The following is a 56,641-nucleotide window of genomic DNA, read 5'->3' on the forward strand; positions in this document are numbered from 1 at the left end:
AAGAGGGCCCACTTCAAGCGGGTGTTGCCCACGTCCACGGCCATCAGTCGCATGAAGATGTCACCGATTCCACAGTTTGCGTTGGGCAAAGAGCCTACCAGCGGCCGACGGCATGGCCAGCGAACCTAATATGCAGGCCACCGTTGACAAGCTTCTGGAGCGCGCATGCCCAAGAAAAGTTGGTCTCTCGCCACTCAGATGTGGATGCCCGTGATCGCCCTGATCGTGATCCTGGCCATCACGGCCTTCTTGTTGGTGGGGCGCACCTTGCGCCTGATCGACGAATCGAAAGAGCAACAGGCCGTCCAGCAAGACAAGCTGGAATTGAGCTTGAAGCTGGTGGCGTGGAGCGAGTCGCACGCGGCGCTGTCCACCGCGGTGGCACTGGCCACCGACGACAGCATCAAGGCACCCCTGGTGGAGCAGCACCGCGCAGCCAGCCAAAGGCTGAGCGACGGCGCGGGTCAGTTGGCGCGTCTGGTGAGCCTGCCGCAAGAGCGGCAAACCATGGAGCGCTTGCAGACAGCCCTGACGGCCTATGCAGCCCCGGCCAACCGAGCCGCCGGCGCCGACGTGACGGCTTGGCGGGCGGAAACCGCCCCGTTGCAACGGGCCTTGATGGAGGCTGCCGACGCCATGCGTCAGTTGCAAGCCCGGCAGGAGGCCGAGTTGCGGAGCGAGATCAGTGCAGCCCGAATGAAGAGCACCTACGCGGTGCTGGCCGTTGTGATCGTCGTGGCCATTGCCTTCTCCAGCAGCACCTTTTACCTGGTGCGAACCATCATCAACCCCGTGAAGTCGGCCATCGGGCTGGCTGAACACATTGCCGAAGGCGACTTGACCCGGGACGTGCGGGTGGACCGCGGCGACGAGTTGGGCGACTTGCAAAAGGCCCTGGCGCTGATGCGCGACGGCTTGGCCGACATGGTGACCAAGGCCCACGAAGGCGCCGACAGCGTTCAAACGGCGGCCGCAGAGATCGCCAGCGGCAACATGGACCTGAGCCAGCGCACGGAAACCACCGCAGCGCATGTGCAGCAAACCAATTCGGCCATCAACGATTTGGGCGTCGCCGTGCGCCACAGTGCCGAAAGCGCCGCCACCGCCAACCAATTGGCGCAAAGCGCTGCCGCCGTGGCGCAACGTGGGGGCGAAGTGGTGGGCCAGGTGGTCAGCACCATGGAACAGATCAACACCAGTTCCAAGAAGATCGCCGACATCATCGGCGTCATCGACGGCATCGCCTTCCAAACCAACATCCTGGCCTTGAACGCCGCGGTGGAAGCGGCGCGCGCCGGTGAACAAGGGCGTGGCTTCGCCGTGGTCGCGGGCGAGGTGCGCAGCCTGGCCAGCCGCTCGGCGGAAGCGGCGCGTGAGATCAAGAGCCTGATCAGCGCCAGCGTGGAGCGCGTGGAAGCCGGCACCCGGCTGGTGGCCGATGCCGGCAGCACCATGGATGAGCTGGTGGGCAACGTCAACAAGGTGTCCGACGTGATCGGCGAGATCAGTGCCAGCACGGCCGAGCAGAACGAACACTTGAGCGGCGTGGCTGGCAGCATGGTCCAACTGGACCAAATGTCGCAAAGCAACGCGGCCCTCGTCGAAGAAGGCGCGGCCGCGGCCGAGAGCCTGAAAGACCAGGCCGTCAAATTGCACCAACTGGTGAGCCGCTACCGGGTGGCTGGGGCCAGCAGCCGCGCGCCAGCCGTACCCGCCAAGGCCGTCGCCCCACGACCCACCGCGCCGCCAACGACGACCAGCCTGGCCCCTGCGCCCCGCGTTGCCGCGGCCAAGAAGCCCCGCCCCGTCACAAGCTCAGCGGCCAGCCCCCCCGCAGCATCTGCACCTGCGCCAGCACCGGCCGCAGCCGTGACACCCTCAGCGCCTGACGGCGACTGGGAAACCTTCTAAGCACGCAACACGGCGCTGAGCGCTGGGTGGATAGGGGAGCGGCGCGACCCAGGACCGCCGCCCGCCCTCGCGTCTGCGCGGCAGAAGCCCAGGCCGGCCCGTTTCTGCCCAATGGGCAGCCCCGATCAAAAGAGAGGGAAACGGGGGGCCGCGGAGGTCGGTGGGCTGGTGACGACTTCCACGTCCGGCAGGCTCCGAGCCATGCAAAAAAGAGGGCGTCACAACCAGGACGGTGGTTTGCTGGGAGACATTCAGCGCACCATCGCCCTGGTTGGACGCCCTTGTCCAACACAGCTCACTCACCCTCTGCCTTGCGGCATCGGGCTTTGTCACCCACCCCGTTGCGGGTGACGCCCTATCCAATGCAGGAGCTGTGCCAGCTTTTTCCGCGGGTCATGTCGCCCCATTTGCGCCGATTTGGTGCGCCAACCCAGTGGAGTCGCACCAGACCAGGATCCCACTCGCTGCATCTGGTGCACCACCGCAGCAGGTCGCACGGGCGGGGCGCCCTGGGAGCAAACGCGGCCCTCATCCCCGCCATGATCGACAAGATTCGCGCCGGATCAGGTGCCGCAAAAGGTCCGATAGCAGGCCGTCACCGCCGGCGGCGCCGGCTCGGCCAGGTCAGCGTCGTCCAACCGCTCCTCGAATGGCCGCTGCAAGGCCGCCAGCAAGCGCTGGAAGGGCGCGAGGTCACCGTCGTCTGAGGCCGCCTGCAGAGCCGCCTCCACCCCGTGGTTGCGGGGGATCAACCAGGGATTGGCCGCGCGCAGGCGCCGGGCCACTTCGGCGGCTTCGCCTTCTTGGGCCCAACGCGCACGCCAGCGCGCCAGCCAGGGGGCCAGGGCCTGGGGCTCGGCGGCCAGCGCGCGCAAGGGGACCTCGTGGCCTTCAGCGGCCGCGGCCAAATGGCGCCAGGCCAGGGTGAAGTCCATGCGCTGGGCCTGCATCAGCACGAGGAAGTCGTCGGCGAGCCCCGAATCCCCGGGCTGCTCACTGCGCAGGCCCAGCTTGGCGCGCTGGCCGGCGCGCCACTGCGCGTCGAACAGGCCGGGGAAGGCATCGATCACCGCCGTGGCCTGGCCCACGGCGGGCTCTGGGTCCTCATCCACCCCTGGGAACAGGGGCAGCAGGGCCTCGGCCAGCCGGGCCAAGTTCCAGCGTGCGATGGCAGCCTGGTTGCCGAAGGCGTAGCGGCCCTGGCGGTCGATGCTGCTGAACACGGTGGCGGGGTCGTAGGCCTCCAAAAAGGCGCAGGGGCCGAAGTCGATGCTTTCGCCCGAGATCGTCATGTTGTCGGTGTTCATCACGCCGTGGATGAAGCCCAGGTTCATCCACGGCGCGATGAGCGCCGCCTGCCGCTCGGCCACGCCTCGCAGCAGGCGCAGCGCACGGTCGGGCTCGCCCACGGCGTCGGGTTGGTGGCGGGCCACGGCGTGATCGAGCAAGCGCTGCAGGGCTTCTGTGTCGCCTCGCGCCGCGAAGAATTGAAACGTGCCCACGCGCAGGTGGCTGCTGGCCACGCGGGTGAGCACGGCGCCGGGCAGGGTCTCGTCGCGGTGCACGTCTTCGCCAGTGGCCACCACGGCCAACGCGCGGGTCGTGGGCACGCCCAGCGCATGCAGGGCCTCGCCGATCAGCGCCTCGCGCAACATGGGGCCCACCGCGGCCTTGCCATCGCCGCCACGCGAGTACGGCGTGCGGCCCGAGCCCTTGAGTGCCACATCGCGCCGCCGACCCTGGGTGTCGATCAGCTCGCCCAACAGCAGGGCACGACCGTCGCCCAACTGCGGCGAAAACCCACCGAACTGGTGGCCAGCATAGGCCTGCGCCAGAGGCTCGGCGCCCTCAGGAACGACGTTGCCCCCCCACACCGGAGCGCCCGCCTCGCCGCCCCAAACCGCCGGGTCCAGACCCAACGCCCGTGCCAGGCCCTCGTTGAAGTAGAGCGAGCGCGGCGCAGCCACGCGCTGCGGACGCCAGTGGACGTACATCCCGTTGAGCTCGCGGGCATAGCGGTTGTCGAAGGGCAAGGCAGGAAAGCGCATGGGGCGCAGTCTGCGTCATTCCCCTCGGGCGCGTCGGTGCTCAGGCGAACGGGCCCGTGATGGCGACGGAAAACCCCGGCGTGTAGATGTTGGCGAACAAGGTACGGCCGTCGGGACTGAAGCAGGTGCCGGCCCATTCAGCGCCGCGGAAATCGCCAGTCAGGCCCGGCAACTCGCCGTGAAACACGGCGTTGTTGCGCGCCAATTCAAAGAGGCCACCCTCGCGCGTCATGCCGAACAAGCGCTGCACCGGCTGTTTGGAGTCCTCGCACAGCACGATGGCGCCGGTCGGACTCAGGCAAATGTTGTCGGGGTAGTCCAAGACCGAGCCTCCCGGTGACTCGTAAAACAGCTCCAGCGTCTGCTGGCTGGGTCGCAGCCGCCACACCTGCCCACACTGGGCGTTGCCGCCATCGGTGGAGGTAAAAAACACCTCGTCGCCCTGCACGAACACGCCTTCCAAGCGGCTGAACAGGCTGCCGCCCTGCGCCAAGCCCTGACGCAACACGCCATCGCGACCTCCGCTTTCGGGGTCGATGCCGCGCTCGGGCCGGTCAATGTCCACCCAGTCCACGTCCCACCGCTGACCCGCCCGCAGACCTCGCCGCAAGTCGGGTTGGCTGCGCACGCGCAACATCTGCAAGACCCCACCGGCCGACAAGCGTCCGGGCACCTTGGGGCGCAGCCGGTAGAAGCCGGCAGGGCGCTGGTCTTCGGTCAGGTAGACCGTGCCATCGGCGGGATCCACCACCGCGGCTTCGTGGACGAATTGCCCCAGGGCCGTCAGCGGCTGGGCCGATGACACCCCGTCAGCCGGCACCTCGAACACAAAGCCATGCGGACGCTCCAGCCTCAAACCCTGCCCTGGGTTCGACACCCGCTGGCCGGCCGGATTGACGGTTTCCTCGCAGCTGAGCCAGCTGCCCCAAGGCGTGGTGCCGCCTGCGCAATTGACCAAGGTGCCCGACAGCGAACCCCGGGCCTCGATCAACTCGCCCTTGGCGCGGTCGTAGCGCAGCGTGACGGTGCCACCCCCGCACAGCGGGTCGTAGTGCGATGCCTTGGGGCCGAACCCGCCGCCGAAAGCGCGCAGTTCGTGGTTGCGCACCAGGGTGAACACCTCGCCGTGCACGGCAACGATGCCCATCCCGTCGGCAGCCCCGGGGATGCTTCCCCCGTTGCTCAAGGGCTGGGTGATCCAGCCGAAACTGCGATAACTGAAGCCCTCCGGCAGCATGAGCAGCGGCAGGCCTGTCGTGCCATCCAGCACCGCCCGCAGCGGACCATGGCCCGGCGCGCGAGTCCCTGGACCAGCACCCCCCTGCGCCCGAGCGGCAAAGGCGGCCGCCAGGGGGCTCAATGCCAGCCCCATCGCGCCATGAAGCCAACGGCGACGCGAGGTCGATGAAGGAGCGGGGAGGAGGGTCATGGGCCGAGGACCGGATACAGAGTGCTGATTTTTGCCCTCATCGAATCCCCTCACGGGTCGCCGGTGCACCCGCTGGGGTGCCCCTGAGGCCGCCGCAACCGCCGGCTGAAGGTGGGCTGCGTCCCCCTGCGACATTTGCCACGTCGCCTGCTGGGGAACACCCTCTAAGAGCGGGTTTCGCCCGAGAAGAAGCCCCGCAGGTGTTAGGCAACATTTGTCACCCCGTTCAGCGACAGCCCCCTTCCGCCCATGCGACTCCTTGCCCCAAGCCTGTTGGCCATCGCCCTCCTTGCCTTGGCCGCACCTTCCGCTGTGCGGGCGCAGGCCTCGCCCACGGTCGATGTCGGCGGCGTGCCCGTCCCCGTGGACAACTTCGTGGTGGGTCACCGCGTGCCGCTCAACGGCGCCGGCGTGCGTGCTGACGGCGACACCAAGATGTACGTGGCCGCGCTTTACATTTCGCGCAAAACCCGCAGCCTCGTGGAAGTGGCCGGCGCACCCGGACCCAAGCGCTTGCATGTGCACATGCTGCGCGAGATCGACGGAAAGGCCCTGGGCGCCTCGCTGTCGCAAGGCATGAACAGCAACCTGTCGTCGCGTGAGGTCTCGGCCTGCTTGCCCGGCGTGCTCAAGATGACCGAGTTGTTCGCCACCAAGAAGAAGCTGAACACCGGCGAAAGCTTCACCCTGGATTCCGTGCCGGGGCAAGGCACCGTGGTGCGGGTCAACAACGAGAAGGCCGCCACGATCGAGTCTCGCGAGTTCTTCGGCTGCATGCTGCAGGTCTACCTGGGCGAACGACCGGTGGATGCCCCGTTGAAGGCCGCCTTGCTGGGCGGCAAGCGCTGAGCGCCAAGTCGCCCCGGTACGATGCGTGCCATTCGTCACACCCTTTGAGGGAAAGGAACCCGCGCATGGACAACAACGCAGTCGACACGGCCAGTGTGTCCCAAGACTCGAAAAACATGGCCCTGCTGGTCTGGATCGGCACGATCTTCTTCGGCTTCATCCCCAGCTTGATCATGTACCTGGTCAAGAAGGACGACGCCTACGTGCAAGACCAGTCCAAGGAAGCTTTGAACTGGTCCATCACGGCCATCATTGGCTACTTCGCCGGCGTCATCCTGACCTTCATCCTGATCGGGATCCTGGTGCTCATGGCGGTAGGCATCTGCCACCTCGTGTTTTGCATCCTGGGTGCGGTGGCCGCCTCCAACGGCAAGCCCTTCCGCGTGCCGTTCGCGATTCGCTTGATCAAGTGAGGCCCGCGGTGGCGTTTGGCGCCACCGTGCTGCGCCCACCCCACCCCGACGGTGGTTCCAAGGCCTGAGAGCGTCTCGCCCTCAGGCCTTTTGCGTCAATCGGCGCTCCAGTTCGTCCATCAACCCCTCCCTGCGCGGGATCGGCACCGTCAAGAGCACCACCCGATCCATGGAAGCGCTATCGGCGCGATGAAGCCGCACCGCCACTCAAGCACTGGGTGCTGTCGCGCCCTCGAGGTCGCGCAGCAGGCTCTTGACCTTGGTGGTGATGATGTCCACCGCCGGCCCGTTGGCCCCGTGCGGCAGGATCACATCGGCATTGCGCTTGGTCGGCTCGATGAACTGCTTGTGCATCGGCCGCACCGTTTCCAGGTACTGGTTCACCACGCTTTCGGTGCTGCGCCCGCGCTCCGTGATGTCGCGCTGCAGTCGGCGGATGAAGCGCACGTCCGAGGCCGTGTCCACGTAGATCTTGAGCGACATCATGTTGCGCAGCTTGGTGTCGTACAGCGCGAACAGGCCCTCCACCAGGATGATCGGCGCGGGCTTGACGGTGATGGTCTCGTGCGAGCGGTTGTCGGCCGCAAAGTCGTACACCGGCATCTCGATGGCCTCGCCCTTGCGCAGCGCGGCCAGGTGCTGCGCCATCAGCGGCCAGTCGAAGGCGTCCGGGTGGTCGTAGTTCTGCTGGCGCCGATCTTCGGGCGGCATGTGCGACTGGTCGCGGTAGTAGTCGTCCTGCATGACCACCGCCACGCGGTCTTCCCCCACAGCGGCCAACACCTGGCGGGTGACGGTGGACTTGCCGCTGCCGCTGCCCCCGGCGACGCCGATGACGAAAGGTTTGGGGGCGTGGGGCTTGGGCATGGCAGGGGCAGGACGACAAAACGGCAAGCGATTGTCTCAAGCGGCCCCGGTTGGTTGATCTTCGGCAGAACTGCCGGGCCGATTGGCAGCCCGTCACGATGCGGTTCTCCCTTCATAGCACCACCCTGCTGTCGGAACTCTGCCCCAGGCTTGAGGTCAATGCCCCGTGGGCGAATCGCTTGCCTCCCCGTGGGTCCCGCTTTTCCCAGCGCCTACGAAAGCCAGGACCACTCGAGACCCAAGGGCCAAAGCCAGCAGGAGCAGCAGAAACGCCACGAGCAGGAGGTCCAGTGCCCCGGCAACGCCTTCTCCCGACCCCCCTACCGAGAGGCAGGTCTGCCCGTAGACACCCGGCTTGCATATCTGCAGGGACAGCCAAACGGTGCCAGCCAAGGCGCCCGCCAAGCTGCCCAACAGCCAGCGCCACTTCGAACGCCAGAACAGCCCCCACAGGCCCCAGAGACCACCGACCACCACCACCAGCAAGAGGCCCAGGCCGGACAACACGCCCCCAACGAGCCCTTCTCCGCCAAGTGCATGGGCCGCAAAGGGCATCAAGCCAAGCGCTCCCACCCACCCACCAACCTTGTTCATGACGCCCCCTTTTCCATGTCGCAGCGCATTCTGAGGGCCTGGGGCTCCACAAGGATCCCCCAGCCTGAGGGGCGAAGGAGCTAGCACGGTCGACTTCGAGGACAGCGCCCGAAACCCCAAGAAACCTAAACTGCCACCCCCGCCCTCCCGGCCGGTGCTCACGAGGCGCCGCGCGCGACCTGGGCCGAACCTTGGAAGACCCGATCCATGACCGACCTCTCCTCCGAAGCCAAAGCCTTGGCCAGCTACAAGCCCGCCCACAAGGTGCGCTTCGTCACCGCCGCCAGCCTGTTTGACGGGCACGACGCCGCCATCAACATCATGCGGCGCATCCTTCAAAGCATGGGCGCGGAGGTGATCCACCTCGGGCACAACCGCTCGGTGGACGAAGTCGTCACCGCCGCGTTGCAAGAAGACGCGCAGGGCATCGCGGTCAGCAGCTACCAGGGCGGCCACGTCGAGTACTTCAAGTACATGGTGCAGCTGCTGAAGGAACGCGGCGGAGCGCACATCCAGGTGTTCGGTGGTGGCGGCGGCGTGATCGTGCCGGCCGAGATCGCCGACCTGGCCCAGCACGGCGTGCGCATCTTCAGCCCCGAGGACGGGCAGCGCATGGGCCTGGCCGGGATGATCGGATCGATGGTGATGGCCTGCGACCGCGACCTGTCGCCCCTGGCCCCCAAGGCCCTGAGCGCCCTGCAAGGTCACACCGAAGCCGCGTGGCGCGCGCTGGCGCAAGCCTTGACGGCGCTGGAAAACCGCCAAGCCGACCCAGCCTTCACCGCCGCGCTGCACGCCGCGCCCAAGACGGCCCCGGTGCTGGGCATCACCGGCACCGGCGGCGCGGGCAAGTCCAGCCTAACGGACGAGCTGATCCGCCGCCTGCGCCTGGACCAGGACGACCGCCTGCGCATCGCCGTGATCTCCATCGACCCCAGCCGCCGCAAGAGCGGCGGCGCGCTGCTGGGCGACCGCATTCGCATGAACGCGATTTCGCCATGGAGCCAAGGCCCGCGCGTCTTCATGCGTTCCTTGGCCACGCGCGACTTCGGCAGCGAGATCAGCCAGGCCCTGCCCGACTGCATCGCCGCCTGCCAAGCCGCGGGCTTTGACCTGATCGTGGTGGAGACCAGCGGCATCGGCCAGGGCGACGCCGCCATCGTGCCGATGGTGGACATCCCCATGTACGTGATGACGCCCGAGTTCGGCGCGGCCAGCCAGCTCGAGAAGATCGACATGCTGGACTTCGCCCAGTTCGTGGCCATCAACAAGTTCGACCGCAAGGGCGCGCAGGACGCGCTGCGCGACGTGGCCAAGCAGGTGCAGCGCAACCGCGAGGCCTGGACGGTGAGCCCCGACACCATGCCGGTGTTCGGCACCATGGCCAGCCGCTTCAACGACGACGGCGTGACCGCGCTGTACCAAGCCCTCAAGGGCGCGCTGGCCGAGCGCGGCCTGGCCCTGGGCGAAGGCCGCCTGCCGCTGGTGAGCACGCGCCACAGCACGCACCAGGTGCCCATCGTGCCGCCCGCGCGCACCCGCTACCTGGCCGAGATCGCCGACACCGTGCGCGGCTACAAGGCCCGCGCCCGCGCCCAAGCGCGCCTGGCGCGCGAGGTGCAACAGCTCAAGGCCAGCCAGGCCATGCTGACCGCAGCCAACCCCGAGAAGAACGGCGCCGTGAACGCCCTGGGCGACCTGGCGGCCGAGCGCGAAGCGCGCTTGCTGCCTGAAGCCCGCAAGCTGCTGGACCAGTGGCCCGCGCTGCAAGCGGCCTACGCCGGCGACGAGTACGTGGTGAAGATCCGCGACAAGGAGATCCGCACCCAGCTGGTGCAGCAGAGTTTGAGCGGCACCAAGATCCGCAAGGTGGTGCTGCCGCAGTACGAGGACCACGGCGAGCTGCTGAAGTGGCTGATGCTGGAGAACGTGCCCGGCAGCTTCCCCTACACGGCCGGCGTGTTCGCCTTCAAGCGCGAGGGCGAGGACCCGACCCGCATGTTCGCCGGCGAGGGCGATGCCTTCCGCACCAACCGTCGCTTCAAGCTGGTGAGCGAGGGCATGCCGGCCAAGCGGCTGAGCACGGCCTTCGACTCGGTCACGCTCTACGGTGCCGACCCGGCCCCGCGCCCCGACATCTACGGCAAGGTGGGCAACAGCGGCGTGAGCATCGCCACGCTGGACGACATGAAGGTGCTGTACAGCGGCTTCAACCTGTGCGACCCGGCGACCAGCGTCAGCATGACGATCAACGGCCCCGCGCCCACGATCCTGGCGATGTTCATGAACACCGCCATCGACCAGCAGCTGGAGAAGTTCGAGCAAGACAACGACCGCGCACCGAGCGACACCGAGGCGGCCAAGATCCGCGAATGGGTGCTGGCCAACGTGCGCGGCACCGTGCAGGCCGACATCCTCAAGGAAGACCAGGGCCAGAACACCTGCATCTTCAGCACCGAGTTCTCACTCAAGGTGATGGGCGACATCGCCTCGTACTTCGTGCACCACAACGTGCGCAACTTTTACTCGGTGAGCATCAGCGGTTATCACATTGCCGAGGCGGGCGCCAACCCCATCTCGCAGCTGGCCTTCACGCTGAGCAACGGCTTCACCTTCGTGGAGGCGTATCTGGCGCGCGGCATGCACATCGACGACTTCGCGCCCAACCTGAGCTTCTTCTTCTCGAACGGCATGGACCCGGAATACACCGTGCTGGGCCGCGTGGCGCGCCGCATTTGGGCCACGGCGATGCGCGACAAGTACGGCGCCAACGAGCGCAGCCAAAAGCTGAAGTACCACGTGCAAACCAGCGGCCGCAGCCTGCACGCGCAAGAGATCGCCTTCAACGACATCCGCACCACGCTGCAGGCGCTGATCGCCATCTACGACAACTGCAACAGCCTGCACACCAACGCCTACGACGAGGCCATCACCACGCCCACCGACGAGAGCGTGCGCCGGGCCATGGCCATCCAGCTCATCATCAACCGCGAGTGGGGCCTGGCGAAGAACGAGAACCCCAACCAGGGCGCCTTCGTCATCGACGAGTTGACCGAGCTGGTGGAAGAGGCGGTGCTGGCCGAGTTCGAGCGCATCGCCGAGCGCGGCGGCGTGCTGGGCGCCATGGAAACCGGCTACCAGCGCGGCAAGATCCAAGACGAGTCGATGCACTACGAGATGCTGAAGCACACCGGCGAGTACCCCATCATCGGCGTGAACACCTTCCGCAACCCCAAGGGCGACCCGGTGCCCGAGCACATCGAGCTGGCGCGCTCTACCTCCGAAGAAAAGCAGTCGCAGCTCACCCGCCTGACCGACTTCCAGCAACGCCACACGGCGGCCAGCGGCCCCATGCTGCAGCGCCTGCAGCAGGCGGTGATGGACAACGCCAACGTGTTCGAGGTGCTGATGGACGCGGTGCGCGTTTGTTCGCTCGGTCAGATCACGAACGCGCTGTTCGAGGTGGGCGGGCAGTACCGCCGCAACCTGTGACGACGCGGCCTCCTGGCTCACCGAGCGGCGCCCTGGCCGGCGTGCGCGTGCTCGACCTCAGCCGCGTGCTGGCCGGCCCCTGGAGCACGCAGATCCTGGCTGACCTGGGGGCCGACGTGGTGAAGGTGGAGCGCCCGGGCACGGGCGACGACACGCGCGCCTGGGGGCCGCCCTTTGCAGGGGAATGCTCGGGGGGCAGCTCGCAAGAGTCGGCCTATTACCTGAGCGCCAACCGCAACAAGCGCAGCATCGCGCTGGACCTGCACGACCCCAGCGACCAGGCCACGCTGCGCGCGCTGGCGCAGAAGGCGCACGTGGTGGTGGAGAACTTCAAGCACGGCGATCTGGACCGCTTCGGCCTGGGGCCGGCGCAGTTGCTGGCCCTGAAGCCCTCGCTGGTGGTGTGCTCCATCACCGGCTACGGCCACACCGGGCCGATGCGCGACGAGGCCGGCTACGACTTCGCCATCCAGGCCGAAGGCGGCCTGATGAGCGTGACCGGCGCGCCCGAGGGCGAACCGCAGAAGGTGGGCGTGGCGGTGGCCGACCTGTCCACCGGCCTGTACGCCGCCATCGGCATCCTGGCCGCACTTCGCCACGCCGAGGCCACGGGCCAGGGCCAGCACCTGGACCTGAGCCTGCTGGACGTGCAGGTGGCCATGCTGGCCAATCTGGGTGCCAGCCACTTGGTGAGCGGTGCCGTGCCGCAGCGCCTGGGCAACGCGCACCCGACCATCGTGCCCTACCAAGCCTTTGCCACGGCCGACCATCCGCTGGTGGTGGCCGTGGGCAACGACCGGCAGTTCGCTGCGTTTTGCCAGGTGCTGGGCCGCGACTGGCACACGCAAGTCGAGTTCGCCACCAACCCCGATCGCGTGCGCCACCGCGCCACGCTCACGCCGCAGATCGCCGAGCGCCTGCGCGAGGCGCCACGGGCCCACTGGCTGGCGGCGTTGCACGCGGCCAAGGTGCCCTGTGGCCCGGTGCAGCGCATCGACGAGGCCCTGCGCGACCCGCAAGTGCTGGCGCGCGAGATGGTGTGGCCCAGCCCGCACCCGGCCCAGCCCGACTTGAGGCTGGTGGGCAGCCCGCTGCGGCTGAGCGCCACGCCCACGGCGCTGCGCCGAGCCCCGCCGCTCTTGGACGCGGATCACGAAGCCATCCTGCGCGACTGGCTGGGGCCCTGAGCGGGAGGGAGCCAAAAGCGAAGTTTTGAACCGGCGGTCAAAGTCTTGAACGCTTGGCCGCATGCCACGACTGCCCGGTGTCAGGGCCTTGATCGTCGGGGCACGCTCTGACGCCATCCTCGTTGGCTTGAAGCGATGGGGGCGTCCACGAACGACCACTTCTGGGCAGACGGCCCCGGACTAGGGATGTGGGGACGGCGCATCTTTCCTTTCCTGCTTGGCCGCTTCGCCGGCCAGGCGGGGCAGATCGGGATTACCGGTTTGCCAGGTACAGGTCATCGTGACGGCATCCACCTTCCAGGCCGCGCCCGTCTTGCGCAGCGTGTGGCGGTAGTGACCGCCCAGCGTCCACAGCTCGCCGCCCGTGGCGCCCGCCAGTCGGTGCGTGGCGATGAACTGGGACAGCACGCTTGCACGCTTGCCCTCTGCGTTCACGCGGTGGCTGCCCACCAGATGCTGGGTGACGGTGAACCCAGGCAGGAACGCTCGCCAGCTTGCGACCAGATCGTCGGCGCTCATGCGTGCAGGCTGTCCACCGGCCAGCGACGTGTAGTCCACGAGCACCTCATCGGCGAACTGGGCGCGCACCCGTGGCCAGTCGCGCATGTCGGCGGCCAGACCGATCTCGTTGACCGCAGCGACGATGGCGAGGTGGTCGGCTGGAGAGGCGGCCATCGCCTCCCTCGCATGCGCAGGCTGATGCATGACGATGCCTCCCCAAAGCAAGAACCCGTACACCACGACGGCATGCATCGGTCTGTGACCCATGTGTATCCTCATGCAGGCCTCAGCTGCGTTGCGGCGTGAGCATGTGCTCAATGCCGAAGTTCTTGTACAGCCCGGCGGTCACCTCGGCCAGCGCGCCGTTGTAGCCCTCGACCGCAGCGCCCATCCCAAGCGCATCGACGGTCGTGCGGAACGGCCGCCCGCCCGCGGGCATGCCGACGAGCGCCGCGATGGCGTCGGCTACACGCTGTGGGTTCTGCTCCGGCGTCGCCGCCAACACCTGCTCGAAGTGCTGCAGCATCTGCTGTGGCGCCTCGGCCATCGCGCCATAGGTCGCGCTGCACGCAGCGTCGGAGGGACGCATCAGGTGATCGATGAAACTCGTCGCGTAACCACCCGGCTCGACGATGCACACCTCGATGCCGAAGGCCGACAGCTCGCTGCGGTAGTTCTCGCTCAGGGCCTCCAGCGCCCACTTGCTGGCGTTGTAAGGGCCGTAGAAGGGCATCGTGATTCGGCCGAGCAGGCTCGAGACGTTGACCATCAGTCCTGAACGACGGCTGCGCCACGCCGGCAGCAGCGTGCGGTTGACGCGATGGACGCCGAAGAGGTTGATCTCGAACAGACGCTTCAGGTCGTCAGCGCTGAAGGCCTCTTGCAGACCGAGCACGCCCACGCCCGCGTTGTGGATCACCACGTCGGGGAAGCCGAGCGCTTGGCTGGCCTGCGCGACGCCCGCGGCGACGCTGGCGTCGTCCGTCACGTCCATTGCGATCACGCGGGCGCCTCGTGCGGACAGGGCCTGCGCGGCCTCGCGGTTCCGGCCGTCGGGCTCGCGCATCGTGGCGACGAGCCGGTGGCCTTGGTCGAGCAGGGTTTTGGCGATCAGGCGACCGAAGCCGCCGGCAGCGCCGGTGAGAAGGATGGAGTGAGTCATGACGTGCCTTTGGGAGGAAGTGAAGGGGATGTCAGTGCGTCCGGTAACCGCTGGTGACGACGGTCACCTCGCGCTTGAGAGGCCACGGGCTGGACGCGGAAGCGGCGATTGACTGGGCCGTGGCGACCCCAGCAGCGACCAAGCCAGCCAGCCAATCAGCGGCGGACAGGAAGCGACGGCGATCCGACGGGAAAGCGAGCTCGGGGACGGTCATGAATGGATCCTTCAAAAACCGGCCTCACCAGCAGCCGGCGGATGCCACTCTATTGTTTGTATCTTGATAGTTAAACTGCCTTACGACAAAAACACTATTCTCAAAAGCAGATCAATAGAGGAGGCTTCCGATGGACCGCATGCGAGCCCTGCAAGCGTTTGCCCGGGTGGCTGAACTCGGCAGCTTCACTCGCGCCGCCGAGCAGTTGCGCTGGCCCAAGGCCACCATCACGGTACTGGTGCAGCAACTTGAGGAGCACCTCGCGGTCAAGTTGCTGCACCGCACGACGCGCCGCCTCACGCTGACCGACGACGGCGTGGCCTACCTCGAAGGCGTGCAGCGCGTGCTGGCTGACATCGATGAACTTGACGGCGCAGTGGCGCAGCGGCACATCCACCCACGCGGACGCCTGCGCGTGGACGTGCCGGCAGCCGCCGGGCGGCACGTGATTGCGCCGGCGCTGCCCGAGTTCTTCCGGCGCCACCCGGAGATCCGGCTCGAACTGGGCAGCTCCGATCGGCCGGTGGACCTGATCGTCGAAGGGGTCGACTGCGTGATCCGTGGTGGCCTGGTGCACGATGACCAGCTCGTCGCCCGCCCCTTGGGCGCGTTCGAGGTGATCACCTGCGCCTCGCCCGAGTACCTGGCCCGGCACGGCACCCCTCGCAGCCCCGACGATCTGGAGCAGCATCGCGCGGTCAACTTCTTCTCGTCCAAGACCGGCCGCGTGTTCGCGTTCGACTTCGAGCGCGATGGTCTGGCTTTCGAGCGCCAGCTTGCGCACCAGGTGAGCGCCAATGACGCCGACACGCATGTGGCGCTGACCTTGGCGGGGCTTGGAATTGCCCAGTGTCCGCGCACACGCGTGCTGACCGAGCACATCGCCGCCGGACGACTGGTGCCGATCCTCACCGAATGGGGCGCGGGTCGGCTGCCGCTGTACGTGATGTACCCGCGTAACCGGCACCTGAGTGGTCGCGTGCGTGCCTTCGTGGATTGGGTCGTCGAGTTGTATCGTGGGAAGCTCGAAGCGCTCGGTGCGAGTCCGAGGATCTGATCGATCGGACGCGGCTGCGCACGCGCGAGCGCCATCCCTCGCAACACGCGCGGTTGACGAGCGCCGCGTTTGGAGAGGCAGGGTGCTCTGCTCGGGCCCGACTCCATTGTTGGATTCGTTCGGACTTGAGCCGCTTGGGCCAGCGCCCCTAAAAACGGCAGTTGACCACTCGCCTTGCGCATGCAAGTCATGGGCGCCGCATCGAAATTGACTCACGGCCACGGTCACCGCTTAGGTGTGAGCGCTACACGGCCGAGTGCCGTTTCCAGGTTCAGTGGACGGACGTGGCACTCTGCCGCGCTCGGCCCTCGGCCGCAGGCTCAAGACTTGGGTCTGAGCCGACTGCGGAGTGGCAGCAGGTCAATCCCGAGCGAGCCGAAAACCCACGAGCACGTAGCGCGTGTCTTCGCTGTTCCAGTTGCGATAACTGCAGCGGCTGTACAGGCCCCAGGTGTGCCACGAGCCGCCTCGGCGCACCCGCACACTGCCTTCCACGGGGCCCTGCGGGTTGTCGCGCAGTCCATCGGGGGGCACCTCGTAGGGGTCGTGCCAGTCCTGAACCCACTCCCACACGTTGCCGGCCATGTCGTGCAGACCCCAGGGATTGGGCGCGAACGAGGCCACGGGGGCCGTGAAGGCGAAACCGTCGTCGTGCGGCATGGCAAAGGCCTGCCACTTCGGCCAGTCGCGGGCCGATCGGGCGTCGAACACGTTGGCGCGGCCCTTCAGGCCCTCGGGCGCGTCGCCATGGGGCCAGCGGGTGGCTTGCCCCGCGCGGCAAGCCACCTCCCACTCGGCCTCGGTCGGCAGGCGGTAGCGCCGGCCTTCCACCTTGGTCAGCCATGCCGCCATGGCCTGGGCATCGTGAAAAGTCACGTTGACCACCGGGTGCGAGTCGTCTTGCGGGAATCCGGGGTTCAACCAGGAGTAGCGCGGGTCGCGCCCCGCAAACGCGTCACCCCCACGGTGCGACGGGTCGTACCCATAGCCGCCCCCATCGCCGAACGACTGCGGGACGTGCCCGCTCTCCAGCAAGAAGCGTCGGAACTGGCCGCGGGTGACCTCGGTTTGCGCCAACTCGAAGGCGCGAAGGCGCACACGGTGCGCCGGGCCTTCATCGGCCAAGTCTGTCAGGCGCTCCAGCGGGTAGCTCGGGAAGTCTCGCGCCAGTTGCTGCGGGGTGTCGCTGCTGCCCATGGGGTACGTGCCCGCAGGGATGGCCACGAAGCGCATGCCCAGGCGGTTGGCGGGGCTCAGCTCCTGGGCGCTGGCACGGCCGAGCAGAGCCAGCGCAGTCAGGCTCAAGCCAAGCAGAAAAAGGGGCCGGAGGCAACGGGGGAGGCGTTGGATCATCACAAAGACCGGTCGGGCGTGGACGATGCTGCACTTTGGCACTAGGGCCACGCCTCTAAGCCCGGGCAAGCCCTGCTCTGGTGGCCCACACTCTGGCAGTAGCCTCGTTTTGTTTCTTGCCGTAACCCCAGCGGTTCGCCGCCCCCTCGCCCATGGACACCTCCCTCCACGAGCAACTGCGCTTGCAGTTCGAATGCCAGCGCGCTGCCTTTCAGCGTGAGCCCTACCCCAGCTTGGCGCAGCGGCGCGACCGCATCCACCGCCTGAAGGCCCTGCTGGACAAGCACGGCGACGCCTTTGCCGAGGCGATCAGCACCGACTTCAGCCACCGCAGCCAGCACGAAACGCAACTGGCCGAGCTGTTCATGCTGCAGGCTGGCATCAAGCACACGCTCAAGCACCTCAAAGGCTGGATGCAGCCGAGGCGCATGCCCACGGCCCTGCACTTTTTGCCCGGCCTGAACAAGCTCATGCCCCAGCCGCTGGGCGTGGTGGGGGTGATTTCGCCCTGGAACTACCCCGTGCAACTGGCCTTTGCCCCCGCGCTGGCGGCCCTGGCGGCGGGCAATCGGGTCATGCTCAAGCCCAGCGAGCTCACCCCACGGACCTCGGCCCTGCTGGCCCGCACGGTGGCCGAGTACTTCGCACCCGACGAGTTCACCGTCATGACGGGCGACGCCCACGTGGCCAAGCTGTTCGCCGAGCTGCCGTTCGCCCACCTGTTTTTCACTGGCTCCACGGCCATCGGCCGCGTGGTGGCCAAAGCGGCCGCGGCCAACCTCACGCCGGTCACGCTGGAGCTGGGTGGCAAGACGCCGGTGGTGGTGCACGAAAGCGCCGACCTGGCCCTGACGGCCGAACGCATCGCCTACGGCAAGCTGCTCAACGCCGGTCAAACCTGCGTGGCGCCCGACTACGTGCTGGCGCCACGCCACCTTGTCGATCCACTGGCCCGCGCCATCGTGGCGGCCATGCGCCGGCTCTACCCCACCCTGGCCCGCAACCGCGACTACACCGCCATCGTCACCGCCCGCCACCTCGCGCGCCTGCAGGCTCTGGTGGTGGACGCCAAGGCGCAAGGCGGCAAGCTGTTCACGTCCCACAAAGAAAAGCTGGACGGCACCCGCAAGATGATGCCCACCGTCGTCACCAAGGTGCGGCCCTCCATGCAGCTGATGCAAGAAGAAATCTTCGGCCCGGTGCTGCCCATCGTCGGGTACGACCAGTTGGACGACGCCATCGACACCATCCGCCGCGGCGAGCACCCGCTGGCCCTGTACTGGTTCGGCGAGGTTGGCCCCGAATGCGAGCGCCTGCTGCAGGCCACGCACGCCGGCGGCGTGACGCTGAACGACTGCCTCTGGCACCTGGGGCAAGAAGACCAGCCGTTTGGCGGCGTCGGTGCCAGCGGCCAGGGCGCGTACCACGGCGTGTGGGGGTTCAACACCTTCAGCCACCGCAAACCGGTGTTCAGCAACCCCACGCTGGCGGCCACGCAACTGTTGGCACCGCCCTATGGCACCGCCTTCGCGGCGCTGCTCAAGGTGCTGAAAAAGATCGCCTGATGCAACGCCGGCGCTTGTTGCAACTGGGCCTGGGGGGCGCCGTGGTGCTGGCCGTGGCCGGTGGCACGGCGGCTTGGTGGACGCCAGGCCTGCGCGACGGGCACTTCACCCCCGAGGGCCGTGCTGCGATGGGTGCCTTGGCCCGAGCCTACTTGGGCGACGCCCTGCCCCCCGACGATGCCGCGCTGAACCGGCATCTGGACCTTGTCGATGCGCTCATCGGCGCGCTGCCTCCGGCGGTGCGCGATGAACTCGGTCTGCTGCTGGGCCTGCTGACCAACGCGCCGGGGCGCCTCGGCCTGTTCGGCGATGGCACATCGCTGGCCGCACGCCCCGTGGAGGCGGTGCGCGCCAGCCTCCAAGCCATGCGCCACTCTCGCCTGTCCCTGCGCCAGCAGGCGTACTTTGGCCTGCGCGAACTGCATGCCGGCACGCATTACGCCCAACCCGAAGCCTGGGTCCGCCTCGGCTACCCCGGTCCCCTGACGATCTAAGCACCGCATGAGCGCCCTCCCCGATCCCATCCGCGACGGCCTGGCCCGCGGCTGGACCGTCCACGGCGCCGAGCATGCGCCCCTGCCCGAGGCCATCACCGTGGACGTGGCCATCGTGGGCACAGGCGCCGGGGGCGGCATCAGTGCCGAAATCCTGGCCCGAGCCGGCCTGCGCGTCCTCCTCGTCGAAGAAGGCCCCCTGCGCAGCAGTCGCGACTTCAAGCAGCGCGAAAGCGAGGCCTATCCGCAGCTCTACCAAGAAGCCGCGGGCCGCAAGACGGCCGACAAGGCCATCAACATCATGCAAGGCCGCAGCGTGGGTGGCAGCACCACGGTCAACTGGACCAGCAGCTTCCGCACCCCCGCGCCCACCCTGGCGTTCTGGCGCGAACGCTTTGGCCTCAGCGACGCCACCCCCGAGGCCCTGGCGCCGTGGTTCGAGCAGGCCGAACGCCGCGTGTCCATCGACGACTGGCTGACCGACCCCAACCCGAACAACGCCGTCCTGGCGACCGGCGGGGACAAGCTCGGCATCCCCACCGCCCGCATCCGCCGCAACGTCAAGGGCTGCTGGAACCTGGGCAGCTGCGGCATGGGTTGCCCCACCAACGCCAAGCAGTCCATGCTGGTGACGACCGTGCCCACCGCGCTGGATGCAGGGGCCGTGCTCTTCGTGCAAACGCGCGCCCACGCCCTGCGCCGGCAAGGCGCGCGCGTGGAGGGGTTGGACTGCGTGGCCGTGGGCTTCAACGGCAGCCCCAGTGGAGCGCGCTGCCGCGTCACCGCCAAGCACGTGGTGCTCGCTGGCGGCGCCATCAACACGCCCGCCGTGCTGCTGCGCTCGCAGGCGCCCGACCCGCACCACCTGCTCGGTCGACGCACCTTCCTGCACCCCACGGTCATCTCGGCCGCCACCTTCGCGCAACGCATCGAAGGGTGGGCCGGCGCGCCGCAAACCGTCTACAGCGACCACTTCCTCACCACCCAAGCCATCGACGGCCCCTTGGGCTACAAGCTCGAATCGGCGCCCATGCACCCGGTCATCATGGCCACCACCATGGCGGGCTTCGGCCCCGAGCAGGTGGCGCAACTGGCGCAGTTCCCACACAGCCAGGTTCTGCTGGCCTTGTTGCGCGACGGCTTCCACCCCGACAGCCCGGGCGGTCGCGTGCGCCTCAAGGGCGACGGCAGCCCCGAGCTGGACTACCCACTGACCCCCGCCGTGATGGAAGGCGTGCGCCGCGCGTTCCTCAGCATGGCCGAGATCCAATTCGCCGCCGGTGCCACCAGCGCGCAGCCGGTGCACGAGCAAGCACCGGCCTACAAGACCTGGGCCGAGGCCCGCTCCGGCATCGCCGCGCTGGATCTGCGGCCCTTGCTCACGCGCGTCGTCAGCGCGCACGTGATGGGCGGCTGCGCCATGGCCAGCACCCCCGAGCGCGGCGTGACCCGCCCTGACGGCACGCATTGGCAACTCGAGAACCTCTCCGTGCACGACGGCAGCCTGTTCCCCACCAGCATCGGCGCCAACCCGCAGCTCAGCATCTACGGCTTGGTGAACCGGCTGAGCCATGCGCTGGCCCAGCGGCTGGGGGCCAAGCCGGTGGCCCTGGCCTGAGCGAGACGCAACCCTCGGCGCCTGGCCGCTGCAACAGGCTTCAAACGCGCATCAAGCGCCAAGCCAACGGCGTGCTGGCCAGCGCCAGCCACAGCGCGTAACCGCGCAGGGTGCCATCCGCGCCCCACACCAGCAGCGCCAGCCCCACCCCCACCGAGCCCGCCAGGGCCGACTCGCCCCACAGCCGCCGCCACGCCACGCCAGCCAGCGGCTGACGCCAAACCCACTTGGCCAACAAAACCAAGATCAGCGCCGTCCACACCGGGGCGGCAAACAGGTTGACGGTGTGCCAAAAGGCGTCGATCCAGCTCATGGGATGAAAATTTTAGAATCGAGGGCTATGAGCGTTTTTGCCCTGGGCCTCAACCACGCCAGCGCCCCCTTGGCGTTGCGCGAACGCTTGGCTTTCGGGGCCGAGGCCTTGAAGGGCCCGCTGCACCAGCTGAAAACCCGGCTCGGGGGCGGCGAGGCCGCGCTGCTCAGCACCTGCAACCGCACCGAGCTTTACGTCGCCGGCCCGGCCGAATGGGCCCAACCCAGCCTGAACTTCTTGGCCGACACGGCCGGCATGGACGCCGCCGCGCTCAGCACCCACACCTACCTGCACCGGCACGGCGATGCCGCTCGCCATGCGTTTCGGGTGGCCGCTGGACTGGATTCGATGGTGCTGGGCGAGCCTCAAATCCTGGGCCAGTTCAAGCACGCGGTGCGCGCCGCCGACGACGCCGGCACGCTGGGTCAAACGCTGCACCAGCTGTTCCAGCGCGGCTTCGCGGTGGCCAAGCAGGTGCGCAGCAGCACGGAGATCGGGGCCCACAGCATCAGCATGGCCGCCGCCGCGGTGCGCTTGGCGGCGGAACTGTTCGAGGACCTGGCCGACACCCGTGTGCTGTTCGTGGGCGCTGGCGAAATGATCGAGTTGGCCGCCACCCACTTCGCAGCCCGCCACCCCAAGGCCCTGGTGGTGGCCAACCGCACGCGCGAGCGCGGCGCGGCGTTGGCGCACCGCTTCGGCGGTCAGGCCATTCCCTTGTCCGACCTCGGCCAGCGCTTGGGCGAGTTCGACATCGTCGTCAGCTGCACCGCCTCCAGCCTGCCCTTGATCGGACTCGGGGCCGTGGAGCGCGCCCTCAAGGCGCGTAAGCGCCGGCCCATGTTCATGGTGGACCTGGCCGTGCCGCGCGACATCGAGGCGGAAGTCGCCCAACTGCCCGACGTCTACCTCTACACCGTCGACGACCTGAGCCAGCGCGTGCAAACCGCGGGCGAAAAGCGCCAGGCCGCGGTGGCCCAGGCCGAGGCCATCGTTGAAACCGGCGTCCAAGGCTTCGTCCACTGGCTGGACCAGCGCCAAACGGTGCCCCTCATTCAATCGTTGCAAGCCCAGGTGGGCGAGCTGCGCGAGCAAAGCCTCCAGCGCGCCCGTCGCAGCCTGGCCAAGGGCGAAGCGCCCGAGGCCGTGCTCGACCAGTTCGCCCAGCAGTTCGAGCACAAGCTGATGCACGGCTTGTTCGCCGAGCTGCACGCGGCCCAGGGCCCCGAACGCGCCCAGATCGAAGCCCTGCTGCAGCGCCTGTTCCTGCGCCAGCGCTAGCACCCCGCCCTCTTTTGGCGGCCCGCGAGGGCCGCGCTTGGCCATGCCCACGATCCGACTCGAATCCCCCGACCAGCCCGACGTCCGCGCCCTCATCGACGCGCTGGACGCCTACCAAAAGCCGCTGTACCCCTTGTCCAGCTTCCACGGCATCGACATCGCCGCCCTGTGCCAGCCGGAGATGAGCTTCTTCGTCGCCCGGGGCGACGACGGCCGCGCGCTGGGTTGCGCCGGCATCTGGGTGGCCGAGGTGGACGGTGTGTTGAGCGCCGAGATCAAGCGCATGGTGGTGGCCCCCGAGGCCCGCGGTACCGGCCTGGGCCGGCGCCTGCTGGCCCGGTTGACCGCCATGGCGCGCGAGCGTGGCGCGCAGCGCATGCTCCTGGAAACCGGCAACCGCCAGCCCGAGGCCCAACGCCTGTACGAGCGCGACGGCTTTGCGCTGTGCGGCCCCTTCGGCGACTACGCGCCCGACCCCCACAGCCTCTTCATGGTCAAACCCCTGTGAAAGACAGCCTGCGCCAGCAATTCGACCGCCTGGGCCTGCGCCTGGCCGAGTTGGACGCCGCCCTGCAAGACCCGGCCACGCACCGCGACATCGAGCGCCTGCGCAAGCTCGGTGCCGAGCAAAGCGAGGTGGCCGGTGTGGTGGCGCAGTGGCGCCGCCACCAGCAGCGTGAGCGCGAACTGGCCGACAGCCGCGCGCTGCTGGACGACCCCGACATGGCCGACCTCGCGCGCGACGACATCGCCGCGGCCGAAGCCGAGCTGGCGGCCCTGGAATTGGCCCTGCAGCGCGCGCTGCTGCCCAAGGACCCGGACGACGCGCGCAACGCCTTCCTGGAGATCCGCGCCGGCACGGGCGGCGACGAGTCGGCCCTCTTCGCTGGCGACCTGGCGCGCATGTACCTGCGTTTTTGCGCCCAGCAGGGCTGGCGCACCGAAATCGTCAGCGAGAACGCGTCCGACCTGGGCGGCTACAAAGAGCTGGTTGTGCGCGTGGAAGGCGATGGCGCCTACGGACGGCTCAAATTCGAGAGTGGCGGCCACCGCGTGCAGCGTGTGCCGGCCACCGAATCGCAAGGCCGCATCCACACCCGCGCCTGCACGGTCGCGGTGCTGCCCGAGGCCGACGAGAACCCCGAGGTGGCCCTGAACCCGGCCGAGCTGCGGATCGACACCTTCCGCGCCAGTGGCGCTGGCGGCCAGCACGTGAACAAGACCGACTCGGCCATCCGCATCACCCACCTGCCCACCGGTCTCGTGGCCGAATGCCAAGACGACCGCAGTCAGCACCGCAACAAGGCCAAGGCCATGGCCGTGCTGCTGGCCCGCCTGCGCGACCGCGAGCGCATCGCGCGCGAGGCCCAAGAGGCTGCCGCGCGCAAGAGCCTGGTGGGCACCGGCGATCGCAGCGACCGCATCCGCACCTACAACTTCCCTCAAGGGCGGCTGACCGACCACCGCATCAACCTCACGCTCTACAAGCTCGGGCAGGTGATGGAGGGTGAGTTGAGCGACGTCATCGACGCGCTGACCCAGGCCCAGGCGGCCGATCAGCTGGCGGCGCTGGAGCAAGGTCGGTGAGCATGCCGCGCACCGTCTCCGAGGCCCTGGTCTGGGCCCGGCAACACGGCCTGGACCGCCTGGAGGCTCAAGCTTTGCTGGCCCACGCCCTGGGCCAAAGCCGCACCTGGCTGCTGACCCACGACGACGCCGAACTTCCTCCGGGCAGCTTGGCCCTGCTGCAACGCCGCCTGGACGGCGAGCCCGTGGCTTACCTGACCGGCACCCAAGAATTCCACGGCCTGAGCCTGCAGGTCACCCCCGACACCTTGGTGCCGCGCCCCGACACCGAGACCCTGGTGGACTGGGCACTGGACCTGCTGCCCGCGACCGGGACTGATCCCGTGCTCGACCTGGGCACCGGTAGCGGCGCCATCGCGCTCGCCCTGGCGCACCGGCGCCCGGGCGCCGACGTGCACGCCGTCGACCGCAGCGCCGCAGCGCTGGCCGTGGCCCAGGCCAACGGCCAGCGCCTGGGCCTGCAGGTCGGCTGGCACCGGGGCGACTGGTTCGCCCCCGTGGCCGGCCGGCGCTTCGCCCTGATCGTCAGCAACCCGCCCTACATCCCGGACGACGACCCTCACCTGCCCGGCCTGCGGCACGAGCCACGCAGCGCGCTGGCTGCCGGCCCCGATGGCCTGGCCGATTTGCGCACCCTGGTGGCGCAGGCCCCGGCGCACCTGATGCCGAATGGTTGGTTGCTGCTGGAGCATGGCTGGAACCAGGCCGATGCGGTGGCGGACCTGCTGCAGGAGGCTGGTTTTGCGGCGGTGCAACATCGGCTCGACCTGGCCGGTCACCGCCGCTGCACCGGCGGCCGTTGGCCGGGGTGAACGCCGCGCATTTTTCCGCTGCAAAGGTCGGGCGATCGGCTTAGTATCGAGTGCCGAGCTTGTAGGAGACCGTCATGACTCAACGTGTTCTGACCCTCATGCCGCTGCTGGCCGCCCTGGCAGGAACGGCCCACGCCGAAGCGGGTTTGCGCCTGGACGACCAGCACACCAGCGACTTCAAAGCCCGGATCGCCCTCATGGCCGCCGACCAAGTGGGCGGCACCCGCTTCCTGGGGGCGCAGTTCCTGGGCGACTACTACATCGCTGGCGGCGGTTCGGGCCTGCGGCTCAGCGGCGGCCTGATGGTGGGCGCGCCTTCCCTGCTGGGCACCGGCGTGTCGCCCGGCGGGCCGCAGGTGCTCAGCCTGACGCGCCGCACCCTGGCCGGCTGGAGCGACGAGGCCCCCAGCCAGCAACCCTACCTCGGTGTGGGCTACAGCCAGTACAGCCTCAAGGGCGGCTGGGGCTTCAGCGCCGACCTGGGTCTGGCCGTCTCGGGCGGCAGCGGCCTGCGCCTGGGCAGCAGCAGCGCCTTCGCACAAAGCCTGGACGACAGCCTGCGCCGGCTGCAATGGACGCCCGTGGTGCAGGTGGGGGTGAGCTACCGCTTCTGAGCGCCCCGCCGCCCAGCCCCGGATAATCGACGCCTTCCGTTTCCACGAGGCTCCCGATGAGCGACGTTCAGCAGCGCATCGACGCCATGGTCAAAGGCCATCGCGTTCTCCTGTTCATGAAGGGCAGCGCCCAGTTCCCCATGTGCGGCTTCTCCGGCCGCGCCGTGCAAATCCTGAAGGCCTGCGGTGTCAACGACCTGCACACCGTGAACGTGCTGGAGGACCCCGAGGTGCGCCAGGGCATCAAGGACTACGCGCAGTGGCCCACCATCCCGCAGCTCTACGTGGGTGGTGAATTCGTGGGCGGCTCGGACATCATGATGGAGATGTACGAGTCGGGCGAATTGCAGCAACTGCTGGCCAAGGCTTGACGCCCCAACGGCTCGTCGTCGGCATCACCGGCGCCACGGGCGCGGCCTACGGGCTGGGCCTGCTGCGCCGCAGCCGTGCCTTGGGCGTCGAAACCCACCTCGTCGTCACCCCAGCCGGTGTGCTCAACGCCCACCACGAGCTGGGCCTGAGCCGCGAGCAACTGACGGCCGAGGCCGACCACGCCCACGCCCCAGGCGACGTGGGCGCCTGCATCGCCAGCGGCAGTTTTGCCACCGCGGCCATGGTGGTGGCGCCCTGCTCGATGAAGACCCTGGCTGCCGTGGCCCACGGCCTGGGCGACAACCTGCTGACCCGCGCGGCCGATGTCACGCTCAAAGAGCGCCGCCGCCTGGTGTTGATGGTGCGCGAAACGCCCTTCAACCTCGCGCACCTGCGCAACATGACGGCAGTCACCGAGATGGGCGGCATCGTGTTCCCGCCCTTGCCGGCCTTCTACCTGAAACCCGACAGCATCCAGGCGCTGATCGACGAGTCGGTCGAGCGCGTGCTGCAACTTTGCGGCATCACCGGCGCCACGCCCCAAGCCTGGGGCGGTCTTCGGCCCGGGGCCTGACGACGGCGCCCTCGTCAGCGGCTGCCCAAGGCGCGCGCCGCCTCCTGCGCCACGAGCGACAAGCCCAGGGCGTTCAGGTGCGAGTCGTACGGCCCCACCTCCAGCGCCAGCGGCGAGCGGCGTCGGTGCTCGGCGAACACCGGCGCCATGTCCACCACGGTCAAGCCGCGTGCCCGCGCCAGAGCGATGAAGTGGTCCCGGGCCGGGCCGCTGCCGGTGTCGCCACGGTTGAGGTCGATGCGGCTGGCGTCTACCACCAAGACCACGCGCACCGGCAATCCGTCCAGTTGCTCGAAAAACAGCCCCGCGATGCGGTCGGTGGCGGTTCGCTCGAGATCGCTCAAGGGCAAGGTGCTCAGGAGGGGCGGCGGCACCGCCTTGCGTTGGCCGACCTCATGACCCTGCGCCGGCCGCGCCTGGTGCAGCACGTTGGCCCACAAGGTCGCGCCATCCAGGCGCAACTGCCCCAGCACGTACTGGGCCAGGGCCGAATGGCGCAGCACGCGCTTGAGCGCGCCTGGCTCAGCCGCGGCCACGGGGACCATGCGATCGTCCCAGGCGCTCCAGCACACGCTCGTGACGTTGCCCGAGTCGCATCGGCTCTGGGCCACGTCCAAATGCTCCATGAAGATCACGGCCTCGCGCACGCCGAACCGAGAAACCGCCCAGCGCAAGCGATGGCCGTAATCCAGCAAGGACGAACCCGGGCTGCCCATGGCATAGACGGGACGCCCCGCCAGGCGCGACTCCAACTGCGCGTCCAGCCGGTCGGGGGCCGGCAGCATCGAGGCCTCGACAAAGCTGTCCCCGATCAGGGCCACCGCCTGCGGATGGGTCACGAAATCGTGCCGAGCCGCAAAGCCCTGGGCGTTGGCCTGCAGGGTCTGGGCGTTGCGCAGGTCCCAGCCGGTGGCTTTCGTCCAGCGGTGGTGGGGCGGCACGGTGGGGATGCCCGCGCCCAGGTGGTCGGCCACCATGGTGGCGGTGGAGACCGGCAGCAGGCGCAGCAACAACTCCAGACCCAAGGCCAGGGCCGAGAGTGCCAGCACGATGGAAGCCATGGCGCGCGTCATGCTGCTCAGAAGTTGAAGTAAATGAAGGCGCTGACGCTGTCGCGCACGGTGTTCAGCAAGACCATCAAGAGGGCCACCGCCAAACCCCAGGTGCCCACCCACCACGCGAAGGCCGCGCCGGCCCCGCGGGCTTCCAGCCACTGGCCGATGCGGTTGCTGTTCGGGGCCCACAACGCCAGGGCGCCCAACACCGCGCACCACAGCCAGCCCACCGAGGCCTGCAAGCCGGCGTTCCACAGCGCCTGAGGGCTGCCGCCGTGCCCGGCCATGGCGGTCAGCATGCGTCCCGCCCCTTCGAAGCTGGTGGCGCGGAAAAAGACCCAGGCAACCACCACCGCCACCAGCGTCAACGCCCAACTGCCGGCACTGAACCAGCGCTGGGTGGCCAGCCACGCGCAGCGCGCCTCCCCGAGGGCCGCCCGGAAACCGTGGTTCACCATCAGGTACAGCCCGTGCAAGGCGCCCCACACCACGAAGGTCCAACTCGCGCCGTGCCACAGCCCCCCGAGCACCATGGTGATGGCCAGGTTCGCGTAGCGGCGCACCGCGCCGTGGCGGTTGCCGCCCAAGGCGATGTAGAGGTAGTCGCGCAAAAAGGTGGACAGCGAGATGTGCCAGCGTCGCCAAAAGTCGCTGATGCTGCGCGCCTGGTAGGGGGAATCGAAGTTGAACGGCAGGCGCACGTTGAACAGGAGCGACAGGCCGATGGCCATGTCGGAGTAGCCCGAGAAGTCGAAGTACAACTGCAGCGTGTAAGCCACGGCCGCCAGCCAGGCCTCTGGGGTGCTGGGCAGCAAGCCCGCGTCGGCGGGGGTGAACACCGCGTCGGCATAGGGGGCAATGCCATCGGCCAACACCACCTTCTTGATCAGGCCCAGGGCGAAGATGGCCAAACCCACGGCCAGGCGTCGCGGCTGCGGCCGGTAGGTCGCGTCCTGAGCGAACTGCGGCATCATTTGCCCGTGGTGCAGCACCGGCCCTGCGATCAAGTGCGGGAAGTAGGTGACGAACAAGCCGTAGTGAACGGGGTTCACCTCCTGCACCTTGCCGCGCGACACGTCGACCAAGAACGCGATCTGCGTGAAGGTGTAGAACGAAATGCCAATCGGCAACACCACCTCGGCGCCCGGCAATTGCCACCCGGTGGCGCTGTTGAGGCTGCTGACGAAGAAGTTGGCGTACTTGAAATAGCCCAACAAGCCCAGGTTGAACACCACCCCCGCGGTGAGCCAGCGCCCACGCTGGCCCAGCGGCTGGCGCACCAGCCGCAAGCCCAGCGCAAAGTTGCACGCGATGGAGCCCACCAGCAGCAGGGTGAACTCGGGCATCCAAAAGCCGTAGAAGAACAGCGAGGCCACCAGCAGCCACGCCGCTGCCGCCGCATGCGACACCCGCGCCCAGGCAAAGAAGCCGAGCAGGGTCAGTGGCAGGAACAGGAGGGCGAAGGGAACGGTGGTGAACAGCATGGCAAGACCCCGCCCCGCCCTTCAGGACGCTGAGCCGACGCGAGGCCGCGCATGATAGGGAGGGCGCCCTGGCGCTTCAGCCACCGGATCGCGGGGGCCGGCTCACCAACTGCCCGTGTTGGGCATCGACACCCAAGGCTCCGTCGGCGGCAGGGCCGGTCCGTCTTGCAGCAACTCGATGGAGATGATGTCTGGGGAGCGCACGAAGGCCATGCGCCCGTCGCGCGGCGGGCGCAGGATGGTGACGCCAGCGGCCAGCAGCTTGGCGCAGGTGGCGTGGATGTCCTTCACCGCATAGGCCACATGGCCGAAGTTGCGCGCGCTGCCGTAGTCCTCCACGTTGCCGTTCTCGTCGGGCCAGTTGTAGGTCAGCTCGATCTGCGCGGCTTCATCACCCGGCGCGGCCAGGTAGACGAGGGTGAAGCGGCCGGCGGGGTGTTCGCTGCGGCGCACCTCGACGAGGCCGAGTGCGTCGCGGTAGAAGGCCATCGAGGCGTCGAGGTCGCGCACGCGAACCATGGTGTGGAGGTATTTCATGGGCAAAGCTCAGAGCGTGAGGAGGGAGCGGGCGTGACCGAAGCCCCTCAGAGTTGCGGGACGCCAGCCACGTGCGTTTGCACGAGCAGGCGCTCATCGCCCAGCATCAGCCAGGCGAACAAGCGGTCGTGGAGCGATTCGGCCCGCGCCAGCCGCTGGGCCAGCACGCTGTCGTCGTCGCTCCAGCGCCACACGGCGAGGTCGGCCACGAGACCCGGCTCCAGGCGCCCAATCTCCTGCGCCAGCCCCAGGGCCTCGGCGTTGCCCGCCGTGGCGGCGTACAGCAGGCTGTAAGCGTCCAAGCGCTGGCCCTGCAAGGCCGCCACTTGGTAGGCCTGCGCCAGGGTGCGCTGCAGACTCAGCGAGGTGCCCCCGCCCACGTCGGTCGCCACGCTCAGACGCACTCCGCGCTCGGCGTGGCCCCGCCAGTCGAACAGGCCGCTGCCGAGGAAGGTGTTGGACGTGGGGCAATGCGCGATGACGGCACCGGTCTCCCGCAAGCGGACGCGGTCCTCGGGGTCGAGCCAAATGCCGTGCGCCAACACACTGCGCGGGCCCAACAGCTCGTGCTGCGCGTACACGTCCAGGTAGCTGCGGGCGAACGGGAACAGGCTGCGCACCCACTCGACCTCGGCGCGGTTCTCGGCCACGTGGGTTTGCAGGTAGGTACCAGGGTGGGCGGCCAGCAGCTCGCCGGCCAGGGCCAGTTGCGCCTCGGTGCTGGTGGGTGCAAAGCGCACGGTGTGTGCGTAGGCCAGGCGGCCTTGGCCATGCCAGCGCTGGATCAGGTCCAGGCTGTCGCGCTCGGCGCTGTCCACCGTGTCCAGCAAGCCCGGCGGGGCATGGCGGTCCATCAGGCACTTGCCCGCCAGCAGGCGCATGCCGCGGGCCTGGGCGGCGCTGAAGAGGGCGTCGACGCTGCCCTTGTGCACGGTGGGGAAGACCAGCGCGCTGGTGGTGCCGTGGCGCAGCAGCTGGCGCACGAAGGCTTCGCAACCGGCCTGGGCCACGGCGGGGTCGCCCCAAGCCAGCTCCGTGGGGAAGGTGTAGCGGTTCAGCCAGTCCAGCAGCTCGGTGCCGTAGCTGGCGATGACGTCCAGCTGCGGCGCGTGAACGTGGGTGTCGATGAAGCCGGGCAGGATCAGGCGGCCCGGGTGCTCGTGACGGGTCCAGGTGGCATCGGGCGCCTCGGTCTGCACGGCGTGGATGCGCCCGTCTTCGACGAGCAGCCAGTGCGCGGGGCGCCAGCGCACACCCAACGGCGGGGCATCCAGGGGCTGGCCCGCGGGGGGTGGGGCGCTGATGTCGAGGAGGTCCCCGAACAGGGCGATGCGGTGGGCGGCGGGGTGGACGGTGCTCAAGCGGGCAAGGCGCGCTGCAGGTGGGCCTCGGCATGGGCGAGGGGGCTGGCCCCCGGCATCCAGGCCGGCGCACGCAAGCGGGCGGTGGTGAAGTCGTCGGCCATTGTGGCCGGGGCGTGCTGCCGCAGCAGCGCGGCCTGCGCCAACAGCGTCAACTCAGCGGCCCAATGGCGCGCGCGGGGTTCGGCCTCGGCCGCGCGCAAGCCATCGCGAAGGGCCTGCAGACGAGCGCGCTCGGGCGCGTCCAAGCACGGGGCGATGGCATCGAAGCCGGCCTGCAAAGCCTCGCCTTCGCGCTGGGCGGCACGCAGCACGTCGAGCGCCATGACGTTGCCGCTGCCCTCCCAAATGCTGTTGACCGGCGCCTCGCGGTAGAGGCGGGCCAGGGTGCCGGTCTCGACGTAGCCGTTGCCCCCCAACACCTCCATGGCCTCCGCGGTGTGGGTGACCGCCCGCTTGCACACCCACAGCTTGGCCGCGGGCGTGAGCACGCGCTGCCAGGCGCGCTCGACCGGATCGGCGTCGGCACGGTCGAAGGCATCGGCCAGCCGCAGCATCAGGTGCAGCGCGGCCTCGCTGTCCAGCGCCAAGTCGGCCAGCACCTGCTGCATCAGGGGCTGCTCGACGAGCCGACGCCCGAAGGCGCGCCGATGCCGCGCCCAGTGCAGGGCCTGCACCAGGCCGGCCCGCATGAGGGCTGCACTGCCCACCACGCACTGCAAGCGGGTGGTGCCCGCCATCTCCACCAAGATGGCGATGCCACGGCCCGCCTCCCCCACCAGCAGGCCCTCGCTGCCGTGGAACTCGACCTCGCTGCTGCTGTTGCTGCGGTTGCCCAGTTTGTCCTTGAGCCGCTGGATGCGCACACCATTGAGCGCGCTGCCGTCCCAGCGCCAGCGCGGCACCAGGAAGCAGCTGGGGCCATCGTCGGTCCGGGCCAGCACCAAGTGGGCATCGCTCATGGGGGCGCTGAAGAACCATTTGTGGCCCTCCAGCTGGTGCACCTCGGCCCCGTGAAGCCCCTGCCCCAAGGGCTGCGCGCGGCTCACGCACGCGCGCAAGTCGGACCCGCCCTGCTTTTCGGTCATGCCCATGCCCACCCAAAGCGGCCGCCCGGGGGCGATGGGTGCGTCGTCGGCTTCGTGCTCGCGGCTCAGCAGGCCGTCGCGCAGGGCGGCGAATACGCCCGGCGCATGACGCGCCAGCACCGGGATGGCGGCCTGCGTCATGGTGCCGGGGCACAAGCTGCCGGCTTCGAGCTGGCCGTGCACGTAAAACACCCCCACCGCGTCGCGCCAAGAACCGCCCGTGAAGGGCGCCGACAGCGCGCCGCTGCCGCGCAGGGCGGCCAGCAGCCGGTGCCAATGGGGGTGGAAGTCCACGCGGTCGATGCGGCGACCGCGGGCGTCCAGCGCGCGCCACTCGGGCGGGCGCGCGTTGGCTTGCTCCGCCCAGCCTTCGGCCTCAGGGCGGGCCAACAGCGCGGCGTGGGCGGCCACCGCGGACGACGCCCCGAGGCGGTCGCGCAGCACGGGGTCGGTGGCCCAGCGGTCGATGCCGCTCCACTCGTCGACGAGGGGGTCCTGGGGCTGCTCGGCCGACCCGCTCATGCGTCGGCCTCCGCGTCCAAACCGGGCTCGGCGGCCAAGCGGCCGCGCCCTTCGGCCTTGGCCCGCTGGCGTCCCGCGTCGGCTCGCTGGAGCAGGTCGTCCACCTGGCGATCGTCCGGGCGCAGCAGCGACCAGCCGGCGCTCACGTCCAAAAAGAACCCGAGCCGTTCCGGCGCCTGAGCCTGAAGCGCCTCTCGCAGGCGGCGGTCGAAGGCCTGCGCGCCATCGGCCCGCGTGCGCCCCAGCAGCACGACGAAGCCCTCGTCACCCAGCCGGGCCACAGCGTCGCCCGGCCGGGCCAGCGCCTGCAAACATTCGGCCAGCAACACGCGGCAGGCATTGCCCACCTCGAGGCCCTGGCGGTCTTGGATCTGCTGCAGGTGGTCGATCTCGATCGACAGCGCCCCCAGGGTGTCGCCATGGCGACGGGCGTGGGCCAGGAGTTCAGCGCCGCGCGCCTCGAGGGCGGTCCGGTTGGCCAGCCCGGTGAGCGCATCGGCCGGGGCCGCGGCCTGCCATTGGGCTTCGGTCTCCGCCCGCCAGGCCGACAAGCAGGCCAGCGCCCAGGTCGCCGCTGCCGCGCCGCTCAGCACGGCCGCGCCCAAGGCCACGGGGTGCGCGCCGCGCAAGGTCGGCAGGTCCACGCTGGGGTCCAAGGCCATGAAGCCGCGCACCACGTTGAGCAGGGCCAGCAAGGCCAGCGGTAGGCTCAGGGTCAGGCGCCAACGCCGATGACCGGCTGCGGCATTCAGCGTCGCGGGCATCCACAGGGCCAGCAGCAGCCCGCCTTGCACCAGCGCCGGCAGCAAGGCCGCACCCGCCGCCCGCCACGGGGGCGAGGGCGCCGCCAGGTGGGCCACAAAGGCCACGGCGGGCAAGGCCCAAAGCCAGGGCAGACCCCAGCGCGGACCCAACCAGCACTGCACGGCCTGCAAGGCCAGGATCCAGGCGGCCACGCTCAGGGCATCCACGCCGGCCATCCCCACCGAGCCCGGCACGGCTTCAGGCCACAGCAAGCCGCCCCAAGCCAGGGCCTGCGCCGCCAAAGCCGCGCCGCCCCAGCGCAGCGCCTTGTGGCCCCGCCCATCGGCCATGAGGGGCAGGACCAACGCCAGAACGCCCAACTGAACGAACAGCGCGGCGGTGAGGGTGGTGGGGTCGAACGCCATGGCGGGTGGTGGCTGCAGCAGAGCAACCAGCATAGCCATGGCCCCAGACAAAGGGGCTCCGCAGAGCCCCGTAGTTCAGCGCCGGGAAGGCGGCCTCAGTGGCGGAAGTGCCGGACCCCGGTGAACACCATGGCCACACCGCGCTCGTCGGCCGCGGCGATGACTTCCTCGTCGCGCATCGAGCCCCCGGGCTGGATGACGCAGGTGGCACCGGCATCGGCGAGCACGTCCAGGCCGTCGCGGAAGGGGAAGAAGGCGTCGCTGGCCACGACCGAGCCCGTCAGGTCCAGGCCGGCGTTGGCGGCCTTGATGGCGGCAATCTTGGTGGAGTCCACGCGGCTCATCTGGCCGGCGCCCACGCCCAGGGTCATGCCGCCGCCGCAGAAGACGATGGCGTTGCTCTTGACGTACTGCGCCACCGTCCAGGCGAACATCAGGTCGTCCAGTTGCGCCGGCGTCGGCTGCAAGCGGGTGACGACCTTCAGGTCGGCCTTGCGCAGGAAGTGGTTGTCTGCCGTCTGCACCAACAGGCCCGAGCCCACGCGCTTGGTGTCCATGGCGTTGCGCCCCTGCAGCCAGGGCGTGTGGCCGCCCAAGGGCAGCGCGATTTGCAGCAGGCGCACATTGGCCTTGCTGGCGAACACGGCGCGGGCCTCGTCGGTGAAGCCCGGCGCCATCAGCACCTCGACGAACTGCTTGGCCACCAAGGCGGCAGCCGCACCATCCACCGGGCGGTTGAAGGCGATGATGCCGCCAAAGGCGCTCGTCGGGTCGGTCTGGAAGGCCTTTTGGTAGGCCTCGGCCGGCGTGGCGGCCACGGCCACGCCACAGGGGTTGGCGTGCTTGACGATGACGCAGGCCGGTGCCTCGAAGCTCTTGACGCACTCCCAGGCCGCATCGGCGTCGGCGATGTTGTTGTAGCTGAGCTCCTTGCCCTGAAGCTGCTGGCCGGTGACCAAGCTGCCGGGCGCGGGGTGCAGGTCGCGGTACAGCGCGGCGCTTTGGTGGCTGTTTTCGCCGTAGCGCAGGTCTTGCACCTTGACGAAACTGCTGTTGAGCTGGGCCGGGTACTCGCTCTGAGAACCATCCGCCTGGTAAGCGCTCAAGTAGTTGCTGATGGCCGCGTCGTACTGGGCGATGCGGTTGAAGGCGGCCACGCTGCAGGCAAAGCGGGTGGCGTCGCTGGTGCGGCCGTCGGCCAGCAGCTCGGCCAGCACCTTGGGGTACTGGCTGGCGTCGGTCAGCACGGTGACGTCTTTCCAGTTCTTGGCCGCGCTGCGCACCATGGCTGGGCCGCCGATGTCGATGTTTTCGATCGCGTCTTCCAGCGTGCAGCCGGGCCGGGCCACCGTGTCCTCGAACGGATACAAATTGACGGCCAGGATGTCGATGCGCGTGATGCCGTGCTGCTGCATGGCGGCCACATGCTCGGGCGCATCACCGCGGGCCAGCAAACCGCCGTGGATCTTGGGGTGCAGCGTCTTGACGCGGCCGTCCATCATCTCCGGGAAGCCGGTGTGCTGCGCCACCTCGGTGACGGGCAAGCCGGACTCCATCAACAGCTTGGCGGTGCCGCCGGTGCTCAACAGGGTGCAGCCCAGGCCGTGCAGGCTGCGGGCGAAGTCGACGATGCCGGTCTTGTCGGAGACGGAAAGGAGGGCGGTCAAGGCCATGGGAGTGCTCACAGGAGGTGGTGATCGGAAAGTTTGCGGCGCAGGGTGTTGCGGTTGATGCCCAGCCACTCGGCCGCCCGGCTTTGGTTGCCTTGGCAGCGGGTCATCACCACCTCCAGCAGCGGCTTTTCCACGAGCTTGACGACCATGTCGTGCAAGGAGTGGGGCGTCTGGTCGCCCAGGTCGCGGAAGTAGAGATCGAGGTTTTCACGGACGCATTCGTCCAGCGATTTGACAGGCATGGGGTCAGGCGGCTTCGCGCAGGGGCGCGGCGGCAAGGGGCAGGCGCTCGTGCTGGTGCGCCAAGTGGTCGAAGGTCTGCCTCAGCCAAGCGATTTGCTCGGCGCTGGTGGGCAGCAGGTTCATGGCGGCGCGCAGGGCTTCGCCGCCGGGCAGGGTCTTGAGCCACCAGCCGATGTGCTTGCGCGCGGTGCGGGTGCCGGTGAGCTCGCCATACAGCCGGTAGTGGTCGTCCAGGTGCTCCAGCATCCAAGCCTGCACATCGCGCACCCGCGGCGGCGGGCGGTGGGTGCCATGCGCCAGGTAGTGCGCGATGTCGCCAAAGATCCAAGGCCGTCCCTGGGCAGCGCGGCCGATCATGACGGCATCCACGCCGGTGTGCGCCAGCACCTCGGCCGCGCGCTCGGGGCTGTCGATGTCGCCATTGGCCACCACGGGGATGCGCACCGAGCGCTTGATGGCGGCCACGGTTTCGTGCTCGGCGTGCCCACCGTAGCCCTGCTCGCGCGTGCGCCCGTGCACGGTCAGCATCTGCACGCCCGCCTGCTCAGCGGCCACGGCCAAAGCTGGCGCGTTCTTGTGGTCGGCGCACCAGCCGGTGCGCATCTTGAGCGTCACCGGCACGTTCAGCGGCGCACAGGCTTGCACCACGGCCTCGACGATGCGCAAGGCCAGCGGCTCGTTTTGCATCAAGGCCGAGCCCGCCCACACGTTGCACACCTTCTTGGCCGGACAGCCCATGTTGATGTCGATGATCTGCGCCCCGCGATCGACGTTGTAGCGGGCGGCTTCAGCCATCTGCGCGGGGTCAACCCCGGCGATCTGCACGGCAATGGGCGCAGGCTCCCCGTCGTGGTTGGCGCGGCGGCTGGTTTTCAGGCTGTCCCACAGGTGGCGTTGGCTGGTCACCATCTCGCTCACCGCGTACCCGGCGCCCAGCTTCTTGCACAACGTGCGAAACGGGCGGTCCGTCACCCCGGCCATGGGGGCGACGAACAGCCGGTTGGGCAGCACGTGGGGGCCGAGGTGCATGCAGACAGTTGCCTAAAAAAACAGCAGATTCTAAGGGTCATCCCCAGGATCCCCGCCAGCCCGCGCAGAATGCTAAGGCCATGGAAGCCGCCCTCACCGCCTGGATCCACGCCCTGCTCGCCTGGCTGGCCTTGCCCGCCGTGGGCCTGCCGGCCGTTTTCATCGTGGCCCTGGTCTCGGCCACGCTGCTGCCCATGGGCTCCGAGCCCGCGGTGTTCGCCTTGGTCACCGCCGACCCCAGCCTCTTCTGGCCGGCCATCGCCGTGGCCACGCTGGGCAACACCCTGGGCGGCGCCATCAGCTGGGGCATGGGCTGGGCCGCCGAACGGGGCTACGAGCGCTGGAAGCACCACCGCCCCTCCAACCCGCGCTTGCTGGCTTGGATGCAGCGCTTCGGGCCCAAAGCCTGCCTGCTGAGTTGGTTGCCCCTGGTGGGCGACCCGCTGTGCGCCGTGGCCGGCTGGCTGCGCTTGCCGTTTTGGCCCTGTGTGGCCTGGATGGCCGTGGGCAAAGCCCTGCGTTACCTGATCATGACGAGCTTCCTGGTCTGGGCCTTCGCGTAACACGCCACCGACGCTGGAGCGTCGCCCCAGCACTTTCGGCACCCGTGCCCGTGTTTCGGACAATGAGCGGCTTCACGCTCACCCAGCCGCCCGCCATGTCCCACCCCGCCTACGACCAACTGGTGCAACGCCACCTGCGCATGCACCGCCTCGCCCACCTGCAGTCCATCGCCTCCTGGGACCAATCGGCCTTCATGCCGCCCAAAGGCAACGACGCTCGCGCCGCCGCCCTGGCCGAAGTCGGCGGCATGCTGCACGAGATGGGCACCGCGCCCGAACTGAAAGGCTGGCTCGAGGCCGCTCGTCACGAAGCGCTGAGCGAAGACGACCAAGCCTCGCTGCGCGAAATGCAGCGCGCCTGGGACGCACGCAACGCCTTGCCCCCCGCGCTGGTGGAGGCCATCAGCCTGGCCACCTCGCACTGCGAACACGCGTGGCGCAGCCAGCGGCCGGCCAACGATTGGGCCGGCCACTTGCCCAGCCTGCGCGAGGTGTTGCGCCTGCAGCGCGACATGGCCGAGCGCCTCTCCCAAGCCCACGGCCTGAGCCGCTACGACTCGCTGCTCGACCGCTACGAACCCGGCATGCGAAGCGCCGACATCGACCGCGTCTTCGGCGACCTGCGCCACTGGCTGCCGGGTCTGATCCAGCGCGTCATGGCCAAGCAAGCCAACGAGCCCGTCCTCCGCCCCGAAGGCCCCTTCGACAAAACCGCCCAACGCAACCTGGGGCTTGCCGCCATGCGGCTGATGGGCTTCGACTTCGAGGCCGGGCGCCTGGACGAGTCGGCCCACCCCTTTTGCGGCGGCGTGCCCGAGGACGTGCGCATGACCACGCGTTACCGCGAAGACGACTGCCTGACCGCGTTGATGGGCGTCATCCATGAAGCCGGCCACGGCCGCTACGAACAAAACCTGCCCCGCCAACGGCTGGGCTTGCCCGTGGGCGAGGCCCGCTCCATGGGCATCCACGAAAGCCAAAGCCTGTCCTTCGAGATGCAGCTGGGCAGCCACCCGGGCTTTGCCCGCCAGCTCTCGCCCCTGCTGCAGCAGCACCTGGGCCTGCAGCCGGCATTCGAGCCCGACAACCTCAACAAGCTGCTGACGCGGGTGAAGCCCGGCTACATCCGCGTGGATGCCGACGAGGTGACCTACCCCGCCCACGTCATCCTGCGCTACGAGATCGAGCGGGCCCTGATCGAAGGCGAGGTCGAGGCCGACGACATCCCCGCGCTTTGGCACGCCAAGATGACCGAGCTGCTGGGCCTGTCGACCGACGGCAACTTCACCAACGGCTGCATGCAAGACGTGCACTGGCCCGCGGGCCTGTTCGGCTACTTCCCCTGCTACACGCTGGGCGCCATGTACGCCGCGCAGTGGTTTGCGACCCTGCGGCGCGACCTACCCGACCTCGACGACCGCATCGCCCGCGGCGACTTGACGCCGGTGTTCGAGTGGTTGAACGCCAAGATCTGGAGCCAGGGCAGCCGCTGGAGCACGCCCGAACTGGTGCAGCGCGCCAGCGGCGAGCCGCTGAACCCCGCGCACTTCCGGGCGCACCTGGAAGCGCGCTACCTTTGATCAGCGCAGGGTCACGCCCTGGGTGGTGAGCCCAGGGCGCAGCGCCTCCAGCAGGGGCACCAGTGGCGCCAGCTCGCGGTAGCGCAACGCCGTTTTCGCGGCGTAGGCCAAAAAGCGGGGCAGGTCCTCGGCGTAGGCCGGCTTGCCGTCGCGGTGCTTGAGCCGACAAAAGATGCCCAGCACCTTGAGGTGGCGCTGCAAGGCCGTCCATTCGATGCGGCGCCACACCAGGCCGAAGTCGTCGTCCCAGGGAACGCCCGCGCGGCGCGCCTGCTCCCAGTAGCGGATCGCCCAATCCAGCTCCTGCGCCTCGTCCCAGCTGACGAAAGCGTCGCGCAGCAGCGACGCGATGTCGTAGCCCGCCGGCCCCTGCACGGCATCCTGGAAGTCCAGCACGCCGGGGCTGCCGTCGGCCCGCGGCAGCATCAGGTTGCGCGGCATGTAGTCCCGGTGCACCAGCACCCGCGGCTGGTCAGCCCAGGCACCCACCAACGCCGCGCACACACCATCCCAATGCGCCTGCTGGGCAGCGGTCCACTGCTGCCCGAACTCGCGCTGCACGCACCAGTCGGGGAACAACTGCAGCTCGCGCCGGATCAACGCCTCGTCGTAAGACGGCAGCCCCTGCGCATCGCCCTGGACTTGCAAGCGCACCAGGCTGGCGATCGCCGCGCGCATCAGGGCCTCGGCCTCGGGCGTCGGCCCCCGTTGCAAGGTCGCCAAGTAGGTCTGGGGCCCCAGGTCCGACAGCAGCAAGAAACCCTGCGTCTCGTCCTGCGACAGGACCTCGGGCACCGCCAGGCCCGCCGTCCGCAACCGCCGCTGCACGTCGAGGAAGGGGCGCAGGTCGTTGTGCGCCGGCGGTGCGTCCATCACGATCAGCGACCCGCCATCGATGCGCCCCAGGCGCCAGTAGCGGCGGGGGCTGGCATCGCTGGCCGCCACGTTCAAGCGACCGAGATCCAGGCCCAGGTCGGGTGACAAGGTGGCCAGCCACGCGCGCAGCGCGGCTTCGCGGCCGGGTTCGAACCAGGCGGTCAAGGACATGGCAAGACACCGCCGCAGCGGCCTGGGGCCCAAACAGCCCGGTGGATGAAGGAGAGCCGTGAAGGCCCTGGAGATAATCGATTTTAGAAATGCCTACCGTCCCCCACGCCCACCGGCCGCGCGCCCTCCCGCCCCTGTCCCGCCGGCTGCTCCCCGTGGCAGCGGCCTGCTGGGCCCTGACGACCCTGGCCGCGGCGCAGACCCCGTCAGCCCCGGAAGGGGCGGCCAGCGAGCCTGTGGCGCTGCGCACGGTCAAGAGCACCGTGCTGCGCAGCGGCACGAGCCAAACACGGGACAAGGCCTTGGTGCTGCGCGCCGAACGCAGCACCGCCCAGCTCGGACAAACCTTGGAGGCCGAGGGCGACGTGCAACTGCGCTACGGCGACACCTGGCTGCGCACAGAGGCCCTGCGTTTCGTCGAGTCGCGAAACGAGGTCGTGGCACCGGGTCCGGTTCGCATCGAGCACCTGGGCAGCCAGCTGGAAGGTCGCGGCCTGCGCCTGGAGCTCGACGCATTCCTGGGCGAATTGCTTGCCCCCACCTACCGGCTCGCGATCACGGGCGGCAGCGGCCAAGCGCAACGCCTGGACTTCCTCGGCGAACAGCGCTTGCGTGCCGACGCCGCCAGCTACTCCAGTTGTCCCCGCGTGGACGATGAAGGGCGCCCCCTGGCCCCCGACTGGGAGTTGCGCACCGACCGCTTGGAACTCGACTTGGTGCGCAACGAAGGCCGCGCCCAAGGGGCGGTGCTGCGTTTTCTCGGGGTGCCCCTGTTGGCTGCGCCCAGCTTCTCCTTCCCGCTGGGCGACCAGCGACGCTCGGGCTGGCTGCCACCGCACCTTGGCGCAGACAACCGCAGCGGCGTCGAGGTGGCAACGCCGTACTACTTCAACCTGGCCGACAACGCCGACGCCACGGTGACGCCCTTCGTGATGACGCGACGCGGCATCGGCGCCGACGCCGAGGTGCGCGGCCTGCTGCCTTGGGTCGCTTCGGAAGTGCAGGCCTCCTGGCTTCCCCACGATCGCGTGCTCGGGGGCGACCGCTGGGCGCTGCGTTGGTCGGGTCAAGCCTATCCGTCTGAATCCCTGCGCGTGCAATGGGGCACCGAGCGCGTGAGCGACGACGATTACTGGAAGGACCTGCGCCGCCGCGTCATCAGCCCCACCCCGCGGCTGCTGGCCAGCGACCTGCAGCTCAGCCAATCGGGCGCTTGGCGCGACGGCCTGGGCTGGGAGGCCTACGCGCGCGTCCAACGCTGGCAAGTTCTGCAGGCCAGCGACGTCAGCAGTCAGATCTTGTCGCCCTACCAGCGCGACCCGCAGATCGGCATCCGGCTGCAAAGCGATGGCGAACTCGGCCTGCTGGCCGGCTTCATGCCGCGGCAGCACCGCCCCAGGCTGGAAGGCGGACTCGAGTTGGAGCTCAACCGCTTCAGCTTGCCCAGTGCCGCCCTGCCTGGCCAAACGCGGGGGGGCGATCGACTGCACGCCCTGGGCCACCTGGCCCTGCCCGTGCTGGACCCCGGGTGGTGGATCATCCCCCGCCTGGACGTCAATGCGGCCGCCTACCGCGTGCGCAGCCCCATGACGGACGGCCGCACCCGCGCCCGCCGCGTCGTGCCCACCCTCTCGCTCGACCTGGGGCTCGCCTTGGAGCGCAAGGCCCAGTGGGCCGGGCGGGATCTGTTGCAGAGCCTGGAGCCGCGCCTGCTCTTCGTCAACACGCCCTACCGCGCCCAGGACGCTCTGCCCAATTACGACAGCGCCCCGCGCGATTTCAACGTCGAGTCGCTCTACGCCATCAACCCCTTCACCGGAATCGACCGCGTGGCCGACACGCGCCAACTGGCCTTTGGTGCCGTCAGCCGTTGGTTGAACGCCGCCGACGGCGAAGAGCTGCTGCGCCTCGGTCTGGTGCAGCGCTACCAGTTCCGCACCCAGCAAATCAACCCCACGCCAGGGCTGACCTCTCGGCGCTTCTCCGACCTGCTGCTCACCGGCGCGGCCCACCTGCACCAACCCTGGTGGCTGGACGGCGCCGTGCAGTTCAACCCCGACAGCCAGCGCAGCGTGCGCTCCGTGCTGCGGGCCCGCTTCAGCCCCGGCCCCTTCCGGAGCGTCAGCCTGGCCTACCGCTTCCAGCGGGACCAATCCGAGCAGTTGGACCTGGCGTGGCAATGGCCCCTGGCTGGCAAGCGCGCGATCAGCCAGAGCGGCCAAAGCTGCCAAGGCCACTGGTACAGCGCCGGACGCGTGCAGTACAGCTTGCGCGAACGCCGCGTCACCGACTCCCTGTTGGGGCTCGAGTACAACGCCAGCTGCTGGGTCCTGCGCATGGGCGTCGAACGCCTGTCCACGGGCCAGAGCCAGACCAGCACCCGCTTCCTCGTCCAACTGGAACTCAATGGCCTGTCCCGCCTGGGGGCGAACGCGCTGAAGGTCCTGAGGGACAATGTGCCCGGTTACCGCCCTCTGGCCAGCGACAACGGCCCCTACGCGATCCCATGACCCTGTTCCGCAAGAGCGCGTTTGCGCTGGCCGCCTCCCTGGCCCTGACCCTCGCCGCCCCCGGTTCGGCCTTGGCCCAGCCGGCCAACGCCAAGCCTGCGCTGGACTCGCGCAGCGGTCCGACCCCTGCTGCCGCCGTGGCCGAGGAAGCGGCCGCAAGGGCCCGCCGCATCCCCGGCGACCACATCGCCGTCGTGGTGAACAGCGAGGTCGTGACGGCGGGTGAAATCGCCGGCCGCGCCGAGCGCCTGCGCGAGGAAGCGCGGCGTGCTGGGCAAGCGGCCCCAGACTTGCTCACGGCCCGCGAGCAGTCCCGCGAGCAACTGATCGAGGAACGCGTGTTGGTCACCCACGCACGGGACAGCGGCGCCCGAGTCGATGAAGCCGAACTCGACCGAACAGTGGCCAACGTGGCCGCGCAGAACCGGCTGACCATGCCGCAACTCACCGAGCGTCTCAAGGCCGAAGGCATCGACTTCAAGCGCTTCCGCGAGAACCTGCGCGACCAGATGTTGCAAGAGCGCGTGCGCGACCGCGAAGTCGTCAGCCGCATCCGCGTGGCCGAGGGCGAGATCGACGCTTACCTGGAAGAACGTGCGTCCGCCTCCCGTGCCAATGCGCCGGTCAATGTCGCCCAAATCTTGGTGTCCGTGCCCTCAAGCGCCACGGCCGCCGAGCGCGAAGCACGCCGGCAAAAAGCCTTGGACGCCCTGCAGCGCGTGCGTGCCGGCGCCAGCTTCGCGGTCGTGGCCAAAGAGGTCAGCGAAGACGCCAATCGCGAGCGCGGTGGCGAAATCGGCCTGCGGCCGGCCGATCGCCTGCCCGAAGTCTTTGGCCAAGCCATCGCCGGCCTGAGCGCCGGCGATGTCGCACCGGACTTGGTGGTCAGCGAAGTCGGCTACCACGTGCTGAAACTCGTCGAGCGGCAGAGCGGGAATGCGTCGAACGCCGTCACGGAAACCCGCGCCCGCCACGTGCTGCTGCGCCCCAGCGAGCGCCTCAGCGCGGACGTCATCGCCCGCCGCCTGGCCGAGGCCAAGCGGGCCATCGAGGCCGGCCGGCTCAAATTCGAGGACCTGGCCCGGGACGTGTCCGAAGACGGCACCGCCCAAAGCGGCGGCGACCTCGGCTGGGCCCCGCCCGGCAACTTCGTGCCCGAGTTCGAAGCGGCGATGAACGCACTGCCGATCAATGGCATTTCCGAGCCGGTGCAATCTCGCTTCGGCATCCACCTGATCCAGGTGCTCGAGCGCCGCTCCATCACCATCGAGCCGCAACGCCTGCGGGAACAGGCCCGTGGCGCCCTGCGCGAACGCAAGTTCGAGACGGCCTACAAGGAATGGATCAAGGACCTGCGCGACAAGGCCTTCGTCGAACTGCGCGACGACGACAGCAGCCTGTGACGGGGGCCGCTTGAGCGCCCCCCACCAAGCCCGCAAGCGCTTCGGCCAGCACTTCCTCACCGACACGGGCGTCATCGACGCCATCGTGCGCGCCATCGATCCGCGTCCGGGCGATGCCATGGTCGAAATCGGCCCCGGTCTGGCCGCCATGACCCAACCCCTGGTCGAACGTCTGGGTCGCCTGACCGTCATCGAGCTCGACCGCGATTTGGCGCAGCGGCTGCGGCAGCATCCTCATCTCACCGTCATCGAAAGCGACGTGTTGAAGGTGGACTTCGCCAGCGCCTTGCCGGAGCGCCTGCGGGTGGTGGGCAACCTGCCCTACAACATCAGCTCGCCGATCCTGTTCCACCTGCTGCCGTTCGCGCACCGAGTGATCGATCAACACTTCATGCTGCAGAAAGAAGTGGTGGATCGCATGGCAGCGCAGCCGGGCACCAAGGACTATGGGCGCCTGAGCGTGATGCTGCAATGGCGCTATGACGTCGAGGCCCTGTTTGACGTCCCGCCCGAGGCCTTCGATCCGCCGCCGCGCGTGATGTCGGCCATCGTGCGCATGACGCCGCATGCGGCGCCCTCCATCACGGACCCCTCGCTGCTGGAGGCCCTGGTGCAGGTGGCCTTCAGCCAGCGGCGCAAGCTGCTGCGCCACAGCCTGGGCCGCTGGCTCGACGGGCGTGGCTATGCGGGCGACTTCGACCTGCAGCGCCGTGCCGAAGAGGTGCCGGTGGCGGAGTTCGTGGCGCTGGCCCAATCGCTCTGAGCGCCCAAAAGCAAAGGCGCCCGAGGGCGCCTTGTTGGAGGGCTGAAACGGCGACGTCGATCAGGCCGCGTTCAGCCAAGCCGAGGTGTCGAACGCCGAGCACATGAGCGGCATGTTCAAGCCGAAGTTGGGGTTGCCACCGGCCTTGGCCGCCGCGCTCTTGGGCAGGGGCTTCTCGGGCGGGGTCTGCGGCTCCAGCGTGCGGGTCTCCCAAATCCCGGCCTCTTGCGCTGGGTACTGGAACGAGTAGAAGCAGCGGAACTGCACCCGGCGATCGCCCCAGAAATCGGCGGCATCGCGGAAGGCATCCAACAGCTGTTCGCGGCTTTCGCGGTCGAACTTGCCGTTGTCCGGCAACTGCTCCAACACCACCACGAAACCCGGCTGCGGGCCCGACTTGTGGACCAGGTCGGTCAGGCAGTCGTACAGGGCGTCCAAGTTCTTGCCGAAGTGGTCGGGGAACAGGAAAGCCGCGGCGATGCGCTCGAGCACGTCCTGCTTGGACTGCGCGTCGGCCAAATTGGCGTAGAGGAAATGGTGACCGGCTTCCTGGGCCGCTTGCAACAGGTCTTCCGGCCGGTAGGCACGGATCGACTGCACCGAGTTGGGGCGAACGGATTGCAACAGCATGGGAGTGACCTCTGGGAACTCGAAAGAACGGGACGGAACCTTCATGACGCCAACACCCGACGGAAGCTGGCGTAATGGTCCTCGGTGTAGTAACAGACGTCGGGGCGGATGGGCACCGACCCACCGCACACCAAACGGCGCGCACCCCGGTTGCGGGCACCGGGCGTTCGCACGGTGTACTCGCGGTAATGCCCCCGGGGTTGGGCAGGCAGCAGACGCTCACGGTTGTGAAACACCGTGCCGTCCTTGGCGTAAGGGAAGGGGCCGCCCGACAACACCAAACGGTGCGTCCGTTGGGCCTCCACGGGCAACTCCGCCAGGGCCACCGTCGTTGATTCGGGGGCCTTGCGGGCCTCGGCAGGGCTGGCCACCAACGCCAAGCCCATCGCGATGGTCGCCATGCCCCGGGTCAGGCGCTGGCCCCACCCTGAACGCTGCGACTGATCTGCCATCGAAACCACGGGTTAACCCTCAAATCAAGGGCAAGATGGTACCGAAATGGCCCCGAAAGCTCAAGTGCGCATCGGCCCGCACGGCGGGAGCCCCGCCCCGTGTTTGCATGCGCTCACTTTGATGCAAGTCATTGAATCAAAACGATTTGATGCCCTGGGCCGAACCCAGGTCGGGATGCAAACTTTTTGAGCGCGACGCCTTGTCGTCCCTGGGGAAAACCCCCTTGGCACGCCTTTCGCATCGCGAAGCTCAGCGGCCGGCGTTGGCGTCAGCCACCGTCAAGGCGGTCAAGTTGACGATACGGCGCACGGTGGCCGACGGGGTCAGGATGTGCACCGGCTTGGCCGCCCCGAGCAACACCGGCCCGATGGCGATGCCGCCGCCGGCGGTGGTCTTGAGCAGGTTGTAGGCGATGTTCGCGGCGTCGATGTTGGGCAAGACCAACAGGTTGGCCTCGCCGCTGAGGGTGCTGCGCGGCATCAGCTTCATGCGATAGGCCGCATCCAGCGCGGTGTCACCATGCATTTCGCCGTCGACCTCCAACCAAGGCGCTTGGTCTCGCAGCAAGGCCAGGGCCTCGCGCATCTTCACGGCCGAGGGCTGGTTGCTGGAGCCGAAATTGCTGTGGCTCAGCAAAGCCGCCTTCGGGCGCAGCCCGAAACGGCGCATCTCTTCGGCCGCCATGATGGTGATCTCGGCCAGCTGCTCGGCCGTGGGGTCGTAATTGATGTGGGTGTCCACGAGCATGACCTGGCGACCCGGGAGGATCAGGCCGTTCATGCAGGCGTAGGTGTTGACGCCGGGCCGCTTGCCGATGATCTGGTCGATGTAGGCCAGGTGGTTGGCCGTGCTGTGCCAAGTGCCGCACAGCATGCCGTCGGCCTCTCCCTTGTGCAGCAGCATGGCGCTGACCAGGGTCAGACGGCGGCGCATCTCGATCTTGGCCAACTGTTCGGTGACGCCTTTGCGCTCACCCATGCGGTGGTAGGTCTGCCAAAAGTCGCGGTAGCGCGGGTCGTTCTCGATGTTGCAAACCTCGAACCCTTGCCCGGGCCGCACGCGCAAGCCAAACCGCTCGCAGCGCCGCTCGATGACAGCCGGGCGGCCGACCAAGATCGGATGGGCCAGCCCCTCGTCCACCACCACCTGCACGGCGCGTAGCACGCGCTCGTCCTCGCCCTCGGCGTACACCACGCGCTTGGCCTTGGCCCGCTTGGCGATGCTGAAGATCGGCTTCATCGTCGTGCCGCTGGCGTACACGAAGCTTTGCAGCTTTTCGCGGTAGGCATCGAAGTCGGCAATGGGGCGCTGGGCCACGCCACTGTCCATGGCGGCGCGGGCCACGGCAGGGGCGATGCGCATCATCAATCGCGGGTCGAACGGCTTCGGAATCAGGTACTCGGGACCAAAACTCAAGGTGGCACCGGCGTAAGCCGCCGCGACCACCTCGCTTTGTTCGGCCTGTGCCAGCTCGGCGATGGCATGCACCGCGGCCACCTCCATTTCGTCCGTGATCGTGGTGGCCCCACTGTCCAGGGCGCCACGGAAGATGTACGGAAAGCACAGCACGTTGTTGACTTGGTTGGGGTAGTCGCTGCGCCCCGTGGCCATGATGGCGTCGTCGCGCACCGCCGCCACCTCTTCGGGCAGGATCTCCGGCGTGGGGTTGGCCAGCGCCAAGATCAAGGGCCGTGGCCCCATGGCCTTGACCATGTCGGGCTTGAGCACGCCGCCGGCGGACAAGCCCAGGAAGACGTCGGCACCCTGAATGACGTCGGCCAGTTTGCGCGCATCGGTGGGTTGCGCGAACTGAATCTTGTCGGGGTCCATCAGTTCGGTGCGCCCTTCATAGACGACGCCCGCCAAATCGGTCACCCAAATGTTGTGGCGAGGCACCCCCAGCTTCACCAACAGGTTCAAGCAAGCCAATGCGGCGGCGCCAGCACCGCTGGTCACCAGCTTGATCTCGTCCAGCTTCTTGCCGACAACCTTCAGGCCGTTCAGCAAAGCCGCCCCGACGACGATGGCGGTGCCGTGCTGGTCGTCGTGGAAGACGGGGATCTTCATGCGCGAGCGCAGGGCGCGCTCGACCTCGAAGCAATCGGGCGCCTTGATGTCCTCCAGGTTGATGCCCCCGAACGTCGGCTCGAGCGCCGCGATGATTTCGACCAACTTTTGGGGGTCGTTCTCGCGCAGCTCGATGTCGAACACGTCGATGCCAGCGAACTTCTTGAACAGCACCGCCTTGCCTTCCATGACTGGCTTGGCGGCCTCGGGGCCGATGTTGCCCAGCCCCAGAACCGCCGTGCCATTGGTGACGACGGCCACCAAATTGCCGCGCGCGGTGTAGCGGAAGATCGAGGACGGGTCTTCGACGATGGCCTCGCAGGCCGCCGCCACGCCGGGCGAGTACGCCAGCGCCAGGTCTCGCTGGTTCACCAAGGACTTGGTGGCCGAGATGGCCAACTTGCCCGGCGTCGGGAACTCGTGGTACTCCAGAGCGGCTTGGCGGAGTTGGGCGCGTTGTTCTTCGGTGGACGGCATGGTGGGCGCTGGGTTCGCGAGGGAAGGCTGAGTTTGCCGCAAGCCCCTACGATGCCGCCCTTCTCTCATGCCAAGCCCGCATGCCGGTATGGCCCTCGGTGAATTCGAACTGATCCGTCGCTTTTTCGACCGACCCGCGCCAGGACTGGTGCGCGGCATTGGCGACGACTGCGCGGTGCTGGCGCCCACCCCCGGTCATCACTGGCTGGTCAGCACCGACATGCTGGTGGAAGGGCGGCATTTCTTGTCCACCGTCGACCCTGAGGCCCTCGGCCACAAGGCCTTGGCGGTGAACCTCAGCGACCTCGCCGCTTGCGGCGCCACGCCCCGCGCCGTGTTCCTGGCACTGGCGCTGCCCCGGGCCGATGCGGCGTGGCTCGAGGCCTTCGCCCGCGGGCTGTTCCAGTTGGCCGACGCCCATGGCGTCGCCTTGGCCGGGGGCGACACCACGGCCGGTCCGCTGAACCTGTGCATCACGGCCATGGGCGAAGCCCCTGCGGGCCAGTCCCTCCTGCGCAGCGGCGCCCAGCCCGGCGACACTCTGTGGGTCAGCGGCACCCTCGGCGACGCCCGCTTGGCGCTGGAGGGGTTTCGCGGCACGGTCTCCCTGCCCAGTGAGGCCTTCGCCGCCACCCGACTGCGCATGGAACGCCCGACGCCGCGCGTGGCACTGGGGCAAGCCTTGCGGGGACTGGCCACCAGCGCCATCGACGTGTCCGACGGCCTGCTGGGCGACCTCGCGCATGTTTTGGCGGCATCCAACGTCGGCGCCGAGTTGCAAGCTGATGCGCTGCCGCGAAGCGCTCACCTGGCGGCCCAGCCCTTGCACCTGCAACGTCTGTGCACGCTGACTGGGGGCGACGACTACGAACTGGTGTTCACCGCGCCGGCCGACGGCGACGACGCGGTGCGCGCCGCCGCCGCAGGCAGCGACACCTCCGTGACCCGCATCGGTCGCATCACGGCCGAGCCCGGCCTGTGCTGCGTGGATGCCCAAGGCCAGCCCGTACGTGCACCGGGCGCCAGCTTTGACCACTTCCGGCAAACATGAAACACGCAAGGGCATGGGGCTTGCTTTGCCTGGCCGCCGTCTTGGCGATGGCAGTCCAAGCGACTTTTTCAAACTGGCTTTGGGCCGGTTTGGCTGCACAGCAACTGGCGATCCCGAGCAGGTTCTGGTGGCAAGAAGATCGATGGGCGCACCCCTCGAACTACCGACCCATTGCGCTGTTCGTCTTGACGATCTTGGCGCTGGTCACACTCCCATCGCTGTGGATTGCTCGGTGGACCCGGCGCAGCTTGATCGAAAGGCTTGCGCCGATCGCGATGACGGCCATCGTTGGCGCGACCCTTCTGTCTGAATCAAGCGGCGGGGCGCATGGACTTCCTTGGACTTTGTGTTTGCTGGAGGTCCTCCCCGGCGCCTCTTTGTTAGGTTGGGCGGCCCAACGCCTTTGGCCGAGAGAGGCTTGGCCAGTCAACCCAAAGGCTTGGGTCGTCGTCGGCTTCTTCCTTGCAGTCCTCATCGGATCACTCGACGGGACCCAGTACCGTCTGTTGCGAACGGTCAGCATGGTCATGTTCTTGGCCCCGATCTGGGCCACACCCATGCTCGCGTGGCGTTGGCCGAAGGTCGCCCGGGGCATCGGTGCACTGCTCATTGCGTTCGGCTTCGGCCTTGTCGCCTATCAATGGCCAAGCGAACCCTGGGTTGCCATTGTTTTGTCGGCACCGTTCTGGCTCGCGGGCTTGGCCCACGTTTCCGCGTGGTCCTGGGGCGCCTCGCGCGCCAGGGCGGCGACAGCATGAGTCAACAGCCCACGCTCGCCTTCATGACCCGCCACCCCGCGCGCTGGATCGCGCTGGGGTTTGGCGCCGGCCTCGCCCCCACAGCCCCGGGCACGGTGGGCACGCTGTGGGCCTGGGCGGCGTTTTTGGCGTTGGAGCGCTTCTTGGGGCCGCAGCCTTGGGGCTGGATCGTGCTGATCGGCACCCTCGTCGGCGCCTGGGCTTGCACCCGCTGCGCGCAGCACCTGGACGTGGCCGATCCCGGCAGCATCGTGTGGGACGAGGTGCTGGCCTTCTGGCTCGTGCTGTGGGTGGCGCAACCCGCGATGCTTTGGCAGCAAACGCTGCTGTTCGCGCTGTTCCGCTTCTTTGACGCGGCCAAGCCGGGCCCCGTGGGCTGGGCCGACCGCTTGTTCAAGGCCGAGCGCGGCGCCCCCATCGGCTGGGCCCAGGGCTGGGGCATCCTCGTGGACGACTTCGTGGCCGCCGGCTGTACCCTGTTCGCCTGGGCCCTTGGCGTGGCCCTGTATTCCGCCTTGGGGAGATGAAGCCATGTTCAGCGACGACACCGACCTGATCCAACGCATCGCCGTGGCCTTGATTCGGCGCAAGGAGTGCATGGGCGTGGCCGAGAGTTGCACCGGCGGCCTGATCGGTGCGGCCTGCACCTCGCTGTCGGGCTCGAGCCAATGGTTCGAGCGCGGCGTGATCAGCTACAGCGACCAGGCCAAGACCGAACTGCTGGGAGTGCCGCCCGCGCTCATCGGCCTGCACGGCTCCGTCAGCGAGGCCGTGGCCGGCCACATGGCGCGGGGCCTGATGGCTCACGCCCCGCTGGACTGGGCGTTGGCCGTGACGGGCATCGCCGGCCCAACGGGAGGCAGCGAGGTCAAACCCGTCGGAACGGTGTGGCTGGCCATCGGCCACAACGGCCGCCTGCACCGAGTTTGGCGCGAGCGGTTCGAGGGCGACCGCCATGCGGTGCGCCTCGCCACCGTTCGCACGGGTTTGGCCGCCCTGGCCGAAGCACTGGAAGACGGCGACGCCTGAGCGGCCCCGCCGCTCAGCGAGCGGCCAGCCAACCGAGCAAGTGCTCGGCCGGCATGGGCTTGGCGATGAAGTAGCCTTGGGCCTCGTCGCAGCCCCAGGCGCGAAGGTCGTCGAGCGCGGATGGGGCTTCGATGCCTTCGGCCACCACCTTTTGCTCCAGGTTGTGCGCCAAGTCGATGATGGAGCGCACGATTTGCCGATCCCCCGGCTTGTCCGGATCGGTCATGCCGAAGACGAAGCTCTGGTCGATCTTCAACTCGTGCACGCGCAACTGCGACAGGTAAGCGAAGGAGGAGTAGCCGGTTCCAAAGTCGTCGATGGACAGCCAGAACCCCTGCGCCCGCAGCTCCTTCACGGTGGCCAGGGCGCGGCTGGGATCGTCCATGATGGCGCTTTCGGTGATTTCCAGGCCCAGCAGGCTGGCATCGGCGCCGGCCTCGGCCATCCAGCCTTGGATCTTGCCAGGCAAGTCGGCGTCCATGAGGTCGCGGGTGGACAGGTTGACACTGATCCGCAGGGTCTGGCCCTGCGCCCGGGCGGCCACGGCGAAGCGCAGCGCCGCCTGCAGCACCCACCGCGTGAGCTCGCGGATGAAGCCGGTTTGCTCGGCGAAAGGAATGAACAGGCCTGGGGGCACCAGGCCGCGCACGGGGTGTTGCCAGCGCACGAGCGCCTCGGCACCGCGCACCTGCTGGCTGACCAAGTGCAGCTTGGGCTGCAGGTACAAGCGCAACTCGCCGTGTTGCAGCGCCTGGCGCAATTCGGAGAGCAGGCCCAAGGTGGCTTGACTGCGGCCATCCAGGCTGTCGTCGTACACCTGCACGCCCACACCGTAGCGCTTGGCCGCCTGCATGGCTTGCTCGGCACGGGACAAGAGGCCCTCGGGGTCGCGGGCATGGGACAGGGCCAGCGCGATGCCGATGCCCGCCCCCAAGTCCACGGTCTGCTCCTTGAGCGTGACCGGCTGCGCGAAGGCGGCCAGCACGCGCTGGGCCAGCGCGCGGGCTTGGACCTCGTCGCCCCCAGGCAGGGCGATGGCGAACTCGTCGGCGCCGATGCGCGCCAGCCATGCATCGCCCCCCACGCACCCCAGCAGGCGTTGGGCCACCAACGCCAGCAACATGTCCCCGGTATCGCGGCCCAGCACTTCATTGACGCGCTTGAACCGGTCCAGGTTGAGCATCAGCAAGGCCATGGGCTTCAAAGGATGCAGACGCTGGACGAACTGGGCGCGGTTGGGCAGGCCCGTGAGCGGGTCCCAAAACGCGAGACGCTGCACCTGACGCTCGCGCTCGCCGATGTCCTCGCGCATGCGCTCGAAGGCCTGGGCCAGTTCCACCACCTCGCCCAGGCTCGAAGGCGTGGCCACCGGGGTGTCGTAATCGCCCCCGCCCAGGCGCTCGGCCGAGCGCACCAAGGCGCCAATGGGCCGACTGACACGCCGCGCGGTGACGATGGCACCCACGGCAAACGCCAAGACCCCCAGGGCGTTGAGCACGAGCAGCAGCCACTGCAATTGACGGAAGGGGGCCACGGCCGTGCTGTACGACACCCACAGCAGGGCGCGAACCTGTTCGCCGTCGGGCTGCCTCGGCTCCGGTAGCAGGGCCATCCAGCGGGCACGCTGCATGCCATCGGCGCTTTCCAAGGTGGTCGAACCCGATCGATCGTCTGCCACGTTTTGCGCGGCCGGCAGCATCGCCAGGTGTTGCTCCTCCACCGCCAAGCTCACGCCAGCGCCCTGAGGCCCATGCACCTGCAGCACACCATCCACATCGGTCAGGCGCTTCAACTGCTCCAGCAAACCGCTGTCCAAGCGAAACACCATGACCACGCGACCGATCGGCGTCGGGGCGAGCACCGGCACGTCGACGATCTGCACCGCCCGACCGCCAAGCACCGCCAGCTGCAGGCCGTCATCGCGAGGGGACGGCAACGGGGCCTCCGCCATCCCACTGGCCACCACCCGACGCCCCGTCGGGTCGAGGTAGGCCACCCCATCCGCGCCGATGCGGCGGCCGTGGTTGTCCAGTGCGTCGCGCAAGGTTTCCAAATCCTCTGCGGCGACCAAGCCCGTGGCCAAAGTGGCCCGGAAGCCGTAGTCCTGCGCCAGCAACTGCACAGCGGCCGTCTTGCGCGCGGCTTGCTGCTGCAACAAGGTGCGCAACACGCCCGCTGCGGTCCCCAGCTCTCGATCGACGCTGCGTTCGGTCTGGTTGACCAATGCCCGTTGCACGATGCCGAAGGTGGCGATCTGCACCAGCAGCAAGAGGCCCACGAACAAGACCACGATCCGGCCTTGCAGCCGGGTCAGGTCCAAGAAGCGCCAGCCGCGTGCCATGCGATCAGAGCGGAAGCGCCCATTCCAAGCGACCACCTTCGGCCGGCGCTGGACGGGCCAACAGCGTCAGCTCCGGCAGGCGTGAGTGCCAAGCGCGCAGCGTTTGTCCCCCAGCGTCGAACACGGCCCGACCCTGCTCGTCGGTGATGGCGAAGCGCGCGGTGTCCACGACGACGATGAAGGCGCTCATCTGGTCGTGGATGTTGCAGCCCAGAGCCAGAACGCCGCTTTTGTCAAACCGCACCGGGGGCGCCGCTTTGCCCAGGTAGAGCTGCAACTCAAAGGGCTTGACGGGCGAAAAGGAGTAGACGTGGTGTCGCACCTTGTCGTGGTTGGGGAATTGCACCTCGGTGCCGGTTTGCACCACCAGCAGCCGCGGCTCGAACTGACGGTTGCGCTGCCCCATCTCGGCCGTGGCACCCGCGCGCGCCGAGCGCGGCTCGCCTGCACGCTCCAAGGCGACGACGGCGCCAGCCACAGGCAGGCCCTGGCGGTCGCGAACGATCACCTCCAGCGGTGCCGCCACTGCCGCCGCGGCCCAGCAGCTCCACCCCAGCGCCACCCCCAAGAGCCGGGCCGGAAGCAGCCGTGTCCAGTGCTCGGGATGGATCGTGCGCATCGTGGTGCTCCTGGGCGTGGGGTCGACGCAGAGCACGATAGCTCAGGCGTGCAACTGCAGCCTGACGGCCTTGGCAGGACGCAGGGCGTCGTGGATGGCCAGCAGCCATTGCCGCAAGGCGGCCCATGGCTCTTCGGGCCAGCCTTCGGCACGCAGGCCCTTGCACAGGCCATCGACCAAGCTGGCGCTTTGCACCAGCGCATCGAGTGCCCGCGGCGTCAGGCGCGGCAGGGCGCGCTCCAGCACCCCCACGCGCTGGCCCCACACGCGGGCTTCGCGCCACGCCATGGGCAGGGGCTGCCCCGCAGCTTGGGCATGGGCGGCGCGGCGCAGCGCGCGCACGTCGTCGGCCAGCAACCAGTGCACCCGCACGGCGGCCTCGCCCTCCGCCTGCAAAGCGTCCACCAATCGCAAGGTGCGGGCGAGGTCGCCAGCCCACAAGGCCTCGCTGAGCTGCGCCGCCTCGAAGCGAGAGACATCGGTCACCGCTTGGTCGACGGTGGCCAAGTCCAGCTCGCCGCCCGGGCGAAGCAGCGCGAGCTTCTCCAGTTCCTGCTGCGCGGCCAGCAAATTGCCCTCGACGCGTTCCACCAAGAGCAATAGCGCCTGTTGGCCCTCGTCGCCCTCGGGCAGGAGCAAGCCCAAGGACTTGGTGCGGCGCGCCAGCCAGGCAGGCAAAGCACGACGTTCGATGGGGTCGGCTCGCAAACTGACACCGGCCGCCTCCAGCGCCTGGAACCAAGCGCTGTCGATTTGGGCTTTGTCCAAGCGCGGCAAGGTGACGATGAGCAGCAACTCGGGGCCCAGGTGCTCGCACAGGCGCTGCAACGCTTCGCTGCCATCCTTGCCCGGCTTGCCGCCAGGGATGCGCAACTCCACGATCTGCGCCTCGGCAAACAAGGACTGCGCGCTGGCCTGGGCGATGACGGCGCTCCAGTCGAAATGCCCGCCCACAACGTTGAACACGCGCCGCTCGCTGAAGCCCAGGGCGCGCGCGGCGGCGCGGATGGCATCGACCGCCTCCTGGGCGAGCAAGGCCTCGTCGCCGTGCACCGTGTAGGCGCCGCGCAGGCCCTGACTCAAGTGGGCGTCGAGCGTTTCCAGCTTGAGTTGCATCGCGTCAAGTGGGCCGCACGGCCGCCAAGCGACGCATGATCAGCGCCACCGCATCCTGCACCATGGACTGCCGCAGCAACGTCTCCTCGCGCTCCTTGCCCAGGGCCTGAGTTTCGGTCGTGGTGAGGTCCCGCGTCAGTCGCAAGGCGGTGCTCGGCAGCAGCAACTCATCGCCCGGCGTGACCACGCGGAAGTCGAGCGTGAGCTGCAACTGCCATTCGCGCACCTGGCCGGCGGCGGTGCTGGCCACCGCGACCTTGGCGTGCTCCTCACGCTGCACCTCCAGCACCACCTGCGCTTGGGGACGGGCCACCATGCGCACCGGCAGGCGCTCCAGGGCACGCACCAGGCCCTCGTGCACGGGGGAACGCGAGGCAAAACCGCTGAGCGCGAGCCGCTCAAACTCGAAGCGCGGCGCCCCTCGCAGCGCAAAGCCGCAGCCACCCAGACTCAGCAGCGCTGCAGGGGCGATGAGCCAAGCGCGACGACGCATCAAAGCACCACGTTGACCAGGCGGCCCGGCACGACGACCACTTTCTTCGGGGCCGCGCCTTGGGCGAACTTTTGGAACTCGGGCGACGCCAAGGCCGCCGCCTCGATGGCGGCCTTGTCGGCCCCGGCGGGCACCTTGATGCTGCCGCGCAGCTTGCCGCCCACCTGCAACATCAGTTCGATCTCGTCTTGCACCAAGGCGGCTTCGTCCACCTGTGGCCAGGGCGCGTCGAGCAAGTCGCCCAAGGCGCTGGCAAAGCCCAAGTCTTCCCACAGGCCGTGGGTCAGGTGCGGGCAGGCGGGGTAAAGCACGCGCAGCAGCACCGAGGCGCCTTCGCGCAGGGCCGCCGTGTCGGCCGGGCTCGCCGGCTTGAACGCGTCCAGCGCGTTGAGCAGTTTCATCGCGCCCGACACCACGGTGTTGAACTGCAGACGCTCGTAGTCGCTGCTGACCTGGCGCAGCACCAGGTGCACCTCGCGGCGCAGGGCCTTCGCCTCGGCGGAGAGCTGGCTGAAATCCTGACCGGCGCCGCGCAGCAGGTCGCCCAGCTTGGTGGCGAAGTTCCACACGCGCTTCAGGAAGCGATGGGCGCCTTCCACGCCGGCGTCGTTCCATTCCAGTGTTTGCTCGGGCGGGCTGGCGAACATGACGAACAGACGGGCCGTGTCGGCGCCGTACTGGTCGATCAAGGCCTGCGGGTCCACGCCGTTGTTCTTCGACTTCGACATGGTCGTCATCTCGTACTCGAGCGGCGTGCCATCGGCCTTGAGCCTGCCGCCCACGATCTGCCCCGCCTCGTTGGTGACGACGTCGAGCTCGTGGTCCCAGTAGTAGTTCTTGCCACCGCCCTCGGGCTTGTGGAAGAACGCGCCCTTGAGCACCATGCCTTGGGTGAGCAGCTTGGTGAAGGGCTCGCTGATGCTCACCAACTTCAGGTCGCGCATCACCTTGGTCCAGAAGCGGGCGTAGAGCAGGTGCAGGATGGCGTGCTCAATGCCGCCGATGTATTGTTCCATGGGCGCCCAATACTGGGTGCCGCCAGCCACCATCGCCTCGGTGTTCTTCGGGTCGCAGTAGCGCAGGAAGTACCACGACGAGTCCACGAAGGTGTCCATCGTGTCGGTCTCGCGCCGCGCCGGCTTGCCGCACTGGGGGCAGGCCACGTTCAAGAACGCGGCCGACTTGTTCAGCGGGTTGCCGCTGCCGTCGGGGATGCAGTCCTCGGGCAGCACCACGGGCAGGTCCTTCTCGGGCACCGGCACCACGCCGCAGT

The 56,641-nt window shown here is 68.7% G+C and carries 50 protein-coding genes and 1 pseudogene (1 of these 51 cut by a window edge); 25 read left to right on the top strand and 26 right to left on the bottom strand.

Going from position 1 to position 56,641, the window contains the following annotated elements; all coding sequences use genetic code 11:
• Positions 1–165 precede the first annotated feature (165 nt).
• Positions 166–1,911, top strand: a complete 1,746-nt coding sequence (locus O9335_RS00625; protein ID WP_298381995.1) for a methyl-accepting chemotaxis protein — start codon at positions 166–168, stop codon at positions 1,909–1,911.
• Positions 1,912–2,474: 563 nt separating this feature from the next.
• Here O9335_RS00625 and O9335_RS00630 read toward each other — a convergent pair.
• Both O9335_RS00630 and O9335_RS00635 read right to left on the bottom strand, forming a co-directional pair.
• Positions 2,475–3,959: a YdiU family protein gene (locus O9335_RS00630; RefSeq protein WP_298381998.1), complete on the bottom strand. Its 1,485-nt coding sequence runs from the start codon at positions 3,957–3,959 to the stop codon at positions 2,475–2,477.
• Positions 3,960–3,999: 40 nt separating this feature from the next.
• Positions 4,000–5,331, bottom strand: a complete 1,332-nt coding sequence (locus O9335_RS00635; RefSeq protein WP_298382001.1) for an alkaline phosphatase PhoX — start codon at positions 5,329–5,331, stop codon at positions 4,000–4,002.
• A gap of 306 nt (positions 5,332–5,637) precedes the next feature.
• Here O9335_RS00635 and O9335_RS00640 point away from each other — a divergent pair, with 306 nt between their 5' ends.
• On the top strand, positions 5,638–6,237 hold the full coding sequence (locus O9335_RS00640; RefSeq protein ID WP_298382003.1) for a chalcone isomerase family protein: 600 nt from the start codon (positions 5,638–5,640) through the stop codon (positions 6,235–6,237).
• Positions 6,238–6,302: 65 nt separating this feature from the next.
• Positions 6,303–6,650 (top strand): DUF4870 domain-containing protein, encoded by a 348-nt coding sequence (locus O9335_RS00645; RefSeq protein ID WP_298382006.1) that lies wholly within the window; start codon positions 6,303–6,305, stop codon positions 6,648–6,650.
• Between the two features lie 207 nt (positions 6,651–6,857).
• Here the strand turns inward: O9335_RS00645 and udk are convergent, their stop codons facing one another.
• Positions 6,858–7,517 (bottom strand): uridine kinase, encoded by a 660-nt coding sequence (gene udk, locus O9335_RS00650; protein ID WP_298382009.1) that lies wholly within the window; start codon positions 7,515–7,517, stop codon positions 6,858–6,860.
• Positions 7,518–8,318: 801 nt separating this feature from the next.
• Here udk and icmF point away from each other — a divergent pair.
• Together icmF and O9335_RS00660 are read left to right on the top strand one after the other, a co-directional pair.
• On the top strand, positions 8,319–11,603 hold the full coding sequence (gene icmF / locus O9335_RS00655) for a fused isobutyryl-CoA mutase/GTPase IcmF (RefSeq protein ID WP_298382012.1): 3,285 nt from the start codon (positions 8,319–8,321) through the stop codon (positions 11,601–11,603).
• Complete coding sequence (locus O9335_RS00660) at positions 11,600–12,790, top strand: CoA transferase (RefSeq protein ID WP_298382015.1); 1,191 nt, start codon at positions 11,600–11,602, stop codon at positions 12,788–12,790. The genes icmF and O9335_RS00660 overlap by 4 nt, the downstream gene beginning before the upstream one ends.
• 180 nt (positions 12,791–12,970) lie before the next feature.
• Here O9335_RS00660 and O9335_RS00665 read toward each other — a convergent pair whose 3' ends face one another.
• From O9335_RS00665 to O9335_RS00675, 3 genes are all read right to left on the bottom strand, one after another.
• Positions 12,971–13,495 carry a nuclear transport factor 2 family protein gene (locus tag O9335_RS00665; protein ID WP_298382017.1) on the bottom strand — a complete coding sequence of 175 codons (525 nt, stop codon included), beginning with the start codon at positions 13,493–13,495 and terminating at the stop codon, positions 12,971–12,973.
• Positions 13,496–13,577: 82 nt separating this feature from the next.
• Positions 13,578–14,453: an SDR family oxidoreductase gene (locus tag O9335_RS00670; protein ID WP_298382019.1), complete on the bottom strand. Its 876-nt coding sequence runs from the start codon at positions 14,451–14,453 to the stop codon at positions 13,578–13,580.
• 31 nt (positions 14,454–14,484) lie between these two features.
• Positions 14,485–14,667 (bottom strand): hypothetical protein, encoded by a 183-nt coding sequence (locus tag O9335_RS00675; protein WP_298382022.1) that lies wholly within the window; start codon positions 14,665–14,667, stop codon positions 14,485–14,487.
• A gap of 130 nt (positions 14,668–14,797) precedes the next feature.
• On the opposite strand from O9335_RS00675, the gene O9335_RS00680 reads away from it, so the two are divergent.
• On the top strand, positions 14,798–15,724 hold the full coding sequence (locus O9335_RS00680; RefSeq protein ID WP_298382025.1) for a LysR family transcriptional regulator: 927 nt from the start codon (positions 14,798–14,800) through the stop codon (positions 15,722–15,724).
• A 360-nt stretch (positions 15,725–16,084) separates the two neighbouring features.
• On the opposite strand, the gene O9335_RS00685 is transcribed toward O9335_RS00680, so the two are convergent.
• Positions 16,085–16,957, bottom strand: a complete 873-nt coding sequence (locus tag O9335_RS00685) for a formylglycine-generating enzyme family protein (protein WP_367185392.1) — start codon at positions 16,955–16,957, stop codon at positions 16,085–16,087.
• Between the two features lie 272 nt (positions 16,958–17,229).
• Here O9335_RS00685 and O9335_RS00690 point away from each other — a divergent pair, with 272 nt between their 5' ends.
• The 3 genes from O9335_RS00690 to O9335_RS00700 are packed head-to-tail and all read left to right on the top strand — an operon-like array spanning position 17,230 to position 20,754.
• A complete protein-coding gene (locus O9335_RS00690; protein WP_298382031.1) occupies positions 17,230–18,642 on the top strand; it encodes a coniferyl aldehyde dehydrogenase in 1,413 nt (470 codons plus the stop codon).
• A complete protein-coding gene (locus O9335_RS00695; protein ID WP_298382034.1) occupies positions 18,642–19,136 on the top strand; it encodes a hypothetical protein in 495 nt (164 codons plus the stop codon). Before O9335_RS00690 ends, O9335_RS00695 begins: the two co-directional genes overlap by 1 nt.
• A gap of 7 nt (positions 19,137–19,143) precedes the next feature.
• A complete protein-coding gene (locus O9335_RS00700) occupies positions 19,144–20,754 on the top strand; it encodes a GMC family oxidoreductase (protein ID WP_298382037.1) in 1,611 nt (536 codons plus the stop codon).
• A gap of 40 nt (positions 20,755–20,794) precedes the next feature.
• Here the strand turns inward: O9335_RS00700 and O9335_RS00705 are convergent, their stop codons facing one another.
• A complete protein-coding gene (locus O9335_RS00705; RefSeq protein WP_298382039.1) occupies positions 20,795–21,067 on the bottom strand; it encodes a hypothetical protein in 273 nt (90 codons plus the stop codon).
• Positions 21,068–21,094: 27 nt separating this feature from the next.
• Between O9335_RS00705 and hemA the strand changes: the two genes are divergently transcribed.
• The 7 genes from hemA (at position 21,095) to O9335_RS00740 (ending at position 26,307) form a co-directional block, all read left to right on the top strand.
• A complete protein-coding gene (hemA, locus tag O9335_RS00710) occupies positions 21,095–22,348 on the top strand; it encodes a glutamyl-tRNA reductase (RefSeq protein ID WP_298382042.1) in 1,254 nt (417 codons plus the stop codon).
• A 43-nt stretch (positions 22,349–22,391) separates the two neighbouring features.
• Positions 22,392–22,856 (top strand): GNAT family N-acetyltransferase, encoded by a 465-nt coding sequence (locus O9335_RS00715; protein ID WP_298382045.1) that lies wholly within the window; start codon positions 22,392–22,394, stop codon positions 22,854–22,856.
• A complete protein-coding gene (gene prfA, locus O9335_RS00720) occupies positions 22,853–23,935 on the top strand; it encodes a peptide chain release factor 1 (protein WP_298382048.1) in 1,083 nt (360 codons plus the stop codon). The genes O9335_RS00715 and prfA overlap by 4 nt, the downstream gene beginning before the upstream one ends.
• A 2-nt stretch (positions 23,936–23,937) precedes the next feature.
• Positions 23,938–24,747: a peptide chain release factor N(5)-glutamine methyltransferase gene (gene prmC / locus O9335_RS00725; protein WP_298382051.1), complete on the top strand. Its 810-nt coding sequence runs from the start codon at positions 23,938–23,940 to the stop codon at positions 24,745–24,747.
• Between the two features lie 74 nt (positions 24,748–24,821).
• Positions 24,822–25,361 carry a hypothetical protein gene (locus O9335_RS00730; protein ID WP_298382053.1) on the top strand — a complete coding sequence of 180 codons (540 nt, stop codon included), beginning with the start codon at positions 24,822–24,824 and terminating at the stop codon, positions 25,359–25,361.
• 56 nt (positions 25,362–25,417) lie between these two features.
• On the top strand, positions 25,418–25,732 hold the full coding sequence (gene grxD, locus O9335_RS00735) for a Grx4 family monothiol glutaredoxin (protein ID WP_298382054.1): 315 nt from the start codon (positions 25,418–25,420) through the stop codon (positions 25,730–25,732).
• Positions 25,729–26,307: a UbiX family flavin prenyltransferase gene (locus O9335_RS00740; protein ID WP_298382057.1), complete on the top strand. Its 579-nt coding sequence runs from the start codon at positions 25,729–25,731 to the stop codon at positions 26,305–26,307. The genes grxD and O9335_RS00740 overlap by 4 nt, the downstream gene beginning before the upstream one ends.
• A 14-nt stretch (positions 26,308–26,321) precedes the next feature.
• On the opposite strand, the gene O9335_RS00745 is transcribed toward O9335_RS00740, so the two are convergent.
• The 9 genes from O9335_RS00745 to dusB form a co-directional block, all read right to left on the bottom strand.
• The gene (locus O9335_RS00745; protein WP_298382059.1) at positions 26,322–27,380 is read right to left on the bottom strand and encodes a hypothetical protein; all 1,059 of its coding nucleotides are present in this window, start codon (positions 27,378–27,380) and stop codon (positions 26,322–26,324) included.
• Between the two features lie 5 nt (positions 27,381–27,385).
• On the bottom strand, positions 27,386–28,846 hold the full coding sequence (locus O9335_RS00750) for an MBOAT family protein (RefSeq protein WP_298382061.1): 1,461 nt from the start codon (positions 28,844–28,846) through the stop codon (positions 27,386–27,388).
• A 102-nt stretch (positions 28,847–28,948) separates the two neighbouring features.
• On the bottom strand, positions 28,949–29,383 hold the full coding sequence (locus O9335_RS00755; RefSeq protein ID WP_298382064.1) for a VOC family protein: 435 nt from the start codon (positions 29,381–29,383) through the stop codon (positions 28,949–28,951).
• Between the two features lie 47 nt (positions 29,384–29,430).
• Positions 29,431–30,744 (bottom strand): guanine deaminase, encoded by a 1,314-nt coding sequence (guaD, locus tag O9335_RS00760; RefSeq protein WP_298382067.1) that lies wholly within the window; start codon positions 30,742–30,744, stop codon positions 29,431–29,433.
• On the bottom strand, positions 30,741–32,354 hold the full coding sequence (locus tag O9335_RS00765) for an acyl-CoA dehydrogenase family protein (RefSeq protein WP_298382070.1): 1,614 nt from the start codon (positions 32,352–32,354) through the stop codon (positions 30,741–30,743). The genes guaD and O9335_RS00765 overlap by 4 nt, the downstream gene beginning before the upstream one ends.
• Positions 32,351–33,562, bottom strand: coding sequence for a diguanylate cyclase (locus O9335_RS00770; protein WP_298382072.1), 1,212 nt, complete (start codon positions 33,560–33,562; stop codon positions 32,351–32,353). The genes O9335_RS00765 and O9335_RS00770 overlap by 4 nt, the downstream gene beginning before the upstream one ends.
• 56 nt (positions 33,563–33,618) lie before the next feature.
• Positions 33,619–35,196 (bottom strand): bifunctional phosphoribosylaminoimidazolecarboxamide formyltransferase/IMP cyclohydrolase, encoded by a 1,578-nt coding sequence (gene purH / locus O9335_RS00775; protein ID WP_298382075.1) that lies wholly within the window; start codon positions 35,194–35,196, stop codon positions 33,619–33,621.
• Between the two features lie 8 nt (positions 35,197–35,204).
• The gene (locus tag O9335_RS00780) at positions 35,205–35,438 is read right to left on the bottom strand and encodes a helix-turn-helix domain-containing protein (protein ID WP_298382078.1); all 234 of its coding nucleotides are present in this window, start codon (positions 35,436–35,438) and stop codon (positions 35,205–35,207) included.
• 4 nt (positions 35,439–35,442) lie between these two features.
• On the bottom strand, positions 35,443–36,468 hold the full coding sequence (dusB, locus tag O9335_RS00785; RefSeq protein WP_298382081.1) for a tRNA dihydrouridine synthase DusB: 1,026 nt from the start codon (positions 36,466–36,468) through the stop codon (positions 35,443–35,445).
• An 80-nt stretch (positions 36,469–36,548) separates the two neighbouring features.
• Here dusB and O9335_RS00790 point away from each other — a divergent pair, with 80 nt between their 5' ends.
• Complete coding sequence (locus O9335_RS00790) at positions 36,549–37,031, top strand: YqaA family protein (protein ID WP_298382084.1); 483 nt, start codon at positions 36,549–36,551, stop codon at positions 37,029–37,031.
• Positions 37,032–37,126: 95 nt separating this feature from the next.
• A complete protein-coding gene (locus tag O9335_RS00795; RefSeq protein ID WP_298382087.1) occupies positions 37,127–38,611 on the top strand; it encodes a carboxypeptidase M32 in 1,485 nt (494 codons plus the stop codon).
• On the opposite strand, the gene O9335_RS00800 is transcribed toward O9335_RS00795, so the two are convergent.
• The gene (locus O9335_RS00800) at positions 38,612–39,658 is read right to left on the bottom strand and encodes a phosphotransferase (protein WP_298382090.1); all 1,047 of its coding nucleotides are present in this window, start codon (positions 39,656–39,658) and stop codon (positions 38,612–38,614) included.
• An 89-nt stretch (positions 39,659–39,747) separates the two neighbouring features.
• On the opposite strand from O9335_RS00800, the gene O9335_RS00805 reads away from it, so the two are divergent.
• Genes O9335_RS00805 through rsmA form a run of 3 tightly spaced genes read left to right on the top strand, consistent with a single transcriptional unit; the run spans position 39,748 to position 44,334 of the window.
• A complete protein-coding gene (locus tag O9335_RS00805; RefSeq protein WP_298382092.1) occupies positions 39,748–42,168 on the top strand; it encodes an LPS assembly protein LptD in 2,421 nt (806 codons plus the stop codon).
• On the top strand, positions 42,165–43,571 hold the full coding sequence (locus O9335_RS00810) for a peptidylprolyl isomerase (RefSeq protein WP_298382095.1): 1,407 nt from the start codon (positions 42,165–42,167) through the stop codon (positions 43,569–43,571). The genes O9335_RS00805 and O9335_RS00810 overlap by 4 nt, the downstream gene beginning before the upstream one ends.
• Positions 43,572–43,581: 10 nt before the next feature.
• Complete coding sequence (gene rsmA / locus O9335_RS00815) at positions 43,582–44,334, top strand: 16S rRNA (adenine(1518)-N(6)/adenine(1519)-N(6))-dimethyltransferase RsmA (protein WP_298382098.1); 753 nt, start codon at positions 43,582–43,584, stop codon at positions 44,332–44,334.
• 240 nt (positions 44,335–44,574) lie between these two features.
• On the opposite strand, the pseudogene O9335_RS00820 reads toward rsmA, so the two are convergent.
• From O9335_RS00820 to O9335_RS00830, 3 genes and pseudogenes are all read right to left on the bottom strand, one after another.
• Positions 44,575–44,964 (bottom strand): annotated as a pseudogene (locus O9335_RS00820) (barstar family protein); the annotation flags it as partial.
• A 41-nt stretch (positions 44,965–45,005) separates the two neighbouring features.
• Entirely contained in the window at positions 45,006–45,365 is a 360-nt protein-coding gene (locus O9335_RS00825) for a ribonuclease (protein ID WP_298382101.1), read from the bottom strand.
• Positions 45,366–45,666: 301 nt separating this feature from the next.
• Positions 45,667–47,961, bottom strand: a complete 2,295-nt coding sequence (locus O9335_RS00830; RefSeq protein ID WP_298382103.1) for an NADP-dependent malic enzyme — start codon at positions 47,959–47,961, stop codon at positions 45,667–45,669.
• A gap of 88 nt (positions 47,962–48,049) precedes the next feature.
• Between O9335_RS00830 and thiL the strand changes: the two genes are divergently transcribed.
• From thiL to O9335_RS00850, 4 genes are read left to right on the top strand one after another with little or no spacing between them, the layout of a single operon-like run.
• Entirely contained in the window at positions 48,050–49,012 is a 963-nt protein-coding gene (gene thiL / locus O9335_RS00835) for a thiamine-phosphate kinase (protein ID WP_298382332.1), read from the top strand.
• Between the two features lie 20 nt (positions 49,013–49,032).
• Positions 49,033–49,770, top strand: coding sequence for a hypothetical protein (locus tag O9335_RS00840; RefSeq protein WP_298382106.1), 738 nt, complete (start codon positions 49,033–49,035; stop codon positions 49,768–49,770).
• 23 nt (positions 49,771–49,793) lie between these two features.
• Positions 49,794–50,297, top strand: a complete 504-nt coding sequence (locus O9335_RS00845; RefSeq protein ID WP_298382109.1) for a phosphatidylglycerophosphatase A — start codon at positions 49,794–49,796, stop codon at positions 50,295–50,297.
• A gap of 4 nt (positions 50,298–50,301) precedes the next feature.
• Positions 50,302–50,799: a CinA family protein gene (locus tag O9335_RS00850; protein WP_298382112.1), complete on the top strand. Its 498-nt coding sequence runs from the start codon at positions 50,302–50,304 to the stop codon at positions 50,797–50,799.
• A gap of 13 nt (positions 50,800–50,812) precedes the next feature.
• On the opposite strand, the gene O9335_RS00855 is transcribed toward O9335_RS00850, so the two are convergent.
• The 5 genes in view from O9335_RS00855 to leuS are tightly spaced (at most 42 nt apart) and all read right to left on the bottom strand, a layout consistent with a single transcriptional unit that may run on beyond the window.
• A complete protein-coding gene (locus O9335_RS00855; RefSeq protein ID WP_298382115.1) occupies positions 50,813–53,140 on the bottom strand; it encodes an EAL domain-containing protein in 2,328 nt (775 codons plus the stop codon).
• Between the two features lie 4 nt (positions 53,141–53,144).
• Positions 53,145–53,759, bottom strand: coding sequence for a methylamine utilization protein (locus O9335_RS00860; RefSeq protein ID WP_298382118.1), 615 nt, complete (start codon positions 53,757–53,759; stop codon positions 53,145–53,147).
• A gap of 42 nt (positions 53,760–53,801) precedes the next feature.
• Entirely contained in the window at positions 53,802–54,875 is a 1,074-nt protein-coding gene (gene holA / locus O9335_RS00865) for a DNA polymerase III subunit delta (RefSeq protein ID WP_298382121.1), read from the bottom strand.
• Between the two features lie 4 nt (positions 54,876–54,879).
• Positions 54,880–55,368 carry an LPS assembly lipoprotein LptE gene (lptE, locus tag O9335_RS00870; protein ID WP_298382124.1) on the bottom strand — a complete coding sequence of 163 codons (489 nt, stop codon included), beginning with the start codon at positions 55,366–55,368 and terminating at the stop codon, positions 54,880–54,882.
• Positions 55,368–56,641 carry the 3' portion of a leucine--tRNA ligase gene (leuS, locus tag O9335_RS00875; protein ID WP_298382126.1) on the bottom strand. The gene runs 1,384 nt beyond the window's last position, so only the last 1,274 of its 2,658 coding nucleotides appear in the window; its start codon lies beyond the right edge, outside the window — the gene reads right to left on this strand; the stop codon is at positions 55,368–55,370. Before leuS ends, lptE begins: the two co-directional genes overlap by 1 nt.

This window comes from Inhella sp. (assembly GCF_027532025.1).
In the GTDB taxonomy this organism is placed as follows: Bacteria; Pseudomonadota; Gammaproteobacteria; order Burkholderiales; family Burkholderiaceae_C; genus Inhella.

Excerpts from the sequence above, each read along its gene's own strand:
- O9335_RS00625 (WP_298381995.1), top strand. The coding sequence starts at position 166 with ATGCCCAAGAAAAGTTGGTCTCTCGCCACTCAGATGTGGATGCCCGTG.
- O9335_RS00630 (WP_298381998.1), bottom strand. The coding sequence starts at position 3,959 with ATGCGCTTTCCTGCCTTGCCCTTCGACAACCGCTATGCCCGCGAGCTC.
- O9335_RS00635 (WP_298382001.1), bottom strand. The coding sequence starts at position 5,331 with ATGGGGCTGGCATTGAGCCCCCTGGCGGCCGCCTTTGCCGCTCGGGCG.
- O9335_RS00640 (WP_298382003.1), top strand. The coding sequence starts at position 5,638 with ATGCGACTCCTTGCCCCAAGCCTGTTGGCCATCGCCCTCCTTGCCTTG.
- O9335_RS00645 (WP_298382006.1), top strand. The coding sequence starts at position 6,303 with ATGGACAACAACGCAGTCGACACGGCCAGTGTGTCCCAAGACTCGAAA.
- udk (WP_298382009.1), bottom strand. The coding sequence starts at position 7,517 with ATGCCCAAGCCCCACGCCCCCAAACCTTTCGTCATCGGCGTCGCCGGG.
- icmF (WP_298382012.1), top strand. The coding sequence starts at position 8,319 with ATGACCGACCTCTCCTCCGAAGCCAAAGCCTTGGCCAGCTACAAGCCC.
- O9335_RS00665 (WP_298382017.1), bottom strand. The coding sequence starts at position 13,495 with ATGCATCAGCCTGCGCATGCGAGGGAGGCGATGGCCGCCTCTCCAGCC.
- O9335_RS00670 (WP_298382019.1), bottom strand. The coding sequence starts at position 14,453 with ATGACTCACTCCATCCTTCTCACCGGCGCTGCCGGCGGCTTCGGTCGC.
- O9335_RS00675 (WP_298382022.1), bottom strand. The coding sequence starts at position 14,667 with ATGACCGTCCCCGAGCTCGCTTTCCCGTCGGATCGCCGTCGCTTCCTG.
- O9335_RS00680 (WP_298382025.1), top strand. The coding sequence starts at position 14,798 with ATGGACCGCATGCGAGCCCTGCAAGCGTTTGCCCGGGTGGCTGAACTC.
- O9335_RS00685 (WP_367185392.1), bottom strand. The coding sequence starts at position 16,957 with ATGCGCTTCGTGGCCATCCCTGCGGGCACGTACCCCATGGGCAGCAGC.
- O9335_RS00690 (WP_298382031.1), top strand. The coding sequence starts at position 17,230 with ATGGACACCTCCCTCCACGAGCAACTGCGCTTGCAGTTCGAATGCCAG.
- O9335_RS00695 (WP_298382034.1), top strand. The coding sequence starts at position 18,642 with ATGCAACGCCGGCGCTTGTTGCAACTGGGCCTGGGGGGCGCCGTGGTG.
- O9335_RS00700 (WP_298382037.1), top strand. The coding sequence starts at position 19,144 with ATGAGCGCCCTCCCCGATCCCATCCGCGACGGCCTGGCCCGCGGCTGG.
- O9335_RS00705 (WP_298382039.1), bottom strand. The coding sequence starts at position 21,067 with ATGAGCTGGATCGACGCCTTTTGGCACACCGTCAACCTGTTTGCCGCC.
- hemA (WP_298382042.1), top strand. The coding sequence starts at position 21,095 with ATGAGCGTTTTTGCCCTGGGCCTCAACCACGCCAGCGCCCCCTTGGCG.
- O9335_RS00715 (WP_298382045.1), top strand. The coding sequence starts at position 22,392 with ATGCCCACGATCCGACTCGAATCCCCCGACCAGCCCGACGTCCGCGCC.
- prmC (WP_298382051.1), top strand. The coding sequence starts at position 23,938 with ATGCCGCGCACCGTCTCCGAGGCCCTGGTCTGGGCCCGGCAACACGGC.
- O9335_RS00730 (WP_298382053.1), top strand. The coding sequence starts at position 24,822 with ATGACTCAACGTGTTCTGACCCTCATGCCGCTGCTGGCCGCCCTGGCA.
- grxD (WP_298382054.1), top strand. The coding sequence starts at position 25,418 with ATGAGCGACGTTCAGCAGCGCATCGACGCCATGGTCAAAGGCCATCGC.
- O9335_RS00745 (WP_298382059.1), bottom strand. The coding sequence starts at position 27,380 with ATGACGCGCGCCATGGCTTCCATCGTGCTGGCACTCTCGGCCCTGGCC.
- O9335_RS00750 (WP_298382061.1), bottom strand. The coding sequence starts at position 28,846 with ATGCTGTTCACCACCGTTCCCTTCGCCCTCCTGTTCCTGCCACTGACC.
- O9335_RS00755 (WP_298382064.1), bottom strand. The coding sequence starts at position 29,383 with ATGAAATACCTCCACACCATGGTTCGCGTGCGCGACCTCGACGCCTCG.
- O9335_RS00765 (WP_298382070.1), bottom strand. The coding sequence starts at position 32,354 with ATGAGCGGGTCGGCCGAGCAGCCCCAGGACCCCCTCGTCGACGAGTGG.
- O9335_RS00770 (WP_298382072.1), bottom strand. The coding sequence starts at position 33,562 with ATGGCTATGCTGGTTGCTCTGCTGCAGCCACCACCCGCCATGGCGTTC.
- purH (WP_298382075.1), bottom strand. The coding sequence starts at position 35,196 with ATGGCCTTGACCGCCCTCCTTTCCGTCTCCGACAAGACCGGCATCGTC.
- O9335_RS00780 (WP_298382078.1), bottom strand. The coding sequence starts at position 35,438 with ATGCCTGTCAAATCGCTGGACGAATGCGTCCGTGAAAACCTCGATCTC.
- dusB (WP_298382081.1), bottom strand. The coding sequence starts at position 36,468 with ATGCACCTCGGCCCCCACGTGCTGCCCAACCGGCTGTTCGTCGCCCCC.
- O9335_RS00790 (WP_298382084.1), top strand. The coding sequence starts at position 36,549 with ATGGAAGCCGCCCTCACCGCCTGGATCCACGCCCTGCTCGCCTGGCTG.
- O9335_RS00795 (WP_298382087.1), top strand. The coding sequence starts at position 37,127 with ATGTCCCACCCCGCCTACGACCAACTGGTGCAACGCCACCTGCGCATG.
- O9335_RS00800 (WP_298382090.1), bottom strand. The coding sequence starts at position 39,658 with ATGTCCTTGACCGCCTGGTTCGAACCCGGCCGCGAAGCCGCGCTGCGC.
- O9335_RS00805 (WP_298382092.1), top strand. The coding sequence starts at position 39,748 with ATGCCTACCGTCCCCCACGCCCACCGGCCGCGCGCCCTCCCGCCCCTG.
- O9335_RS00810 (WP_298382095.1), top strand. The coding sequence starts at position 42,165 with ATGACCCTGTTCCGCAAGAGCGCGTTTGCGCTGGCCGCCTCCCTGGCC.
- O9335_RS00825 (WP_298382101.1), bottom strand. The coding sequence starts at position 45,365 with ATGGCGACCATCGCGATGGGCTTGGCGTTGGTGGCCAGCCCTGCCGAG.
- O9335_RS00830 (WP_298382103.1), bottom strand. The coding sequence starts at position 47,961 with ATGCCGTCCACCGAAGAACAACGCGCCCAACTCCGCCAAGCCGCTCTG.
- thiL (WP_298382332.1), top strand. The coding sequence starts at position 48,050 with ATGGCCCTCGGTGAATTCGAACTGATCCGTCGCTTTTTCGACCGACCC.
- O9335_RS00845 (WP_298382109.1), top strand. The coding sequence starts at position 49,794 with ATGACCCGCCACCCCGCGCGCTGGATCGCGCTGGGGTTTGGCGCCGGC.
- O9335_RS00850 (WP_298382112.1), top strand. The coding sequence starts at position 50,302 with ATGTTCAGCGACGACACCGACCTGATCCAACGCATCGCCGTGGCCTTG.
- O9335_RS00855 (WP_298382115.1), bottom strand. The coding sequence starts at position 53,140 with ATGGCACGCGGCTGGCGCTTCTTGGACCTGACCCGGCTGCAAGGCCGG.
- O9335_RS00860 (WP_298382118.1), bottom strand. The coding sequence starts at position 53,759 with ATGCGCACGATCCATCCCGAGCACTGGACACGGCTGCTTCCGGCCCGG.
- holA (WP_298382121.1), bottom strand. The coding sequence starts at position 54,875 with ATGCAACTCAAGCTGGAAACGCTCGACGCCCACTTGAGTCAGGGCCTG.
- lptE (WP_298382124.1), bottom strand. The coding sequence starts at position 55,368 with ATGCGTCGTCGCGCTTGGCTCATCGCCCCTGCAGCGCTGCTGAGTCTG.